Genomic DNA, 50811 nt, shown 5'->3' with positions numbered 1-50811 from the left:
CTGCAAGGGCTAAGCGAAGTCCTTCAGTTCCTTCGAGAAGCTCCCTTGGGATCACCCGAACAACATGACCTACTCCCGCGACACCACCGCCATCTCCGAGCTCACCGGTCAACCCGTCACTACCTAGTCTGCAACCGGATTAGTGTGCTCATCCTTCAGCCGGTGAGGTACGGGCGAGTTCTGCCCGGATCACCTGCGCCGTCTTTGGGCCAATCCCGGGAACAGTCTCGAGTTTGTTCACAATAGCCCTGAGTTGATCAATGGTGCTGACGCCATCCTCCTGCAGGCGCCTCCAGGCTGTCAGGGGCAACCGAAGGCCTCTGATGGGGCCTTCCCAGCGCTCGTCGTGGTGGTTCAGCATCGACTTCACTCCCGCTGGTGACAAGGCGTAACGTGGGAGACCGCAGTTCGTTCGAAACCGTACAGAACTTCACGCACTTAAGATTGTTCAGCCGGCTTCACAAAGGGGAGAAGAACATCGAGACGGTTTGGCACTGAAGGCGGTGCGAGACGGCAGGAAGAGCTGAGCGGAAAAGAAAAGGGCCGCGCCCGGTCTTTTGACCATGTTCGCAGCCCCTGACCCGTGTTTGCCCCTACGGTAACGCCTGTATACTGGCGCCAAAGATACGCAACAATACGCGAAAATACCTAGAGACATAAGTATATAGACCTGCCTGTAGCCGCTGAGCATTAGACGACGCTGCGCCTGAACCCGCACGGCACCAGAACAAGGGGCGCGCGGCGACCTGCCTCATCATCCGTTCGAGGCAGCGACATAGTGCCAATGTTCTCATCCTGCCCCTCGCATCTGAGCGGCCGAGTGATTATCTCATGCATACCGATCCATGGTTTGCCCCAAGGACGAAACTAAGCGCCGTCCTTCGGGAGGCGCTTTCTTTTTGATTGGTACTCTCAACCTTCTCTTCACCCTCCCCGGCCGTCTGAGCTGACGCGCCCGCTTCCCTGTGGACAATGGGGAAAAGCTTTCACCGCTATTGGCTTTCTTCTGCCACTCGCAAATGTTCCCGGTTCGTTCCTAGCGCGTCGGACAGGGCATGCCACAGACCAAGAAGCTGACAGTCGAGCAAGTTTTAGAAGCGAGGCTGCGCTATGCGGCTGGGGAACAGGACTTCAAGAAGCTGGCTGCGGATTACCAGATCAGCCGCTCGACAATCACCAATGCAGTGCTTGGCAAGACCTTCAAGGACCTACCCATGCCGAGGAGCCGCTGACGCCGGTGGCCGAAATGGCAGCACATCACGATCCAACCTTCCAGCTTAAGCACTACCCTCTTCCGAAGCTCGTCGTCGAGTGCATCAAGTGCAAGCGTCAGGGCCGGTTCGACAAGGCTCAGCTGATGGAGAAGCTGGGTGAGACATACCCTGTGCATCAGGCCGTTGACCGGCTGACCAAGGATTGGGAGTGCGATAAACCGGACCGGATCAAGGCCTATGCCCTGCACCCGAATGCTATGTACTGCCTCCCTCACCTTCCCGAGTGGCAGGAGCGTGTCGGTCGCTTCTGGATAGCTGTGAACAGTGGCCGGAAGCCAGACCCGCTCTATGCCAAGCCAGAAGCAAAAGCCCCGCCAGCGTGAGCCAGCGGGGCGGGATGCAAACGCTTTATGAAATCTAGTTACGCATCACTGGAATGCGCGGACCTTGGCCATAGACCTTGACCATAAAAAGGCAGGCTCAATGCATCCGGTCCAAGATCCTGCCGAGCATGCTCTCGATCCGCGTATGGCTCTCCCGTATAGCAATGAGGGTGTAGAGGAGCTCGGTGTCATGCTCCCGGTGCTCCTTGGCCACGCGGGTCGCATCCCGCAGCGTGTCGGCCAGGTGCTCAAGCGCCACCCGGTCAGCCACCGTAACTGATGGGACAATCACATCCTTGGTGGCAGGAGGTGTTGTCTCTTTCCGCTTCCCGAACCATTGCCCGAAGGCTGCGACCATGCCGAGGAAACCGATGCCGAGGAACTGCAGGAAGGCAATTGTGTTCGGAGAAGTGAAGTCGATCATGCTGAACGTGCTGCCTTGATTGCCCCGACATCAACCCACGCTCTCAGCAGGTTCCACATCTCGAGGAGCATGAACCCGCTGTAAGCCCAGAAGCCCGTCCAGACGCCGCCGTTGTTCGCCACCGACACAAGGATGCCTAGGGTGATCTGTCCCCAGAAGACGCAGATCACGAAGGAGGCGAACCCTCGGAAGTGAGGCGAATAGGGGAAGCTGGCCTTGAAGGTCCCGTTCACACGAGGGCGGCCAAACGCAGGAAAGCCGCCAGGAAGCAGACCCAGCTCCACGTGATCTCGTCTGCCCATCGGCTCATCTCAGCGAACGAGGTGGACTTGTCGAAGGTGCCGGGGTCGAGCAGGAGGGTCCAAGCCCATCCCATGAGCGGAATGAGCATGATCCACTCGGAGACGCGGACAGGGAAGTGCTCGGCTATGCCCTGCCCTATGCGAAGAACGGTGCGGTGCGGCATGATCAGGCTCCCAGCGGCTTCCTCGCCTTCCAACGGCCGTAGAGGGTGCCGAGACCGCCCAGGATGCTCATGCCGGCCGGCGAGTAGACCTCCAGCGAGGTTTCACTGTTCGCCGCGGCCGTGCCGATGGTGGCTATGCCGCCGAGGATCGCGAAGATGGCGCCCCAGGTGACGCGGGACTGATACCAGGGCTCGTTGTTCGTCAGGTGCTCAAGGACCGGCTGCAGCTCCTTGGCGACCTCCACCTTCACGACGGACTTTGCAGGAGCCTCAATGGGCAAAGATGGAGACTTGATAAGGCGATCAGCCACCCGGGCGGCAATGTCGAGGATGAGGAGCGGGCTCATGCGAAGATCCTTTTCAGCAGATCAGCGAGGGCAGTAAAAAACCCGCTCGGTTGAGCGGGCTGGGAGACGGGAACCGGTGCAGGTCCAATGTCGGGAGGTGGAGGGTTCGGAGACGGTGCTTGGACCTGCCCCACCATGGCGAGGGCTTCCTTGCGCACCCCCTCAACCCGCTTTGACCAGCCCTTGCCAAAGGTGCCCCAGGTCGGGAGACCACGTAGGAAGTCGAGCCGATCGTCACAGATCCGGTTGATGATGACGGAGGCTTGCAGCGCCTTGATCGCCTTCAGGGTCTGCGAGCCGACCACGCCATCAGCGTCAACACAAACCGCCCGCTGCAGCCACTTGGCCGCACGAGCAGGGCCAGAGTTCACAGCCGCATCAAAGACGCAGTAATCTACGCCGCAAGGCAGATCATCCGCCCTCACTTTGTCCCAATAGTTCCGGCGATAGATCGGGGTCACAGCCGGCACGGTCAGGGACTTGACCTCTGTCTTGGTGGCCTGCCGTCCCAGATAAGCCGAAAGGGTGCCAATGGTGACGCCAAGGTTCGTAGCACCGCCCGGGTCTCTGGGGTGGTCCACATAGCCGCCTTCATGGCGCAGGACGAGCGAAAGCGCCCTCCCGAATGTCTCGGTAGTCATGGTGTCCTCGTGATGTGGGAATTGGGCGGGACGTCCTGCGACAGGCCGTAGCCTTGCTGACGGCTTCAGAACCTAGGAAAATAGGTCAACGATCAGTGACTCGGGGGCAAAATGTACCGTTGTTTCTTCCTCGCAGCAGTCTGCCTTACGCCTTTGGCTGCTCACGCTCAGGACCCCAAAGTCTGCGCTGCGCTGTCAGACGATAAGGCCCGGCTGGAATGCTACGATCTGGCTCACCGCAAGACTGCCAATGTGACGAGTGCCAGCAAGTGGCAGGTCAGAGAGGATAAATCCCGGCTAGATGACTCCAAAGAAGTGTTCCTGTCGGTCTTATCCGCGGAGCCCGTCCGCGGGAAGTACGGGAAAGAGAAGTATGGGTCGCTGCACATCGCATGCCGCGAGAAAGCGACGAACATATACTTTGTGTTTGGTGATCATTTCATGTCGAGCCTGCAAGGCGCTGGAAAGGTCAATGCTCGTGTCGATACAAACACTCCAAAAACAATCTCGATGATCGAGTCCAACGATCATTCTGCTCTTGGATTATGGGGCAATCGAACGGCAGTCCCTTACATCAAGGATCTGCTAGGCGGGAAGTCTCTCTATATCCGTGCCGTGCCCTACAACGAGTCCGCCGTGGAGATGGACTTCCCGATCGCTGGGATTGAGGAAGCCATCAAGCCACTGCGCGAAGCCTGTAAGTGGTAATCTCAGGCGCTAGGCGCCAGGATCTCGGAGGCCCGCTCAGCCCCATAGGCCTGCTCTGCAGCTGCCACGAGAGCCGGCCAGAACTCATCATCCGATGACAGGTATTCGGCCGCGTCGAAGATCGCCTGCAGCCGAGGCGGAAAACCTGCCCTGATCTGCAGATAGGCCTCGTACTCGGCATCCGTCATCTTGCGGAACATGGGAGCCTTGTAGACGTGGATCGGGCCAGGAGCGGGTGGCGGCGGCTCGTAGTCAATCGGCATTCCATTGACCAGCCGCACACGGCCAACTCTACTCGCGACATCCGCATAGATCTCCCGATCCACTTCGGTAGCGCCCTCCTGCAGCTCGTTCGATGTCACTGCAGTCCGCACCACGCCAGCCTCATCGCAGACGACTTGGTAAATCATGGTCATTGAAGCACCTTACCCGTTGAGCACGCTGAGGACCTGCCCCCGTGGGACAGTGCCGGCGTTTACGTTGGTCTGGTAGTGGAACAGGGATGCCTTGTAGGAGGCGCCGGGAGTGAGGCCGGTGACAGCAAAGGATATTGCGCCATTCGAACGCCCACGGGGCTGCCCGGAAGCAAGATCGACGTACCGGACGATTGATGTGTTAACCAAAGTCCCGCCTGGCGAAGTGACAAGGCGGATGAAGCCAAACGCCGTCGTTGCGCCAGCGACCGTCTGTTCTAGTTCCCAACTGCCGGTGACAAGCGCATTCGGCCCTGTGGCCGTGAACGTCAGGGAAAGCCCCTCGGCGGCGTTGCCGATGCCGGAGGCCGTCAAGCCCGGCTCAGTGCCGCCGCTCGCATGGAAGGCTGACGCAGGAAACAACCCAAGCAGGGTGCGCGCCTGTGCAGCGGTCAGGTCCTCCGGATCTCCTGTGCCAGCTGATGATCGACCTTTGAGCCTCGCAGTAGGCATATCGGCCAGTTTGGCGTTCGTCACAGCGTTATCCGCGACGGAGCCGTTTATAGCAGCATCGCGTGCTGCCTCGGCCGCGATCCGGGCGGTGTCGGCGGCTTGACGATCTGCCTCAGCTTCAGCGGCGGCTGTCTGCGTTGCCTGACGATCGGCATCGACGTTGCTCTCGATCTGCTGGAGAGCGAGGAGAGCAGCGGCAACAGCAGCGGCATCGGCATTGATGTCCGCCGCCACTTCCTCGAGGTTGTCCGGAATGGCCTTCAACCGCGCTAGGTAGTCTGAGACGCGAAGCGCATACACACGCGGGTCCGTATGCCTGACCCAGCGCACCATGAAATACGGCACGTCCGTCAGCGTCGGCCCTGTCCAGGGCTTGGCAAGCCGGATTTGGTTGATCGCAAGCACCTCCTTCACCACTGACATGCCGCTTGTGCCGTTGTTCGGGAACACGAAGTCAAAGGGCAAGACAGCCGGATCCCACGCGACCAGATCGCCCGTCGCGATATCCGAGCCGTTGGTCAGCGTGATCGTGCCGTCTGAATAGAAGAAGAGGTTCGGGTCTAGGGCCATGGGGAAGCTCCCGGCCAAGAGGGCTTGGCCGATGGTTCAGGCGTGAATTGTGGAAAGGGTCAGCGGCCGAGCGTGATGCCGTTCTCGGCAAGCAGCTTGCGGATCTTCTCAGCCGTGAGGGCCTTGCGCACCTTCAGCTTCAGGGCTGTACGCTGGTCTTCCTGGGCCTCGTCGGCCTCAGCGAGTGCGATAATCTGTCGGGCAATGTCGTCGGCCTTGATGTGCCGACGCTGGGCTTCCCGGTTAAGCATGGCCGAGGGCTTCCCGCCGAGGTGCTGCTCGGCGCGGGCGACCTTGCGGGTGTAGAGCGCCATGCGCTGGCGAACCGGGTCGAAGTGCCGATCAATGGCCTGCTCTGCCAGGTCGCGGAGCTGATCGACGGAAGGGCCGAACTCAAGACGCGCCATCTCAGGCACCTTTCTCGGTCACGTCGATCACGAGCGAGACCGGCTGATGCGGGAAGGGGTCGAAGCTGACCGCATAGGTGCCGGTGACCCGGAGCACGAGCTCAAGATCCTCGCCATCGGCTTCCACCGTCTGCCCGCCTTCAGGGCCGGACACGGTCACGACGACACCCGCAGGAATGCCGGAGATCACCGTCACCTTGTCGCCGCCTTCCGTGGTCTCGGTCACGCTGTAGTCGAGACTGGGGCGGATAGTCGGCACGCCGTCAGGGAAGAACCAGAACTCGGGGCCGAAGGGCGGTACATCCCAGGCCAGCCCCTCCTGCTCTGATCTCACCTTCTCCAGCACGTCAGCCGGTGCCGGATAGGCTTGATCGAGATGGCCGAGATACCGGCCCTGGTCGTCAGTATAGAGGATCATTCAGAACTCCAGTGCGGCCCAGCGGACATCGATGTCGCTGCCGCTATAGTTGCGAATGCTGATGGTGGTTGAGGTCCAAGAGATGCCCCATCCGCAGCTTTGAACGTCGCCGGCAGAGTCATCGCCCTGAAACCGGAATGGCGTTACCCACTCGTTGACCATGTCGTTGACGTAATTCCAGCGCTCGGTGGGGTTCCCGTTGTTGATCTTGGGGTTTCTGATCCTCAACACCCAGCCTCCGGGGGGCTCCTGTGACATCAGGTTCCCCGGGAAGCGCGATCTTGCCACGCCAATGCACAGGGACGGGTTAGCGCCGTGGGCATACGATTGAACAAAGGGCTGATCCGGCGCGGGCGCGGCCGACACGATGCCAGTACCCGTAGCCGCGACCCGCGCCGGGATGTTGTCCGCGTCGAAGATCAGGGCGTCCAAGCCCGCCGTCGCTGCATCCAATCCCGGCTGTGACACGCGGAAGCGATACCCCGAACCATATTGCCCAAGGATGATGCGCCGTGCCATCTCAGTTCTCGGTTTTCATGACGGCGAACCAGCGGGCCGTCGTACCCGCGGCCGGATAATTATTGTTGTAGGCATCGAGCACAGCCCGGATGAAGAAGCCGGATGTGTCCGCCTGGGTGCTGACGGCTTGCGGCTGCGGGTAGTTCGTCAAAGGACCGGCGAAGACGAGCGGGATCGATGGGTAGGTGTCTGGGAAGGATACCCGCGCCGATGCCCCTCCGCTCGGGACTGTGACCGTGCCAGAGGCGAGCACCATCCCCGCCCGTTCCGTCATGGTGAACAGCAGGTTTGCATCCGACGCCGTCAGGGCGTCATGGCCCGCCTGGGAAATCCACAACCCATAGGCAGACCCGCGCAAGCCCATGACCATCCGCCGCGCCATGATCAGCCCTGCTCCAGGGTGTAGAATAGGGCTCTGTCCCCGGAGGACATGCTCCAAGATCCCCAATTATTCGCCCGGATCAGTTTTACTCTGTTGGCCTGCACGACGAGGCAGGTATCGGAGCCATAAAAGACGCCGTTGTTGCTGCCGCCGTTGTATTCAAAATAGCGGTACTGATTGAAAAGCACGCGCCCGCCTGTCTTATAGGCCATGAGGGTCGGAGGCGAGTTGGGGAATGTCTTACCGAGGCTGACCCACGCACCGAGCGCCGAAGCAAACCCGGCCGCCCCGACCTTCGCCCGCGCAACGCGCTGAGCTGAAAACGAGATCTGCCGTTCATTGTTCACGTCCGCCGTCAGAGCGTCAAAGCCCCTGCGCGAGATCCGGACGTCATAGGTGCCGTTGGGCATGCGCCCCATCACAACCCGCCGCGCCATCAGGAGTTGTCCCAGATTTCGAAGCGCTGGTTCGGGCCGTCGATGAGGAAGCCCCCGCTGGTATAGCTCTGGCTCGATCGGACGGTACCGATGTCAGCGGCGATGGCCGAGAGGTTGGTCACGTTGATCTGAGGGGCGTTGATGCTGCCGTCACCAATGAAGTCACCGCGCAGCACCATGCGTCCGACCCCGTTGCGGGTGCTGAGCGAGAAGACAGCCTCTGCTCCGAAACCGCTACCTGGAGCGCCGACCAGCAACTTATCGACGGCGATCTTCAGTTCGGATTGGAAGCCGCCCGGGCCATTGGCCCCGATGAGTTGCAAGCCGGTGAAGTAACCATCCGAACCGACTGTCACCTTCCAGGCCCCGATAAGCTGCCCGGTCACGTCCGCGACCGCCGTGAAGCGCTCCCCGACCGTGATGGACCCATTGTCGAATTGGGCCACGACATCCGTGCCAAAAATCGCCAGGGCTTTATCGGCTGTGACCTGAACTTCGGCCACTTGGAGGATCGCTGCTCTTCCGCGCTCGTCCGCCTCCTCGGCCACGACGCGGGCTTCGCCGGTCAGGTCCGCGATTTGGTCGAGAAGGCCGAGGCTCTCCAGATCCCGGCTGAGTTCCGGAATGAGGTCGTCGGGCTGGATCTTCATGATGAAGAACGAATTATCCAGCACGAGCGGCGGCGGGCTGACGATCACGACGCTGAAGGCACCGATCACGTTGGCTGCCGTGACGCCAGCGACCCGGAGCCGGATCGTCTGAGCGCCCGCCACGATGGCCTCGAAGGTGGTCTTGTCACCGCTGTAGGCCCGCACCCACGTTTGCCCGTCGTCATAGGACACGTCCGCGATGTAAGTCAGCGCCCCCTTGGCCGGCTGCCAGCCTGCCTGGAGGACGAGGTTCATCCCCCGCTGGTAGACCTGGGCTGCGAGCGTCGTGACAACCGGTATGGATTGCGAGAACACATCGGGGATAGTCGGCAACGGCTCGACACCCGTCTCGACCACTGAGTAGACAGTCGGATCATCTACGACACCCGAGAGGGTAATGTGCTCCCCATCCGTGTCGGGCGTTCCCTCGGTGATGAGCACGCGGAAGGTGCGCGGCTCGCCGGGGCTGAAGGCGACGGTCGGACGGTCGGCCAGATCTGACCGAGCGACGGCATCGGCCAGGCTCATGCCCTGCCGCGTGGTCTCGCTGGCGAGGTCTGTGGCGTTGACGATGGCGATGCGGTCGGACGTGCCGCGCGTGACGCGCACAGGCCCCCACGGCTGCCCGTCCCGGCGCCGGATCTCGACGTAATGGTTGCCGGTAGCTTCCCATTCGAGGTCGTGGTCGAAGGTGATCGCCCGGGTCGTGGCGTTGTAGCTGACGAGCTCGGCCGACTGCCCCCAGGTTTCCGGCTCCTCGCAGGACAGCACGACCAGATCGCCGCGCTTGAGCAGGCGGCCCTCGGCCCGGACCGTCCATGAGACCATGATGCGCCGCTTGGCGTTCTCGCCGGCCATGAAGCGCACGAGGCCTGCCGCCTGGCTCCTCTTGGTCACGCCGGGGAGTTGCACGCGGGCGGGCTTGGCGAGTGTCACGCCATCAGGAGCGGACGAAACCTCGGCGGGCCGGTAGGTCGTCTGATCGATGTACTCGCCCACGATGCCGTCAGCAATGTCGTCATCGGCCAGGGTGTAATCGATCGTCAGGCTGTCCTTCACGATGTCGTAGTCAGTGAACATCATGCGGGGGATGCCGCGGGGCTCGTCGCGCACGATGGTCAGACGGTCGCCTACGGGCGCTGGCATTGCCCTGCCCGCCTTAAGGATCGTCTCAAGCGCATCGTCGAGGGTCTGAGGCTCTTTGAAGACGTGATCGAAGGTATGGCCGAGAGAAGCCCAAAGCTGGTCGTAGGCATAGAAGCTCTGGAAATCGATCTGGTCGAGCGACAGCCCCGCGCCATAGTCGGAGTTGCGCCAGATATCGAGCGCCGCCCAGGCGATGGAGCGGGAGGGCTGCTCCTCAAACCCCGAGCCGGTCCAGACCGGGATCTTGCGGGCAGCGAGGACGCCGACTTGACCGTTCATCACGCCCGACAGCGCCTCGGAGGCCTTGGCCCGAATGGCGATACACGTCACCCGCGGGAAGGTGTTCGGCCCGTCGATGTGAGCGCGAAGAGCAGACCACACAATCTGATCGGCCCCACCGAACCGGGAGTCCTGCTCCATGTCCTCGATCGGCTGGTTGGTGCGCCGCACCCGGACCTCATAGCGCCCGTTGCCGACTTCGATGCGCTCAGTCAGGCGGATTTGCGACTGCTTGGCGTAGCTATACGTCTTCGTCCAGACAGTGGTCCATGCCCCGGTCGGAGCGCCGGCCGCATTGACAGTGCGGGTCTGCACCTCGACGCCGACGCTCTGTGTGCGCACCTCGCCTTTCCATGTCCAGAAACATCCGGAGGGGAACACGAAGTCGAGCAGCAGTTCCTTGGCCTGGGTCTCGGGGGCATTCGCCGTGAAACCGGGGCTGAAGGTCTGCTCCAGTTCAATGCCTGAGACCTCGGACGCCGTGACCACGTTGACCGGGAACAGGTTCACCTTCTCGCCGGGATTGACGATCTCTATCCTGATCCCAGGGAAGGATGAGTTGTAGCCGCCCGCCTTCGTCCAGATGCGGGTATCCGAGATCCGAAGCTCCTCGATCTCTGCCTTCCCGCATGTCACGGCTAGAAGAGCATATTCGGTCATGTTGTCGCCGTCGAACTCGCTGTACTTCGGAGCGGCGAAGTCAGGGAAGGTGAGTTGGCGGCCATAGAGGACGGGAATGGGCTGGAGCGGGCGGGCCTGGTTGCCGCCGAAGCCGAAGGAGTAGAGATCATCCTTCTCGGCAGTCTGGCCGCCTGCCTTGGGCTTGAGGAAGTGGCTGATCGCCATCGCGCCGCCTGCGATGAGCAGAGAGGAGCCGATGGAGGCAGCCATGCCGGTGAGGCCGATAGCGCCCATGGCCCAAGGAGCAAGCGCGGTGAGCGCCACCATGGCGACGATTGCGCCGATGCTCTTGGCCGAGGATCCGCCTTGCCCACTCATGCCGCCGAGCGGCCGGCTGACGAACTCGACGTTATCGTTGGCCGTCAGCTTATGGGTCGCCCATTCGGTGCGGCCGTAGTAGACGCCGTTGACCTTGCAGACGGTCGGCAGATCAAAGCGCCAGCCCGCCTCCGCAAGAACCTGCTCGACGGTCGGCTTGCGCTTGCGGGTCTTGTGCTCGGCAATGGGGAGCACGAGGCCAGCCTCGGGAACGCGAACGTCGTCGCGCTCCGGGTCGAAGACGAGGAGGTTGTGCTTGATTGCAAGGGCCATGATTACGCTTTGCGGCGGAAGGTTCTGAGGTAGTTGAAGCCGGATGCCTTCAGCGCCGGGATGTCATCCACGACGACGCCCGCATGCTTGTCGATATGCAGGACAACCCCGACCGTTCCCGGCACAATGTAGGTGCCGAGGTGGAAATCTCTTTTGGCGACATTGCCCATGAGGACGAGATCGAGTTCCTTGGCTTCCGCCGTTGGGACTTCCTCCCATGCCTGCCGCTCTTTGTGCGAGAGCATCGCCTCGGCCTGGGCTCGGGTTGTGGCCTCAACGGGATCGATGTCAGGCATTTGGACGCCAGCAAGTTCCCGCTGGATATGCGCGGCGAGGCCGTAACAGTCATAAGCCGCTGGGCCGCGCTCTCCGATCTTGTAGGGCTTGCCGATCAGGCTCTCATAGAATGCGAGACGATCCATCACGACACCTGCAGGAGGCTTGGGAAGCGTACCATGTCATAGACCTCGCGCATCACGCGCATGTTCTGCGGACGGGCGATGGCGAGTTGCCCTTCAAGCTGCCGTGCCGTGCGCTTCACGTTGCGCAGGATCAGCTTGTAAGGCCCCTGCCCGACCGTGTTGGGATCGGAGGCCAGATAGCCGCGGAAGATCGCCTGAATGGGCACGTTGAGCTTCACGGCCTCATGGAGGTAGCGGGAGGCCTCCCGGTTGACATTGTCCAACCTGATCGTTGCCTCTGCCCCGAGGTTGCCAATGCGGGGATAGTCGATTTCAAACGGGATCGCCTTGAACGGGACTACAGTGCCGCCGCCGACCGGGGCGCCATCCTCAAGCCGGAAGTTGACATCGACCGTGTTGCGCACGGCCCGAATTGGAGCAGGCTGGCCGTTCTCCACGAACGTCGGATGGATCAGCTCAATCGTGATGAGCATGACCTCATCCTTGGGCGCAGAAGCAGCTGCCTCGGCCCAGGCTTGCGTGGCGGAAATCGGCACTTAGAGATCCCACACATCGAGGGAGAAGGAGACGTGGATTTTATTGCCCATGCGGTTCGCAGTGTACTTGCCGCCCTCGCGGAGCTTGACGCGCCGCACAGGGCACCCGGTCAGATCCCAGACCGGCATCTCAAACTCGGCCGCCCCATGCGAGAGCGTGTCACGGACAAAAGCCTTGAAGGTCAGGAACTGCGCCGTGGTCATGGGGATTGTGCGGGGCACGGTGCCGATGACCGTTGTGAACTGACGACGGCTCCGGGTGTTGCCCGCCGTCATCTCGCTCTCCAGCACGCCACGATGAGGCTCATCGATGCCGGTATCCGCAAGCGGCTTATGCGGCACCGTAGCGGGCCAAACAGGAAGCGGCATCAACGACCTCCCATCGGGGAGACGCCGAAGCGGCCTTTGAACACTTTATCGAAGTCTCCATTGGCAACCATTCCGGCCATCTCGTTCATTAGCTGCACACGCAGACCAGGTCCTTTGGGACCATTCGTCTTTTGAACAGACGCCTTCGTGCCTGGAGCCTCGATGATTTGGACGTTGTAGCCGCCACTCGCGCCGCCTCTCGGGACCGCTGCCGGTATGGCGGGTATGCCTACAAAGCCGCCCTTGGCGAACCCTGGGAACTTGCCGAAATTCATGGCGTCCAGCAGGTCGCGGTGCTGCTTCGTGGCCTTAGCATTGACAACATACTCGCCGTTGCTGAGCCGGGCCGTGATGCTGTCGCTAGTCCCGGTGCCTTTACCGCTTACATAGCCGCCTGTCGCCATCTTCGGCCCGAGGGGTTGGAAAAGGCTGCTGAAAAGGCTCCCGAGCCCGCCGCCACTCTTCGGGTCGAATATGCTGTTGATGGCGATATCGATCAGCCGGTCGCCCACGCGGGCCAGAGCATTTTGCAGAGCGTCGGCGGCGCTCACCCCGTTCATCAGGTCCGAGACGAACCCCTTTAGACTGGAACTCGCCAACTGCTGCCACTCTGCCTGTGCTGCCTGGGCGTCTCGCAACTTCTCGCTGGTCTGGGCATAGGCTTCGGCCAATTGCTCGATATCGGCCCGCTGGGCGTCGGTGAGTGTCACGCCATCGCGGCGAAGGGCGTTCTCGACCTCCATGAGCGTGCGGGCCTTTTCACGCTCGACATTGCTCTTCCCGAGCATATCAAACTCAAGCTCCCGCGCCCTGGTGGCATTCTGGAGGTCGGCGATTTCCTGAGCATAGGCTTCTCGCGCGCGCTCCGCATCGCTCGCAGCCCGCCGCGCGCCTTGTTCCGCCTTCCGCTCCGCCTCCCTGCGGGCCTTCTCGGCGGCAGCCTCAGCCTCTCGGTCGCGGAGGCGCTGCTGTGCCTCAAGATAGGCGCTATCAACCTGCGCCCGCTCGCCGGGGGTGCGGGCATTCTCGATCGCTCGCTTGTATGCCTCCTCGGCTCTGAATTCGCCCGTGGTCGGCAGACCGATCCTGGCAAGGTCGGACAAGGCGCTCTTGAGTTCCTTAACCGAGCCGACTTGTCCCGCCGCAACATCACCGATGAGCCCAATGGCGCGGCGAGCAGTATCAAGGGCGGTCTCTACATCGTAGGCCTCTTTCGACAGAGACAGCAATTCGGCTGCCAGCTTCTGGATCTTCTCATCGCCGGGGTTCTGGTTCGCCACGTCGGCAACGGCCGCCTGGAAAGCTCGAATATTCGGGGTTCCGTTCTGAGCCTCGTCGCGCAGTCTCTTGACGGCCCCCGCGAATGCGTCGTACTTGGCCGCCGCCTGATCCACTTCCGCAGTATCAACCTCAATCGTGCCGATGTTGGTCATGACGCCGCTCGGCGTGGCGCTCGCGGCCCGTGCGATCGTCTTGGCAAGCTTCTCTAGGTCCTCCTGTAGCTTGACAATCGAAGCGCGGGTTTGCGCCTCGAGCACGGCCGTGCTCTGCTTGGCATAGTCCTCAAGCCCTTCTGCCGCCTCGCCATAGGCATCCTTGATCTGCTTGATCAGGTCGGCATGGGTCTTCAGTTTGTCATCGAGGCTCTCAACATCGCCGACCGCCCCGGCAATGTACTGGATCGCCGCGCCGCCTAGGGCGATGATGCCGATGGTTGCGAGGCTGATCGGGCTCACAACGGAGGCGAAAGCAGCCCCGAGCGACTTGACGGCGCCTGCCGCCCCGCCCTTGCTCTCGCCCAACACCGCTGCGATCTGCGTGCCCTGCTGAAGGGCGACGGTGAGCGGAGAGGTGCCGCTGGCAAGCTGAACGCCAATATCCTGAAACTGGGCAGCCAGGTTGGCCGTCTGGCCCTGAACGTTGTCATTGAGCGCCTTAAAGCGGCTCTGGATCTTGTTGGTTTCCTTCTCGACCGACCCGGTTAGTTTCTGCATCTCCTTATTGAAGGTCGTAAAACGAGCCTCCATTGATACAACAAGGCGCTGAAGATCAGTTGATTCGGCCATTGGAGATGCTCGATGTGGGGAAGAGTGGCAGCGGCCACGATCATTGCGGGGTTAGCAGGCTGCAACCCGTTCGGCTCGCCTGACGATCCGGCGGTTACTGCCTGCGAAACAAGCATGAGAAGCTTGATGAAGGTGCCTTCATCCTACAGCAGGGAAAATAGCTTCATCGAAAAGAACGAAGCCGTCCTGATTTATGAGGCTAAGAACCCGATAGGTGTATCCGTAAGGAGCACAGCAACGTGCCGCTTCCATTTGGAAGATGGATCTTTCAAACTCGCCAGTATCTGGGTTAACAACCGCCCGATTACGCAGATCGAGTTTCTCGCGACTGTTTCCGCGAGACTCAATGCCAACTTGATGACCATCCGCCAAGATGAGACAAAGCTGAAAGCGCTTTAACCCAGCCTCGCCACAAGGTCGTAATATTCTTCAGCGGTTGGAGCCTCTATCGGCTCCTCTGCGCCTTGCGAGGCGTTCCAGCCTTCGACAGCCGCTGCAAGCTCCCAGAGGGTCATTGCCCGAACCTCTGAGGGCGTGAACCCTAGGACTGCACCTCTTCCGTAGAGAGCGGCGGCGGAGAGGCGTTCGCCTCCGGTGCTCCCGTCGCCGCTTCGTCTTTTCCCACTGTCTCGCGGGTGTCGCCCACCAGAGCCTTCAGGAGGATCGCCCGCGCCAGAACAGCCGCCTCAAGCAGCCGACCGGGAACCACGTTCTCCTCAACGAGCGCCTTGGCCCGCTTGGCGTCCGTGCCGCCGCCCATGAGGCCGAGGCGGATGGGCTCTTTCAGGTCGGCAATGCGCCATTCCCCTGTGCCGATCCGGTTCAGGACCGCAGCGCAGCCGCTGTCGAGTTTCTCTTCCAGGGCGAGCAGCTCGCCAATGCCCAGACGGAAGACGCGCTCGTCTCCCGCCCAGACCTGTTCAAACGATGCGTCTGCACTCACGGAGTGGTCACCACGTTGACCGGGCCGTCCGAGGTGAGCTCGATCTCGTACTGGATCAAGCCGTCTTGGTCGCCGGTGATGTTGAACGTGGTTAGGTGATACTTGCCCTCATAGGTACGGGGGCCGACTGCATAGTCAATCACCACGCGGACATTCCGGGAGTCTACGTCCTCGAAGAACTCTTCCCAGGTCGTGATGCTCTCTTGCGCCAGCGTGCCCGAGCCACTGATACCCGAGGACAGGGCGCCCTTGGCTCTCTCTGTCCAGACTGGGGCATCCGGGTCGCTGCAATCAGCGACGTTGAAATCGTTCGTGGATGCTGAGCGGTTGAAGGACTTCGTATTCAGGGCGCAGGGAGCGGCGAAAACTTCAGGATCGGCACCGTCTCCGATCATGATAAGCAGCTTCGAGCCGCGCAGGGTAGTTGGGCGAGCCATAACAGTTCTCCGATGTGAGAGGGTTAGTCTTTGGGCTGTGTCAAAGCCCGGAGTTGGATGCGAGCGCGGCTCGTCAGTCCATCGCTGTCGCGCTCATACGCGATCGTCTCAATCTTCATGAGTTCGAGCGTATGACCGGATAGGGTAAGGTCGCCATTGTGGAAGCGGGCGCGAATGGCCGAGGCGATCTGCTTGACCTGCGGAAAGCCGACCTCGCGGGACCAGGCATCAATCTGGATCGTGCTTTCGGTGCCCTCGTAGCAGTCCTCATCGACCGGCACGGATTGCCCGCCGCCGACTGTGATGCGCGGGAAGGGGTTGCTGTCAGGCACCCGATCAAAGACATTGGCGCCGGCAGGCGTGCCAAGAGCCTTCAGAGCGGCCACTATAGCGCCTTGGAGGGCTAGACTAGGGTCGCTCATGATTTGCTTGCTACCGATCTTGCCGCCTTGCGGGTGGCTCGGGTAATGCGCCCCCGAATGCGCCGCCGCAGCGATCTGTAAGATGGAAAAAAGTAGGGGTTCGCAGCCATCTTCGCAGTCCCGAACTCCTGCCAGCGAGAATAGAACGCTTTGTCGCTGCCCGCATACACAGTCACCCGCAGTTCCGCCTCATCAGAGCTGCCTTCCGCGAGAACCATGGAGCCCTTTGGGGCCTGCCCGAAAGTCCAGCCGATGGAGGCGCGAAGAGCCCCGCTTTCGACAGGGGCAAGACGACGGGCCATTGCCGCCATCTCTTCGGCGCTCTGTGCCAGCGCTGCCCGGATCTCATCCTTGGCAGCCTTGGGCAAAGCTCGGAGCTTCGCCCGCAGGGCAGCGATGCCTTCAACGGCCATCGGGTCAGCCCTTGGCCTTGCTCTCGGTCGTTGCCGGGGTCTCAGCTATGTCCTCAATTACACCGGCCGCCTTGGCGGCTTCGTAATGCGCTTCGGGGATGCGGTACTCCTTCCCGCCGTCGTACGCCACCTGGCGCTGGCCGTCGATGCGGTAGGTGTACGGCTTGGTGAACTTCACTTTCTGAGCCATGATGCTTCTCCTTAAGTGGCTACGCCGAGGGTACAGGTCAGGATGTTCCACGCCCGCTTGCCGTCAGGGTCGCGGATGTCGTGGATGTTATAGATCTCGGAGGGCTTGCGAGCGTTCACAGCCCGCCATTCCGGGGCGATCTGAACCGTCTGCGACGACCAGCGGACCTCGATCTCGACCGGGCGCACGCCCTGAAGGCGCTGGGCGAGAACCTCTTCCCTGCCCCGCGCCGGTCGGATGTTGGCGGCAACCGTGAAGACATCGGCCCAATCGCCGGTCTGCTCATTGCCGTACTCGTCCGAGACGGTGCCGCGTCGTTGAAAAGTCACGCGGTCGCGAAGCTGTCCTGCTGAAGGCATCCCTCAAGCGTCCTTAATATGGCCACGGTTGATAGGCGTTATGGGGCCGTGCGCTATTGCCCCCCAAGAGCGCCAACGCCCCAGCTGAGGGTCCTTGAACCCGATCTCCCCAGCTGGGGCGTTCCTATTTCTGGGCTACTCCCCATGCTGAGAGTCATGCCCATCTGGGGCAGCACCTATCGCCTTCTGGAGCATTGAGTGGGAGGCAAGGCAGGCTAACTTTTCAGGTGTGGCTTGTTAGTTGCCCCTTCGGCCACCAGCGCCCCAGCTGAGAATATCGCGAACCTTTCTCGGCTGGGGCGCCCCACTCCGAACACCAAACGTTTACCAAGTCAGTTCAGGATGTCCTCACCGGGCGCGTTGTGTATCAGCCCGGACAGATGCAGCGTGCTCAGACGCTGTTGACGCTCTGGTTGAGGTTATCCTGACAGCACCTCAACCAGGGCGCTTCTGCTTTAACCATCTCTTAGGGATTTCGTTGACGATCGGCGCGTGGACGCTACGCTGTCCTTCGTGGCTCCGATCCCCATCGGGCCACCAGCGCCCTGGTTCTGAGCCCGCCCGCTCTCAGCTGGGGCGTTTTACTTTGGGTCAGTCACGGTAGGGCGTGAGCGGGGCGCGGTGTACCATCTCTAGGAAAAAAGCGAAGCCAGCAAGGTAACCGATTGCTATGTAAAGCATTATCTCCTCCCTTGAGGAAAGAAACAGCCAAGCTATTGTGTCAGTTCCATGACCAAGGTTAGGCTGGATTATGCGAGGGCCGCCGTGTTGGAGAACAGTCACGGTTGAGGATGGCACGGCGGCGAATGAGGTCGCTCACCCCAGAACCGCATTCGCAAAATTCTGGAACGCAGCGACGAGCGTGTCCCGAACCGTGGTGTTGCTCCATGCGATGTGAACGCCATCGCCACCAGCGTTATACCCGCCCTTCCAGACGTTTGAGTTTCGCGCTGTCGAGCACAGATCGGACAGTTCGAACGTGGCACCGAAGTTGCCTACGCCGCTCTGCGACCGCAGCCAGTCATTGACCGCGTGAAGGGTCGCGGCCCCAGTGGTGAGCGTTGTCTTTGGTGGCAAGGTGGCAAAGTGCGGAGTCACGCCCACATCAGCGCAATGCTGGGCGATGGTGTTATACCAGCCCTGCATTTCCGCCAGCGTCCGTGTATCGCTGATGTCGTTGGTGCCGTGGAAGAAAAAAGCGTGGCCAACTCCAAGGCTAGTCATCATGGCCTTGCGGCGGGTAAAGCTCGTTGCCACGCTGGAAAGAGGTCGTCCAGTGTAGCAGGAGATGATGCAAGCGCGGTTGTTGGAGAAGACGCGGCCCCAGGCGCGGTTGCCAAAGGCATCAACGCTGGCCCCGGTCTGATCCACCGTGTTGCTGTCGCCCTCGATGTAAACGGCGGGTTTGGCCACCGCTTGCTTGCCACGGATTGCCATGGGGCCGAAGGCAGGCACAACACCTGCGCCCGCACTTGGAACCGATCCAACCGCAGGGACCGCTCCGCTGCCGCGTCGAGACACCTCGGGCGGGTTGATGCGGTGATAGGTTGGTATATAGGCAGCACTCGCCGCATGAGTGAGAAGAGTATAAATGCGGATCTTAGCCCCAGCCGGAATAGCAAACGGCAGGGCGATTGCGTCCGACCATGCGCCTTCGACCCCTGTGGTAAGTGTCTGCGTTGCCGCCCCGCCGAACGTCACCGGGTACTTGGCGCCGCCGATGGGGTACTCGACCACGGCGCTGACCGTGATGGTCGTGTTGGTAGTTGCCTCACCCGCGCCGACCACGCCCCAGGAGGCGTATTTTAGCTGAAGGTCGTTCGTCTCCGACACGATGTCGAAGTCGAGCATGTTATGGTGCCAGGTGTTCGTGCCGTCATATCCGACCGTGTTGAGGTCGTAGGTGCCCGGAACCTTCATGCGCGAGGTCGCGGCGTTCAAGACCGTTAAGGCTGGCGCACCCCCGCCCACCGGCCGGTCAGCGACCACGTTGAGCGCATCGACGGCCAGCCGATGCCCGCCTGTGCCACCGAGCTTCGCAGAGATCGCGTTCAGGGCGTCAATCGTGAACCGATGCCCAGCCGTTGCGCCGAGCCGGGTGGCGATCGCGTTTAGGGCGTCGATGTTGAACCGATGCCCTCCGGACCCGCCCAAGCGCACAGCCCACTCGTTCAGAGCGTCGATGTTGAAGACATGCCCGCCCGTGCCACCATAATCCTTTACGATGTCGTTGAAGGCGTCGATCTCTAGCTTGAAGGTGGCCAAGATGCGGGATCCTAGACGCGAAGCACTCGGTGGGAGTCGATCAGTTCGCGGGCGCGGAGGGTTCTTTCTCCCGTCGCGGAGCCGTCGAAGAGGTCTTCAAGCTTCAGAAGCGCGGCGGTCTTGAACTGGTCCAATACGACCAGGCTGGTAGGGGCCTCCGTCAGTCGGCACTCGTCCAGCGCCCACCGCTGGGCCGCCCGCAGAAGGATGCCGAGCCGCACATCATCATCGGTATGATCGATCCGGAGATAGGCCTTGGCCTCCTCCAACGTGACAAACGGCTCGGCCATGGGTTATTCGCCCTTCAGGTTCTTCTCGACGGCTTCGGCCCCGCTCAGGGTCGGGTCGTTGAAGTCGATGCGGTTCTGGTCCTCGGTCGTATCGGCGCGAGGATTGTCATCGACGGCAGGATGGGACGGATCCACATCCGGAACGGTCTGAACCGGGGCGCCAGAGGGAGCGAACTCGGTCGCAGGAGCGATGTCCGCCTTCTTTGGCTCGGTCTCAGCCGCAGCAGAGGTCTTCTTGGTAGCCATGGTCTTTCTCCTTCGAAGGGGTGAAAAGTCCACCTACAAAAAGGGCCCCAGAAAGGGGCCCTGATTGTCGTCGTTTTAAGGTCGCTTAGGCCGCGATGCGCAGGGCCCGCATGGGCTCCGGGTTGTAGACCCCGCCGCCGACGCGCTTCGTGGTGTAGAAGTGCACGAAGGGCTTGTTGGTGAACGGGTCGCGCAGAACGCGGATGCCGACACGATCGACCACGAGGTAGGTGGCCGCCATATCACCGTAGAGAGCCGCGACATTGCCCGCGCCAACAGCCGGCATGTCAGGGATCTCAACGATAGCTTCGCCTGCGAGCGTGGCCGGCTGACCGGCGGCAAGAGACGGCTGCCAGAGATAGGCTCCGCTGCTGTCCTTGAGCTTGCGGAACGCGGCCTGTGCGCCACGGCCCGTATAGAGTTTCGCATTGGCACGGAACTCGTTCGGCAGGCTGTAGATCAGGTCGATCATGCCATCGGCCGTAACGGTTGCCGCAGCACCGCTGTTCACCACCTGGATAGCACCCCACGGATGGCGGGCCGCAGCCGTGCCGCCCGTAACATAGGTCAGGATGCCGTGCGGCTTGTTGGTGCCGTCGCCGGAGAGGAACGCGATGCCCTCCTGCCGTGCGAACTCGGTTTCCACCTCGTCGGCCAGCCACTGCTCAAGATCGATCGCCGCGTCATCCAGCAACTGCTGCGAGATGGCCGGGTTGGCGTAGATCTCACCGAGCGGGAAGTCGAGCTGACCGATCTGCGGGGTGGAGGTGGCAGGACGGGCAGCCGTCTCACCGACCCAGCCGGAACCGACAGCGCGGTCGGTAAACAGCTTCTTGAAGCCGGCTGCCGTGATCGAGATCACGCGGGCATTCGCACGGATCGGAGAGATCTGCTTGAGCTTGCCGGTGATGGTGCGATCCCACTCCACCGGAGCGAGGTAGCCGCCATCCACATCGGCGCCCTTGGTCATGGCCGCCTGCACATCGCCCTTGCGCATGTGAGCCTTAAAGGCCTTCACATACTCAGGATCTGCCGGCAGATCACCGATCACGCCATCACCGAGGTTGGCAGCGGCGATCTTGGCGTTCATCTCGTCGATGGCGGTCTGGAAGTTGGTGACAGCGGCATCGATGCGCTGGACCTTTTCGTCCAGAACAACGTCAGCCTTGCTGTTGAGCTTTTCTTCGTGGCTCTTTTTGAACTCCTCGAAGGCAGCCTGAAGCTGGCCGATCATGACCTTTGGGTCGGAGACATCGGCGCGAACACCGAGAGCCGAGATGGCGCGGGGGAAGCTCACCGCGCCGGCTGCCACGAGGGCGAGGGGCGCGACAGCCGACACAGACGAGGCAGCTTGGACGACATCGCCCATGGCGAACGCCGCATCAGAGATGGAGAACATGACAACGGCAGCCAGCGCCGCGACCATGAAGCAGTGCACGAAACGAGACATCAAGGTCTCTCCTTTACGATTTCAGGGATGCGATAAGCCCGGCTAGGCCGGAGTAGTCTTCGCCGTCAGCGCCAGGCGTAACAGCGGGGTCAATGGCAGCGCCGGGCGTGCCCTTGATCTTGTTGATGCGGTCCCGGGCCTGTGAGCGCGTCAGTCCCGCCGAAACGAGTTGAAGCTCCATGGCGCGGAGCTCGTTGACACTCCGATCCTGCGCCTGCGCGTCGGTGTCGGTCGTCAGTTTGTCGGCGGCCAGAAGAGCGTCAGCGAAGCCGCGCTCGATCGCCTGGGATCCGGACATGAAGGTCTCGGCATCCATCCACTTCGCGATAGCCTTGGGATCCTGACCGGAGCGGGCGGAATAGACTTCCACCATCGCCGCGTCGAACGGCTCAAGGAAGTCCGCTGTCTCGCGCATGTCGTGGCGGTTGCCGATCGCCAGAACCCAACAGTTATGGATCATGAGGAAGGAAGCGGCCCCGATCTCGACCGTGTCGCCCGCCATGGCGATGATGGAGGCGGCAGAGGCCGCCATGCCCATGATCTTCACCGTGACCGGCTGCGGGTGCTCGCGCAGGACATTGTAGACCGCGATCCCTTCGAACATGTCGCCGCCGGGCGAATTGATTTGCACTTCGACCGGGCGGTCACCGATTGCACGAAGTTGCGATGAAACCTTTTTCGCCGTGACACCGCCGCCGCTCCAGTAATCCTCACCAATGGCTTCGAACATCGTGATCACGTTGTCGCCGCGCTCAAGGGCACGGATCCCTGCCGCATCTTCCGACCAGCGGTCGAAGACCTGGGGCTTGGTGAGAGCCGAAACATCCCGCCGCGCAGGAAGAGGCATCGCGCCAGGGCGAGCCTTGGCGAAAACGCGAAGGTTTCGATGGTTACGCATTGCTGTTCCCGTCATCGAGAGCAGGGCCGCCGTTATGGCCCAGAATAGATTGCGGAGCCTCACGCTCCGGGAGGTCCATGACATCGCGGACCTCATCGACGTGCATCCAAGGCTGATGCCCGCCTGATCCGAGAGCCTTGGCGAGGAAGTCGGCCTGATCCTTCAGGGAGCCGCGCAGAAGAGCGCCCGGGTTGAACTTGGCCTCGTAGCGTTCGGCCTCGTCATCTGTGAGGAGGGAGCGCTCGATGGCCTGCTGCCATGCCTCAAACCAAGGGTTCAGGGCATAGGCGACGAAAAACTGCCCGAGGGCCTCGATGCCCGAGCCCCAGGAGGTCTCATCGACCATCAGAAGCGGGCGCGGTACCCCCGAAACGCGGCCAATCTCCTCGACCTGAAGCTTCCGGAGCTCGGTCATCTGCGCATCACGCGCATTCTGGCCGAACTGCAGATAATCCATCCCTTCCTCAAGGATGAGGTTCTTGCCGGCGTTCTCGGCGCCCTCTTTCTCGGAAAGGCTGGCCTTCAGGCGGTTGAAAGCCTCGTCGGAGAGCTTGCTCTTGTGTTTCAGGGCCCCGCCGACAAAAGAACCGTTCTTGAAGAGGCGGCCGGCAGCCAATTCGGCACTCAGTGCGAGGCCGATCGCCTCCTTCGCCTGCTCCACCAGAGAGAAACCATTGAGGCCGTCAAGCGACAGGCCGCGAAGGTGAAAAATATCGCTCGCACGATACTCGATCCTGCTCCCCGTCTTAGGCTGATATTTGTAGGAGACGGTCCAGTTGTCATTGAGTGTCGCCTCCATGCGCTTCGGATCCAGTGGCACGAGGCGAATGATCTTGTCTCGACCCAAACGGACATCCCGAGAGCGCACGATCAGGGCATAGGCATTGCGATGAACCAGCGCTCGGAGTTGCATCAGGGCGCGGAAGTCAAAGGCGCTCTGCCAGTCGTTCGGCTTGCGGTGCAGAAGGCGATGCAGCGGGTGCGCCGTCGCCTTCTCCTTCGTCTCCTTCTCAATCAGGTTCAGCGGCAGCATGCCGATCGAGTTGGCGATCAGGCTCACCGCGCGAAAGAATGCAGGATTGCGGAGTGCCGTCTCCGGGTTGACCGTGAAGCCGGCCGCCGAGAGGAACCCGTCCCGCAGGATCTCAATGACGCGGGGATCGTCCAGCGAGTAGACGACCGTTCCGCCGCTGATGTCGGCGCGGGGGCTTGCACCCTGCCCGGCCGCCTCCGGTGCGCGGCGGAATAGGTTCCAAAAGCTCATTCGCTATACCATCAGGATGCCGCGCTCTTCGTAGACTGACGGTCCACCAGAGGCCTCGGGGTTACGGCTCATCAGCACCACGGCATTGAAGCTGGCGACGAGCGGGTCGATTTTGGCCTTCCCAGCCGTTTGTTTCGTGATCAGCACGGCGTTTCCGCGCTGCTCGGCCTTCGCGTTGCCCACGCACCAGGCCATCATGTCTTGCCCTGCGTGCCAGAGAGTGCCGTCCTTCAGTTTCCGCTCCATACCCCAGACCGCCGAGGAGAGCCGGAATCCCTGAGGGACGCCGGTCATCTGATCATCCGCGATCCCGCGAGCTGCGAGCTCGTCCACCATGGCGGCGACACCTTGCGGGTCGAAGCCGATGCCATGCTTTTCGGGCAAAAGGCCTGCATCGTTGATCCGCTCCACGATATCCGCGACATCCGTCACGTCCTGGGTCGGGTTCTCGCACTTGGTCAGGGCTCCAGCGGCGATGAAGTCATTCAGCCGGGGCACAATCTCCTTGCGTTGCTCGAAAACGTCGTCATGAGCCCAGGCGTGGTTCCAGAGGAGCCAATCCCGCGTCCTCTTGCACCGTCCAATGACCGCTAAGCCGAGAAGGTCGTCCAGGCCGCCGCCGTCGATGCCGACCACTGCCACCTCAGACCGTTCGATGATCTCATCAAGGGTCAGGCTCTCGTCGGCTGCATTCAACCAGTAGCGCGCGCCGGCCCAGGCATCGTTTCGGAGGGCGAGACCGACCTCCACGTTGAAGTGCTGCGAGGCGAGAAGAGCGAGAGCCTCAATCCCCTCCTCTTCCGCCTTCAGAAGCTGGTTGGCGAGGAAGGTCTCATCGACCGACCGTCCGAGGTTCGGATTGACCAGCCCCCAGGTCTCCCGGTTCTTCCATCCGCCGTTTTCGACTACCTTCTCAGGCAGCTCGTAGAGGATCGGAAGGAGCGGAAGCTTCAGTTGACCGTCCCTTACCTTGCGAGCCGTTGCCAACTCGGACTTGAACACGCCCTGCGGCGGTTCCTTGCTCTGCGTCGTCACCTGAATGAGGAACCCATCAGGTCTGGCCGCCAGAGCACCGCGGATCTCAACGAAGATGTCGGCCGCGTTCGACTTCTTGGCGAAGACGTGGGTCTCATCGATCAGGATGCCGGTCGATTTCGAGCCCGTGATGACATCCGTGTCGGCCGCCTTCACCTGAAGGGTTGCGCCCGTCCGCCGATGGGTGATCGTGCGGATGTGCTGCTGCCCCTGAAAGAGCTTTGCCAGTTCGCTGTCAGCCTGGATGATGCCCCAAGCCTGCTTGAAGGCGATGTCCGCGATCTGCTTGGTGGGCGCAATCAGCAGAAACTCTGCCAAAGGCCTCCGGTTGACGATCAGGGCCACGACCATGATGGCCGCTGCCCCGCTGGACTTGGAATTCTTCTTCGGCACAAGCCAGAAGAACTCCTGAATCATGCGCCGATGGATGGCCGGATCATAGGCGCCGAAGATGGCCGCGACGATCGGGAGTAGCCACTCTGTTCCCGCCTCCTCCATGGTCGGTTGCCCGATCACATCGGGGATCTTCAGCCGGTTGAAAATGCGAACCGCCCTCGCCGCTTCGTCCTCAAAGAGCGGGAGATCCGGAACGAGCGTGCGCCCGCTCATGATCCGCTCTTCCCAATCGAGGCAAGCTGTCGACCAATCCCTTTCCATCAGTTGAACACTGCGGGCCCGCCGAGATCATCACCCCAGCCAGTGCCCTCACCGGCTGTCTGAGCGGCTTCCTGGGCCTGCTCCTTCTTGCCAGCGGCTTTGTCTGCCGGCTTGGCGTGAACGAAGGGGGCTGCCGCCACCGCCATCCGATCGCGGCGGGCATCGTCAGCCTTCTCGTCGTTCATCACCTCGAGCATGTATTCGAGCGGGTTCAGCTTCGATTTGCGGGCCGCTCTCTTGATGTCGCCTGGCACCTTTTCAAGCGCCTTTGCCTTCGGAGACTTGGCGCTCTTGGGGCGACCGGCTCCGGGCCGATATCCGCCACGAGGCATGTTTGATTATCCCTTTGAATTTGTGCGTCTGAAATCAAACGACAGGAAAAATTCTGCAAATGAGGGGGGCGCGGGTGCGGCGGTCTTGGCCGATCCTGAACTTTTGCCCCCCCGGGGTGGGGTGTCAGGCCTCGTCGGGCACCTCGCCCACCTCGACCATCACCGGAGGGTGCATGGTGCCAAGCACCGTGAGATGGACAGGTGCGCCGGCATTCAGCCTCTCCAACTCCTCAGGTGTCGGCATCCATGCGGTCGTCATGGCAGGCGTACCCTCACCATTGACCGAGCAGTTGATCACCTCGTCACGCAGAGGTAGGCCGAAGTAACCTTGGCTCTTGCCGATGATGCGGGTAGCGCCCCTTACGAAGCCGATCATCATGGTGTCTGCCCTCTTGCCCTGCGTGCCCTTGCCTTGGCTGTCTTGGCCTGATGGTGAGCGTGACACAGAAGTTCAATGTTGCTCGGGTCCAGATCAGCGCCACCGTCCTTACGTTCGATGATGTGGTCTGCGATGATCCGGTCTGTTGAACCGCACCTCTGACAGAAGGCGCCTCTCTGCCTCTTGATCTGGGCTACCAGCTTCCTCCACTCAGGGGAGGAGTAGAACGGCTCTACGATCTTGGGAGGGCTCTTGAGCCTTGGAGCTACCGAGGAGAGCCTGGGCTTGATGTTGGTGAGCTTACCCATCAGGCCAGTTTGAGATCCCGGCGCATGGTCTGCCAGTTGTCGAACTGCATTATGTAGACCTGATTGCGCCTGGCTTCTGAGAGTTGAAGCTCAACCTGATTTTCTCTCAGGGAAAGGGTGAGGAAGCGGCGCAGCAAATCCATGATGCTACCTCAGCGGCTGAGAAGGAGATACCAGATCACCATGGCCTCAGCCCAGATGATGAAGCTGAGGAACAGGATGAGGATGCGCAGGCGTGACGAGGGCTCCATGCCGCTACCTCAGTAACCCCAGCCTCTCAGCGATGCTCTCTTCAACGTAGAGGTTGGGGCTTATCTCTACCATTATCTCGTATGTGCTCAATATGCGTCGCTGTGTGGTAGCGCACACGCAAATATCTACATCTATGGTATTGTTCTAAATACTCTGATGATAATCAGCAGATTACAAGCTATCCTTAGCTTAAGCTTTGTGCCGCCAACACAACACATCTAGGGGCATCCTCTTCTTACGTGGAGAAGGGCTATGTCACTCCCAAAAATTCTTACCGCAACCTTTGCAGTTGGGCTGTTGAGCATGAGCGCCATAAACGCTCAAGCCCGAGACTACCGAGTTGAATCTGAAAGCACAAAGAGGATCAATCTTCGTGTCTGTGATGATAGAGTAAGATTGGATGTCACCGGAGACAGGGACACGGACCTCGATTTCCGTATCATCAGCTCAAATGGCGACCAGATCTTCCGTGATGATGATTTGGATGATCGGATGACCACAACCCTGGACAATAGCGATAGCAGCGACTGCAGCCTCTACACTCTCTATGTCGTGAATCTTGGCGATGTTTTCAATGAATTTTCTGTCGACTTGACGCCTGTGAGAGCGTCTGCGTCGCGCAGCGCAAGCTACGAATGATAGTACGAGCAAAACCAAAAAGAAGAAGCTCCTGGCGAATACCAGGGGTTTCCTCTTTGTTAGGCTCCGGGGTCTATTCGCGTATGTCCAAGCACACAAGCTAAAGGCGGATAGGCGGACCACGTAGCCGTTGGCGGCCCCGGGGCACACTTAGGTGAGTCCCGCTGCAGTCTTTAAGCGCAGACGAACTTCTGATCTGCACAATCTATATCTACCCGCGACAGAGCCTGCAGTAGAGAACGCCGCGCAATCATTGCGCCGGGGCTATCACTCTAGCCCTAGGTGCTTACGCGCTTCAGTTATAATCGGCCGTACACTAGTATCGAGATCTGGCGGCAGGTCTCTCATCGCTTTGTAAGCTGTCTTCAGTGCTGCGTCTAAATCCGACTCTTCGCTCCAGGGCAGGGTCTTCATGCCGTATGGATCGAATGTCCAACTTGCCTGCTGCGTCGCTCTAACTTTCCGGAAACACTCATCAACAGCGGCTCGCGCTGTCTTCGATCCATAAAGGGATGCTTCCCATGCTGTCCGTTCAAACTCCTCGTGCGCGATCTGGACTAAGCTCCACCAATGAGGATCGTCCCTTCCTTCGTCTTTCCAGATAAAGGCGCTTTGAATTCTCTCATTAAGCGCCCTCACGCTTCGTAACATACGGATGTACCAGTCGAGTTGGTTATCGAACGCCTTCTGCTCTCGATAACTCCTGACAGCATGCATTGAGCCACGGTATGAGCCGATGAAGGCGGCGATGAGCGCCGATAGAATAGCTCCGATAGCTCCGAGCCAACCCGACCACACTGAACCAGTTTGAGCCTCAGCCGGTAGGCACATAACCAAGAGGAAGACCGGAGGTAGGATAAACTGCTTCATGGCAGCCTCGCATCATCGGAGTTGCTCTGACGCGCTACGCTGATCGACCTACAACACCACTTTACTGAGCATTAGTGCAAGCTTCGCACTCTGAGAGACAGCGGCCTTGGCTCCGTCTCTCTTACGCGGTCGTAGCTCAAAGCCCGAAGGCGAGCACACTGCACCACAAGATGACAGTATAACTAGCACTATGCAGCTAGGGTTTCAATCCTGTCGAAGGAGTTTGTCAACAACAGGGTTTCCCCTTCCACAATATCGAACACGGTCGCCGGGAATGTCTCCTGTATTCCGTCACCACTCCACAATGCAGCGACCAGCGGCCCGCTGATCTTATCTGCGAACCTCTGGAGCTGCTTGCTCCCGAAGGGTCCCATGACCCGGTAGAACGGGCGCTCGCGCAGAGTGCCGGCATCATAGACGACCTCCTGCCCTTGCTGATCGATGATGGTGAACGGCTTGTCCGCTGCTACAGCCCTGTCGTGATAGGCCCACAGGTCCTCATGCCCACACCGATCCTTGTGAAGACCCACGAAGAGATAGCCAGCCGCGGGGCGCTGCTTGATCTCGAATGTCTTGCCCTTGGCCCGGCCCATTCCCCTTACGTCGACGGGCTGGTAGGTGGCGAAGCCTGCCGCCTCTAATCCCTGCTTCACCTTCCCTTCCCGCTTCGCATCTACCCTAACGACGTACCATCTGAGGTTCTCGTCAATGACGACCTTGAGGCGCTCCAGGCGGACAAAGTGAGTGGGCGTGACCTTCGGAGTTTCGAGGCGTTGGCGATTGTGCCTCTTGCGACGGTTCTTCTTAGCCATGTGCGGGGGCTTTCACTGGTTAAGGGTTAGCGGGGATCAGCAGACAGGGCGAAGCGCGGGAGGTTCGTCATGCTGCTGCCTTCCATTCCATGCGGGCGATCATGTTGGAGATGGTCCGGGTTGGGATGCCAAGGATCTCGGCAACCGTGCCCTGGTTCATGTGGATGCCGTAAAGGCGCAGGACCTCGCCCTCGTCCACCTGGCGGCGGGCGGGCTTGAACTTGATCGAGGGCGGAAGCCTCTTGGCGTGGTAGCAGACGGCCTGATACGAAACGCCGAAGTCATTGCCGATCTGCTCCAGCGTTTCCTTGGTCCGGCGCCGAGCCCTTAGCCGATCGTAAAGTGCCTCGCGCTGCCTGGCGCTCAGCTTGTTGGGACGCTGCTCTCTCATGCCTCGTCTCCCTGGCGGCGGCGGCACTGTGCTCTCAGATCCTCATAGAGGGCTTGGCGCAGCACCTTCCAAAACTGCGCCCGCATGTTCACTTCCCTGCCCTTCCTCATGGTGCAGGCCTCTTGATGGTCGGGAGGGTGGCTCGGATGGCGTCGGAGACGTGAACATCTCCCCAGCCTTCAGACTTGAGACGGGCCAGCGCGGAATGCGGGTCTTCCGGCACCTTGGCCTTCTCTTTGGCTACCATCTGAGGCCGCACCTGCTCTTCCCAATACCGGACAGCCCGCGCCCTCTCTTCGGTGGTGGCTTCATTCGGCGGCTGCATTCTCGACCTCCTGCATCTCACGGAGCCCAGCCAAGATGCCCTTGCTGGGGTTATTGAGGATCCGGTCCTTGCGGGCCTGATCGTCGGATGTCTCGGCCTGGCGCTTCGGCTTGCCGGGGCCGCGATCTTCGGGGCTCGCCGCATTGGCGATGTTCTGCGTGAGGAGATGCAGATGCTTGCGACGCTCAGCCATCTCAGCCTCGGTCGGGGGCTGATAGCCCTCAGCATCGAGCACCATTTGCAGCCCGATCCTCTGGCCCATGGCAGCAGCCAACAGCCCCTTGGCGCATTCGTGCAGCACCCGCTCCGGAGGCGGGAAGGAGGCATCGTGCTGCTGGCCGATCTCACCCTTGAGCCACCGGGCGTAAGCCTCCCGTACGCACCAAGCAGGGAAGTCCCGCAGGACGATCCGATAACCCTCAACCCGGGCCCGCATCATGTCGTCGTCCTGACGGGCCGTGGCGTACCGGAGCATCACGGCGCCGATGGTGGCGTCGATCTCCTTGACCGGTCCCGGCTGGGCCAGAAGCTCCAGCTCGGCAACCCTACGCTCGATATACGCCCGCTGTGTCGGGTTCGGCATCGAGGAAGCGGGTACGGTTACGACCTTCCGGCCATGCGCCCCGATCCGATAGTCGTCGTTCTTCCTCAGATCCATGCAGGTCAGGTTCAGGGTCGTAGCCCATGATGGCAGCGAGACGAGATCCGGAGCTTCGGGGTTGAGCGGGGGAATTGGTTCGACCGTTGCGATTGCCTTGCTGGTCATTTCGGGGGCCTCGGGAGTTGAGCATCACGCTGCGGGCGTAGCTGAAGGGGTCGCGGGTTCCGGCATGCAGAGCGGCGTCGATGCCCTGCTTCACGACGTCGGGGGGATGGTCTTTCAGCGCCTTGCCGATCCACCTGCCGACGCTGGCTTCCGATTTGCCCGACAGGTCGGACAGGGCAGCTTTCGAATTCCAGATTTGGTCGTTGATCGAAACTTCAGCCGGGTCGCTGACGGCAGGCAGCGCCGATCCGTCAGGATCGGAACCGGGGGAGGTAGGAGGGGGGTTAGAGTTATTATCATTGGGGGGAACCTGGGAGGGGGTGTCACGCTCCGTCACGCCCTGTAACGCGTTGTCACGCGTGACATGCGTGACAGGCTTACGATCACGCTCTCTCTTCCGACGCTGACGCTCAGTAGCCTGCTCTCGTTTGGCTGCACGGCGAGCTTCGTCAGCAGCAGCCTGCCCGGCCAGCTGAGCCTTCATGATGGTTGCCATCTGTTCAGCTGTGAGGCCGGCAGCTACCATTGCGTCGATCATCTCGGGAGTGAGGCTCGTCAAGCCGCACCTCGCTTATTGAGCTCAGCAATGGCCTTGGCCTCGATCTCATCCAGCCACGTGCGGACGCGAGCGCTGCCGAAGGCCTCCTCAGCCATTGCAAGTTTCTTGATGCTCTGAGACGCTGCCAGACGAGACTCGACATAGTCGGGGTACTTGCTGGCCTTCTCTTCACGCACGATGACGAAGTAGAAGAAGCCTTCCAGCGCCTGATCTTTTGAGATGTTGAGAGCTTCGGCTTGACGAGTAAAAGCGATCATGATGCCCACTCTCCGAAAAGGGGTGCCGAGTGATCACCTCCAGATTTCCACCTCTTCAGACCGCGGGGGCGTAAATGGCAGACAAGACTGGCTTTAAACTTTGGATCAAACTGGCCTTGCTTATAGGCGCGGCCATTTTCCTGACGGCCATAGGCTTCGGACTCGCCGATAGCTGCGATAGTGGATTTGCGGCACGCGCCATCAGGAAGAAAGAGGCTGCTGGCTGTGGTGAGTTCTGGACCAACCGGTATCAAACCTTGGTAACAGGTTTCCTTGCTGCGGCTATTGCAGGCTGGGCGGCTGTAAAACTCATCGAGCAGATAGGAATTATGAGGAAGGGCAACCACATGCTCGAAGAGCAGCTCGCAATGGAGCGCGCCCGACGCGATGAAGAGCGCAAAGTCAAAACGTCCGAGTTTTTCGCTATCATCAGCGCTATGAGGAACCTGACTATGCAGGCACGCAATGAAATTGTGATGAGATTGGAAAGCAATGAGCACCAGTTGGCGCTTGAAGCTAGGATCGAAAGGTTCCGCTATCTTGGCAATGAGATGCTGGACGCTGAAGGCATTCGCCTGCTTGATGGATGCCTCAATACTATCAAGATCTATACTGCTAACGAAAGATTTACCCGTGACTCGCTGTCTAAAACGGACCACGGCAAGATGGATTTGGACTCGCGGCTCCGCAATGGTGCCGATAATTTCATACACGACGCACTGCCTGCTCTTGAGCAATACGCCCGAAAAAAGCTTGGCTACTAGATCGCTATGTTGCATCGACTTGATTTTAGAGAGATGACTCCACCTCATGCCCGCACCTCTGCGAACTTGATGCGCAGGCAGCCCCAGCCCTGGAGGTTGGCGCGTGCATCGTCGAAGGTGTCGGCTACGGCGATCTTCCAACCTCGTGCACGTGCACGCGCGTGAAAGGCCTCTTGGTTCTCGTTGAGGGTCTTGCCCCGGCGCTTCAGCTCGAGGCCGTGGAATACGCCCTCAGGGGAGACGAGGATGAGGTCAGGCCAGCCGGGCTTGGTGCCCATCCGCTGCAGCTTCTCCGCCGTGCGCTTGGCGCGCAGCTCTCCGGCCGGAAAGTGAGTCCACTCCCAATCGATCCGGCACCAATCCGTCAGGAAGTCAGCCAGCGCACATTGCAGAGCGATCTCTTTCGGATCCGGCAGCTCAGCAGCCGTGACAAGCTCGCCCGTGAACAGCGGTAGCCGAGGCCGGGGGGCTCTCTTACGCGTACGCGTGCACGCACGAGGGGCTGACATCAGATCATCCCCAGCGCTTGCATGTACATCTCGAGGATGGCGTCCTCTTCCTGACGCTCGGCGAAATCCTTGCGACGGAGGGCCACAACCTTTCGCAGCACCTTCACGTCGAAGCCATTCATCTTGGCTTCCTTGTAGATGTCGGACTTGTCGCCGTTCAGGCCCTTGATCTCCTCTTCGATACGCTCAATGCGCTCGACAATGGCCTTGAGCTGATCGGCTGCGACGGACCCGGTGTTGAAGGCTTGATCGTCCATCAGGCAGCGCTCCCGCGGATCGGAGTGACAGTCGCGGGCTTCAGATCGTTGCGGAGCTCGGCCAGCTCCTTCTCCTCAGCGGCCGCTGCAGCATCGATGGCAGCCTTCTCGCGAGGATCGATACGGCCATCGGCCAGAGCGTCAGCAATGGTGGTGGAGAGCTTCGCCTGTGCTCGCGTCGTGTCGGCAAGGTGCCGGATCAAGCTGTCGCCGTCGGCTTCTGCAGCCTCACGCGGCACCAGCTTGAAGCCTGCCAGATCCGCAAGAACCTGCAGCGTCTCAGGAGTGCCGCCGCGGCGCACGATCTCCATGGTGATGTCGAGCAGGACATCAGCCGGCACATGCGTCGTGATGTTCTGTTCGGAGATGGACGAGTAGCGGGAGATAAGCGCCTGCCCTACTCGGCTCTTGCTGGCGGCGACAACCACGCCACCAAGGCGATCAACATCAGCGTCGAAGGCGGCTTTGATGGCTGTATAGGGGTTGCGGACGTTCATGGAATATTCGCCTATCGAATTGAGATGAGGCTGGCGCCCGGACCGGCGATAACGGTAGCCGTGGAAGCGGGGGCTGAAACGAAAGCGCGGGCGGCATGAGGGGCGGTTGAGCCGCCCGCGCTCTTCTCATCGGCAGCAGATACCAGGGAGGCGCCGATGGAAGGGGAATGGGGGATGAAGCCGTCATGGGTGAGGAACCAGAAGCGGCCCTTCGCGCAGAAGCGGAAGCGGGCGCGCGGCATCAGGCAGCCACCTGCTGAGACGGAGCTGGGCGCGGGACATCAGATGGCCATTCAGCGCCCTCCGGCCAGTGATCCGAAAGCCACTGGAATGCCTCCTGGAGCCGGCGAGACCCTATATCTCCGCCGTTTTTGAGCAGAAGGATCCGCTTCCCGTCATTGAAGAGAAGCGTCGATAACCTCGCAGCCGAGATCCGACGCGCTTCGCAGAAGGGGTCAAACAGGGTGAGCAAGTGATCTACGGTGAGCATGTAGCCACTATGCGGGAAATTAACCGCGCTTGTCAACGGTCTATTTCCCGCTCACCTATGGAGTTCGGCGCGGGTAGTATCCCGCGCATGGACAATCAGCAGATCAGAGAGCGCATCACCAAGCGACTTGAGGAGACCGGCAAGTCGGCTAGGGCAGCGTCACTCGACGCGGGGATGAGCGCGGACGCAATCCGAGACATATTTCGGAAGCAGGACAGCTCGCCCACTATTGAAACACTGCGGAAGCTCGCGATCGGACTGGAAACGACACCGGAATGGCTAATCTTCGGATCCGCTGGCCTTGGCGAGTTCGGGGGCGGCAGTTCGGCCGAGGCCACCCGCTCGAAGCGCGTCGAGCAAGAAGCTGAACCTGCGGAAGTTTCGCTCATCACCGAGAAGATGACCCCCGTCCCTATTGTCGGTGACGTAGAGGCTGGAGCTTTTAGGGAAGCCCCTGAGTTCGACTCTGACGACATCGAATATGTGATGGATTACCCCGACCGGGAGTACCCTCATGCCCGCCGGATCGGCTTCAGAGTGCGCGGCGACTCCATGAACGACCTGAAGCCCCGCTCCATGCTGGAAGGGGACAAGGTCATCGGCCTCGATTTCCACGACATCGAGGGGCAGATCGTCCTTCGTGAGGGCTTGGTTGTCGTGGTTGAGCAGACACGCGACGGTGGCCACACCCGCGAATGGTCGGTCAAGCAGCTGGAAGTCTACGAGGACCGATATGAGTTCTGCCCTCGCTCGACCAATAAGAAGCACAAGCCGATTGTCGTGCCTAACAAGGCATTTCGAGACCCGAGCGAGGATGACGGGCGGCAAGTCCGGATCTTGGCCTTGGTCCGCCGCGTAATCAGCGATGTGATCTACTAGCCCTCCCGTGCGGGCAGGCGTGAGCTATACCCTATTGCAAGTCCACTTGAACTAAAGGCTGTGTTCCTCAAAGACCACAGTCCCAAAATAGAATAATTCCCTTTAGAAATGATATTGCTTGCCGAAGCACCACTACCCTAACCTCCAGGTTGTGAACTACCGCGAAGGTTTTAAGGCCAACGCGGATATCATAACAGGGGGCAACTATGCGTATTTCTCTACTCGCAATCATAGCGGGCAGCCTTTCTTTAGGTGCCTGCGCCACGGTCACACGTGGCACAACTGAACAGATTACTTTCGATTCCCAGCCGCCGTCTGCCATGCGGACATCAACCGGGCTAACCTGCCCGACGACGCCCTGCACACTGCAGGTGGACCGGAAAGCCGAGTTCGTCGCGTCCTTTTCCAAGGAAGGCTACGAGAGCCAAGACGTCATGGTGCAGACGCGTGTTGCGGGCAGTGGCGCAGCAGGCTTCGCCGGCAATGTTCTGGTGGGCGGGATCGTTGGCATGGGCGTCGACGCAGCGACCGGGGCCACCCTTGAGCACTACCCGAACCCTGTGACTGTGAGTCTTGCGCCGCTGGCAGTCTCTCGGAAGTATCGGGCGAGAAAGCCTGCTCAGGTGCGCGGACCAGTCAAGGAAGTTGCACCGACCTCTTAATGCTTGAAGTGCAAAAAGCCCCGGCTTTTCGTTGGTGCTTTTGTTTGGCCAAGCTGAAACCGGCGATACGACAGCGCATTCTCCTGCTGAAGGCTGTCACGCATCCTGCCTTCGCGGAACGGGAGGCCTCCTCATCTACCTGGCAACGGCGGGTGAGGAGGCCTTTCTGTTAATCACGCGATGGAACATCGCCATGGCTCGCCAGGAAGACCGGCTCATCAAAGTCACCCATCTCCGGATCCCCAGTCTGGGAAAACACGAGTACCCCTGCCTTACTGTCGGCCATACGCTCTGCCCTGAGCAGCGCGGCATTCTCGCTAGGGGCCTGAATGGCCTGCTCTGCTTTCAGCCCTCCCCGCTTCCCTTTGATAAAGGGCTGCACGACGTAGAACGTCTTAGCTGTGGCTGACATGGTTTTGATCCTCTGATCGATCTGGGAAGAAGGTGACAAGGCGGTAGGTCGTGCTCTCGCAGTTCGGGCAAGGCCGCTCGATGCGCTCAGCGAACTCCAAGACGCGACGACTGACCTCCACTGCCGAAAGACGCTGCACTCCCATGCACGCCACTGGGTAGGTATCGGTAAGGCAGTTTGAGCACCGCATCCTTAGCTTATAGCGATGCTCCTTCGGCAGAGGACATTCAGGCGCGGGTGGAATGAAGTGAACCTGCAAGATTGCCCCTCCGTTTGGTTGTTCTTACTTTGTTCTCCAAAGAGGTAGGAGTCGAGTCTTCATATCTGTGGATAGCGGGGAGTATCAAAAAAACCGCCAGGGCTCGAAATACGCGGTACATTTCCCGCAAGACTGCTTGACGCGGTACATTTCCCTTACTAAGCTCTTCTCATCCACTCCCCCACTGGATGAGTCCCATGCCCCTCCTTCGATCCCTTCTCTCAGATGCGTGTGAGTTAGTCTGCCTCGGCGTGTTCGCTGCGGCTATCGCCCTCTGGTCGATCGGGGGCTGAGATGCGCCAGCGCACCATCAACTTCTCCGCCCTCATGCGCGACATGCGCAATCACCGCAGCCCTGAGAAGCGGCTGCAGGACGAGCTGGTCGAGGCCCTTCAGCGCACCACCAGCACGCTTGAGACGCTCTACGGGCTCAAGGGCATCGATGCTGGCCAGTCTACCGCCATCACAGGCGCCCGCACTGTTCTGGCCAAGGTGGAGGCTCGCAATGCTTAAGCGCTCCCGCATCCTCTCCGAGCAGCAGGTTGCCGACCTCCAGTCAGTTCGTGACCAGCTCATGAGCCGCAAGCTGGATCGCAGTCGCCGCGTTCTCGGCACTCGTGAGGAAGACGACGCTCTCGCGCAGATCGAGACCATCCTCATCAACCACCGCGCAGGCCTCGCCCGCATGGCAGGAGTGAGCATCCATGGGTAGCATCGTCTCCTTCCCGCGCCGCCTTCGTGTCGTCTGCACTGAGACCATGCAGATCCAGGCTGACGAAGTTCAGGCTCTTCTCAGCAAGACACTGAACGAATGCCCTGCCTGCACTGGCCGGGGCGCCTTCACCTTCAAGAACCCGGCAACCGGTCTTCTCGACTGTGGCCCCTGCCCTTGCGGTGGGACCGATGAAGATCGTGTCGACTTCGACTTCGGAGGTGCTGCGTGATGTCCTTCAGCAACTCCCGCTGCAAGGCCTTCTGCGAGAAGGTCGAGAACGCCCTCTGGATCTTCATTGGAACGGTGATCTTCGGGCTCTGGGCCTTCTCCATCTTCAAGTTCGTGGAGGTCCTATGAAGCGAGTCTCCCTCACTCCCAGCCATCGGGGGCCTGAGACAAAGCGTGCCGAGCGCAAGCGCGTCGAGATGATCGCAGAACTCTCCAAACATTGCGGATGGGCAAAGCCCGTCGTGAAGATCCCCAAGGACAAGCATCAATGAGCAAGCCATCGAACGCCGTCGCAGTCCAAGAGCCGGGCGCTCCTGTCCCTACTGTCTCGGAGAGCGCTGCCATCATTCAGGTGATCGAGCGTGCAGCTATGAACCCCGCCGTTGACATCGACAAGATGGAGCGGCTGCTTGAGATGCAAGAGCGCATCATGGAGCGGAATGCCAAGTCTGCTTACTCTGCCGACCTGGCCCGCATGCAGCCGGAACTGCCGGTTATCGCCGAGCGAGGCGGCATCAAGGATCGGAGCGGCAACGTCCAGAGCACCTATGCGCTCTGGGAAGACATCAACGACGCCATCAAGCCGGTTCTGTCCAAGCATGGCTTCGCTCTGAGCTTCCGCACCGGTCAGGACGACGGCCGTATCACCGTGACAGGCGTCCTCTCACATCGGGAGGGTCACAGCGAAGAGACGACCATGCACCTGCCGATCGACAGCAGCGGTAGCAAGAACTCAGTCCAGGCGGTCGGCTCGTCGATCTCTTACGGCAAGCGGTACACAGCCGGCGCCCTCCTCAACATCACCAGCCGCGGCGAGGATGACGATGGGAAAGCAGCGGGTGCGCCCCTCAGCATCTCCGAAGAGCAGGTTTTGGCTATTCGCGACCTGATCGAGGCAGTCGGGGCGAACGAGAAGAGGTTCCTCCAGTACCTGAAGGTCCAGAGCATCTCTGAAATCCCGGCCAAGGATTACCAGCGAGCCATCGACGCCCTCAATGCGAAGAAGGGCAAGCAATGAGCGAGATCGTTCAAGGATCTGACGAATGGCTGGCAGTCCGCGTTGGCAAGGTCACAGCCTCCCGCGTGGCAGATGTGGTCGCCAAGACCAAGACCGGCTATGGCGCCTCACGGGCCAACTATATGGCAGAACTGATCGCAGAGCGTCTCACTGGTGAGCCGGCCGAGCGCTTCACCAATTCGGCCATGAAATGGGGCACTGAGCAGGAGCCTGACGCCCGCGTGGCTTATGAGTTTCGCGTGGACGCGGAGGTCGTTCAGGTCGGCTTCGTGCCCCATCCCACTATCGCGATGACGGGCGCAAGTCCTGACGGCCTGGTTGGCGAGGAGGGACTTGTCGAGATCAAGTGTCCCAACACGGCGACCCATATCGACACGCTGCTCAGTCAGACTGTGCCGGGCAAGTACGTCACGCAGATGATGTGGCAGATGGCGTGCACCGGCCGCCAGTGGTGCGACTTCGTTTCATATGACCCGCGCATGCCCGAGCATATGCGCCTCTTCGTGAAGCGCGTTCACCGGGACGATGCCTTGATCGCAAGCCTTGAGGCAGATGTGGCCGGGTTCCTGGCCGAGCTCGCGCAGAAGGTTGTCGAACTGACTACCCTCTATGACCAAAGGGCGGCGGCATGACCTCGGCGCCAATCCTCTTCCAGTGGAATGGCGAGGCGATGGTTCCGCACCGTCGCTTCCAGGCGGAGTGTGACCGGGCCTTTGTGGTCGGGGAGAAATACCGCCTTGCTGAGTGGCACGACCGCTCTACCGCCACGCATAACCATGAGTTCGCCTTCGTGGCTGAGGCTTGGGCCCAGTTGCCTGACCACCTGGCCAGCCAGTTCCCGACACCGGAGCATCTGCGCAAGCGGGCGCTGATCGATGCTGGCTACTACCACGAGCAGGCGGTCGATGCGGGGAGCAATGCGGCTGCCGTCCGGGTCGCTCGCTTTATCGCTGCCATGGAAGAGTATTCGGTAGCCGTCGTGCAAGGCCCGCTCGTGGTCGTGCGGAAGCCCAAGAGCCAATCCCGCAGGGCCATGGGCAAAGAAGAGTTCCAGGCGAGCAAGCAGGCTGTGCTTGAGACGGTCTCGGCAGTGATCGGTGTCTCGCCTGAGACACTGACACGCAACGCATCGAGGGCAGCATGAGCGAGGATGTCGGATCCACCCCTCGCAAAGCCCTCACGCCCACCCAGCGCCTGAAGCTATTCGAGTCTTGGCACGGATGCTGCTGCATCTGCGAGCGCAAGATCCAAGCCGGGGAAGCCTGGATCGATGAGCATATCCGCCCGCTTGCCATGGGCGGAACGAACGAGCTCGACAATCGCGGGCCCGCCCACAAGGCCTGCGCCGATGCCAAGACGCATGGCAAAGACGGTGACCTGGCGCGGATCGCAAAGGCGAAACGGATCAAGATGCGCCACGTAGGCATCCGGAAGCCGAGCAAGTTCCCAACGAGCCGGGACAGCCGCTTTAAGCAGAAGATCAACGGGGATCTCGTAGACCGCCGAACGGGCGAAGTCATCCGGAGAGCCAAATGAGTTTCACCCCTTCCACTGTGCCGGCTGCGGCAGTCTCGTCTCGCGTTCCTGCGGTCGAGCACGGTGGTTCTACTCTTGAGGTGCGATCGTGAACAAGCGCCCACAACATGATCTTTTCCAGAACAGTCAGCGGCTCGTCTATGATGATGCCGTGGACCTGACGCTCCAGTCTCTACTGGCCTATGGTCCCCAGCATGATCATTGGGCCGTGGCATGGTCAGGCGGCAAGGACTCCTCGGCTACTCTGACGCTGATCGTCCACCTGATCGAGGTCGGACGCCTCCCTCGGCCCAAAACGCTATCAGTATTTTATGCGGACACGCGCCAGGAGCTGCCGCCGCTCGCAGCTGCTGCGACGGAGGTCATGGAAGGACTGAAGCGCCGGGGTAACTGGATCCGCACTGAGATCGTACGTGCTCCACTCGACAAGCGCTTTCTCGTCTACATCCTCGGTCGTGGTGTGCCGCCTCCGAACAACAACACGCTGAGGTGGTGCACTCGGCAGATCAAGGTCGATCCCATGGCGGCGGCTGTTGAGCGCCGGCTGGCTGAACTCGAGTTGCCAGAGAACGAAACTGTCCTGATGATCACAGGCGTGCGCCAGGGTGAAAGTGCCATCCGTGATCGCCGGATCGAGATGAGCTGCGGCAAAGATGGAGCCGAGTGCGGCCAGGGCTGGTATCAGAAGATCCTACCTGAGGCGAAGGGCATTCGCGGCCGCATCGCTACCCTGGCTCCGCTGCTGCACTGGCGGGTGTGCAACGTCTGGGACTGGCTGAAAATCTATGCGCCCTCCGAGGACTACGGGGGCTGGGCCACCCGCGTGATTGCTGACGCCTATGGCGGAGACGAGGCCGAGGAGATCAACGCCCGCACGGGCTGCATCGGATGCCCACTGGCGAGCCAGGAGAAGGCACTGGAGACAATCCTGCTCAACCCAGATTGGGCTTATCTATCGCCCCTTCTTGGTCTGAAGCCGCTTTACCGGGAGCTGCGTGAGCCGCGTCACCGCCTGCGCAAGGCTGGTGTCGAAGTGCTGAAGGATGGCTCGATCGGCAAGAACCCTCAGCGGATGGGACCTCTGACATTTGAAGCGCGGTTGATGGGCCTGAGCCGTGTGTTGGAGATCCAGGCTGCTTGCAATGAGGCGGCTGAGCGGCTCGGCCGACCACGCATCGACATCCTCAATGCAGAAGAGGAGGCGCGCATTCGCGAGCTGATTGACCTCGGCACTTGGCCGGACGGTTGGGACGGCGACGAGCCAACGGCGGATATTCCTCTCAATCTCATCTTCCCGGACGGATCGGTTCAACCCTTGTTGGTTTAAACCTCTGAAGCTTAACAAACTGAGCGCTCATAACGAAATAGTCGGCGCTTTCCCTACGGTCATGGATGATTGAGGAAGTTATGGGACAGGCACAGGTAAAGCCCCCATCCAAACGCCTACTAACCAGAGCCGAAGCCGCTGCCTATTGCGGGCTGGGCTCCTCGCCTCCCCCGGTAAAGCCAAAGCGCATCAGGCCCGGCAAGCAAGGTCTCCGATACGACGTGCGCGATCTGGACGAGTGGATCGACAGGCTCGACAGCGGCGACCATGATTCCAGTGGCAAGAACTGGCTGGATGAGCTCGACAATGAAGCGACCTAAGGTTCCCGGCGTTAAGTGCTACGTGTCGAACGGCATCGCTTATGCCTATGACAGAAAGACTGGCACCCGGTTAACGCCGCCGCATGCGCTCTACTCGCGGGAATGGTTTGAGGCGCTCGACGCCGCCCGAGCCAAGGCAAAGCCGGTGGAAGAAAAGGGCGGGACGTGGGGCGCTGCTGTAGCTGCCTACCGATCCAGCCCGAGGTTCCTGGATCTCGCTCCCCGCACTAGGGAAGACTATCAGGCGGTCCTGGACTGGACGAAGCCTCTCCATGCGATGCCGCTGACACAGTGGACGCGCGGGTTCGTGGCGGGGCTGCGGGATAAGGCCAAGCTGAAAAAGGGGCGCCGGTTTGCCAACTATGTGCTGAGTGTGGTGTCGGTGGTCTTCGCGGTCGCACTCGAGCGAGAGTTGGCTGACACAAACCCGGTTCGCGAGGTCAAGAAGATCCGCAAGCCTAAGGGTGAGCCTCGCGCCAACCGGCCATGGGCTCCCGAGGAATGGGACGTGGTTAGGGCGGCCTGCCCTCCTCATATCCTGGCGCCGGTGCTCTTGGGTGGCATTCTCGGCTATCGGCAGGGGGAAATACTCTCGGCCCCTCGCAGTTCTTTCAACCGGAAGACTGGCCAGCTCAGCCGCATCTCAGCCAAGAGCGGGAAGAAAGTGGTGGTGCAGGCGCCCGAGGCGATTGTTGAGGCTTTGGATGCCCTGCCGAAGCACACAGCAACGACGCTCTTCGTTAACACGCGTGGCCTGCCCTGGACCGAGGACGGCTTCCGCTCCTCGTTCTTCAAGATCATCCGCAAGCTGGAAGAAGCCGGCAAGGTCGCGGACGGACTAACCTTTCACGGGCTCCGGCACACGGCCGCGACCCGGATGCGTCAGCTTGGCTTCGACACCCGGACGATTGCCGACATGTTGGGTCAGGAGACTGAGGGCATGGCAGGTCATTATTCCCGCGAGGCAGACCTTGAGCCGAAGCTGCGCGGGGTCGTCAAAAAGCTTGATCAACACGCCCGAAGGAAAGCGCAAGAAGCTTAGACAAGAGGGCGAATTTCTCAATGCTTCAGGGTAGACTTAGACAGAGTTCAGGAGGTCAAATGATTGAAACCAAAAGGATAAAACCGGACTCTGACTCCGTTAGTCTTGGTTCGAATCCAGGTCCCCCAGCCACTCCGCTCTTCAGGCGTCTAGCGCCGTACCCTCTCGTGCAGGTTCGAACCCACCCTTGAATGCATGGCCGCGACACCGCTGCTGTTTCCGACGGGATGGCCGGGGCCAGTCGGAAAGGCACCACTGCCGAGCTTGGCGGGAACGTGGCGTCCGGGACCTGCCTAATTGACGTGCACAGGTTCGAAGGTGCTTTTCAGCGGATGCGGGTTCCAGTCCCCGTTCGAGGCCGGCGTCCCCTGTGACCGGCCCGACCACCGCCGCTCGAACGCCTTGGCGGCTTCCTGATCCTTGAACCCCATCAGGCCAAAGCCGGTACGGATCTGAAAAAAGTCGTAGGGGGCACCCTCGCTCTCGAGCCAGCGCACGACCTGGAGGTTGAGCGATCTCTTGCTCCCGTTCCAGACATCCCAGTCGTTGACCAGGAAAACGAAGGGCCAGAGCCTGGCGTAAGCCTCGACTTCGTAGCGTGTCGCCGAGGCCAGTTCCTCATCGCGTGTGGAAGCCGCGATAGCCTCTTTGATCTTCTCCAACTCCATCACTGCCTCACCTGACGTTCGTGACATACGGTGGTGCGGTCGGACCGGATCTCGGCGCCGCATAGCCACCGCTATACCTCACATTAGGTAAACGATAGGTCATTTGGGCAGTTCCAAAGGTATGCCGCTTGAAAGGCAAGGAGCCTGCGTTACCCGCAAGATGCGCCGGCCCTCGTGGTCTAGGTTGATAAACTGTCAGCACCTTGGCTGAGGAATGGCGGATCCAAGGCGAGACCCGCATCATGCCGCCTGACCGCGCCCTGAGCTCTCAGCGCAGCGCATATTGCCCCTCCCGCCGGTTCGGAGCGCGGGAACTCAGCCCTTAGTCTTAAACGGAACGAGGTTGACACCGGCTCGGCCTGCCACACGTAAGCAACCCATGTTAATCTCACCGAGAGCTGGGTTCTGATGAGGCGAGTGCTGGGCCGCAGGGCGGTGCCCAATGATCCCATCGACAGAGGCCTCATGGCGACGGCTCTCGTGGCTGCGCTGACCGCGTTCCTCATCTGCTGCCAGCTCCCCTGAAGCCGGACTGCGCCGGGCGCAGCGCGAGGCTCCACCTATTCCCGCCGGGCTGATGACGCAAAAGTAGATACCCTTTTGCCCTGCCCCCTCCGATGCGACGCTCAAGGCCTGAAGCGGTTATCGTTCATGAAGTGAGCCGATACTCACAACGTGAGCACCGATATGCGTTTTTCGACTTTGTGTGTCTTTGCTGCAGCCACCCTGATCTCCGCGAGCGCTTTCGCTCAGGGGGGAGGTTGGGCCTCTACCCCGGAAGGGAAAGCACGCTGGGATGCGTGCTACAAGGAGACCCGGCTGATCCACCGAACCCGCAACCGGACTCCCCTCGATTACCGGGAGATCATCAAGGAAGCGCGCCGGGACCATATGCGCGTGTGCATGACGAGGGCAAAGCCTCCTGCCCCGGTGCGGGTTGCGGTGCCTACCGACAGGTTCCCGGAGACCGCTCTGTCAGGTTGGGCCAGCAACAACTGATCGCGCTGAGACTTCGAAGGCCCTGAGCGGTGGCTCAGGGCCTCGACCCATCGGCGTGTCCGATGCCCCCTGTCCCCATCCGGCGACTGCGCCAGGGAATTGGCTCGGGCCTCACGACAAACCACCGGTTGCGTTCAACGCTTCACGGCCTTGATGTCGGAACATGGAATGATCAGCACCGGGCGAAGATCCTCGCCCACGATTTCAATGAAAATTTCGTCGCTGTAGTTCGGCGGCATCGCGGCCCAGTTCCGCAGGAGAGCCTGGAGCACCTTCAGGGCTTCAGACTGGGCAGCTGCGATATCCGGCAGGTCTACGCCGCTCGGATCCTCATCGGTGCCGAAGTGACTTCTGATGTCGATATAATAGCGGGGCAAATCGAACCCCCAGCAACGCTGGACCTGAGGGGACGTCCCTCATTATATGTCCTCATGTTAAACGACAGCGTGCATCGCTGAAATTCACTCTGAATCGCCCCCACTCTTTCGAGCGAACCCGCTCTCCGGAGGGATGTGGCCCAACTTTCCGGATTTGAGCGGATCAGATGCCGGCGCTCGATGTTATCGATTGAGAGAAGCGCCTCAGGAGTTTCGATGCTTTTACCTTGGATGAAGCTTGCCACCGACACCACGATGCTGGCCTTCGAAGCCCAGACTGTGATCTGGACCCGCCTGTCACAGGCCGCGATGGGCCGCGGGTCGCCCACCGAGAACCTGCTCATGGTGACGGAGAAGATCACGGCCTTCGCCGAGGCGGCAGCCGTGCTTGCCGCCGGCGGCTCCGCTCACAAGATCGTCAAGGGATATCGCAAGAAGGTCCGCGCCAACGCGAAGCGTCTGGGGCGGTAGAGGCAGCGCTGCGCATCGTCAGCGCGGGACGACCGTATCCGGATTGGAGGGGATCTGCTTGACCGTCTCCTTGCTGGCAGCCCGGCCGGGCGCATTCTCCGGATCGGAGTGCGTTTCGCGAAGCGCGAAGAAGACGACGACAACGGCAACGGCTACAAGCGCGAGCGCCGTCCAGCTTCGGGTATTCATGATGAGCTCTCCTTCAGGATCATGTCAGAGGGCTGAACTCGGGCGCTATCGGCTGGTTCCTCCTGCCACGCATCCCATCATCGAGATGCCCGCACGATCCGTTCCAGCTTCGGCGACGAAGGTGAGCATTCCCTCTAGAGGCGCTCCGACGGGCCGTCTAAAAGCCTCCTGAAACAGACAGGTGCGACACTTTGCGCTGCAAAGATGGAAGCATCGACTTCTGAAGCGTAGCTTTGAGATGCAAAGTTCATGGTCCGGGTGCCTATGGGACAAGAATCCGTGTGTTTGAAGGGCTCAAGACCTGCCCCTGAAGACTGTTGAGACGAATGGATAAGCTTGCTGCGTGAGTTTTTCATACCGAAGTATGAGCTTGGCCGGCGCAGTCTACGTAATTTCCACTATTCCATTCGACACCCAAATCAGCTTATTGATTTTCTCATTGAAGCAGAAAGATTATACCAACGTTCACCAAATATATACTTTCTAAGATTTTCGTGTCGGTGGGGGCAGACACGGCAGAAGCCGCGAACCAGCAGTTTAAGCTGGGCGCGGCTTTTCTTTTTTGCTGATAACGAACAAATCGAAAGCACTTCCTAGAAGAAGCGAGCCAATGCTGTCTCGAGACGCTGCCATTCCATTTCAGTGCCGGGCAGTCCGAACCTCAACAGGCGCGGACTATACTGAAACCGCCTGACCCAGATGCCATGCTCCCCTAAAACCTGGAAGAGTTCAGGGGCCCGTGGGCTCTCCAGCAGGCGATAGAGGATCGTGCCACGCAACGGCGCGTCAGCAACGGACCGCAGAAGATCATCCAGGCGGCTTGCGTCGGCGGCGCGGGCGGACCGTGCCGCTTCCAGCCACTCCCGGTCGCGCAGAGCCTTGCGGCCCGTCTCCATCGCAGGTCCCGACACGGCCCAGGGACCGAGCGCCGACCTCAAGCGCGTGGCGACCGGCTCCGGCGCCAGGGCAAAGCCGGTCCTCAACCCCGCCAGGCCGTAGGTCTTGCCGAAGGAACGCAGGACGACCGCGTTGGACGGAAGCACAGGCACGAGGCTCTCGCCGGGCTCGAAATCGGCAAAAGCCTCGTCCACCACGAGCCAGCCGCCGCGCGATCGAAGATCCTCGGCGAGGCGCAGCAGGGTCTCGCGCTTGAGGAGCCTGCCGTCGGGATTGTTGGGATTGACGACTACAAGAACGTCCGTGCCGTCGAGCCTATCCACGGTCGCGACGTCGGCGACATCGTGCCCGGCCTTGCGCCATGAATGGGCATGCTCCGCGTAAGTCGGCCCGAGAACCGCCACGCGGGAGCGCGGCCGCAGATGGGGGAGAAGGCTGATCAGAACCTGCGTTCCCGGCGCGGCAACCACCATCGCGGGATCGGTCGCTCCATAGGCCTCGGCAGCGGCCGCTTCCAGATCCCGGTGCTCGGCAGGCAATGGGAGCCGCTCGAACAGGGAGGCTGGCAAGGGGGGCACCGGATAGGCTATGGGGTTGATCCCCGTCGACAGGTCGATCCACGGCTCGGGCGCCCGCGGAAACAGCCGCCGGGCCTCGTCCAGATCGCCCCCGTGCCAGATCCGCGCCTCACTCATCCCGTTCACCCATGGCCCTCTCCGACAGCCTGCTGATCCTGAGCCTCGCCCTCGCAATCGAGGCCGCCGTCGGCTATCCCAACCGCCTTTACACGGCGATAGGCCATCCCGTCACCTGGATCGGACGGCTGATCAAGATGCTGGACGGACGGCTGAACCGGGAGGACTCGTCCTTCGGCTGGCGACGCGCGGCTGGAATCCTGGCCCTGCTGGTCCTTCTTACCGTGACGGGACTAGTGACTTGGGCGACGACTGCACTCCTCCAGCCGCTTGGTCTCGTCGGCATTCTCCTCCTGGCGATCCTCGCCAGCAGCCTCATCGCCCAGCGGAGCCTCCACGAGCATGTGGCGGCCGTGTCGAAGGGGCTGCGCGAGGGCGGGATCGAAGGCGGACGCCAAGCCGTTTCGATGATCGTCGGGCGCAACCCGCAGAGCCTGGATGAGGCCGGCGTTTCCCGCGCGGCCATCGAGAGCCTTGCGGAGAACTTTTCGGACGGCATCGTGGCGCCCGCGTTTTGGCTCGGCCTCGGCGGCCTCCCCGGCGCGGCGCTCTACAAGGCAGCCAACACGGCCGACAGCATGATCGGCCACCGCACACCACGGCACGCGGCCTTCGGCTGGGCGGCGGCGCGGTTCGACGATCTCGTGAACCTGCCCGCCTCACGCCTGACGGCGTTGCTCATCATCGTGGCGGCCGCGCTGCACCGGGGAGCCTCGGCGCCGGGTGCGTGGCAGGCCGTCCGGCGCGACGCCTCGCATCACCGCTCGCCCAATGCCGGCTGGCCCGAGGCCGCGATGGCAGGAGCGCTGGGCCTGCGGCTTGCGGGACCGCGCGTCTATGGCGACGTGCGCGTCGAGGACCGCTGGATGGGTGATGGGCGCGCGGAGGCAACGGCCGACGACATCGATCTGGCGCTGAAGCTCTATCGCACGGCCTGTGCGCTGCTCTTCAGCCTCTCTGCGGGATTGGCGCTGCTGGCGTGGTTCATCGTGCGCTGATCGCGAAGAGCCTCTCGCAATCGAGATGCGCCTCGAGATGATCGGCGAAGCGATTCAAGATGTCGTCGACAAGCGCCTCGTAGGCGAGATCGCTTGTCTCGGCCCCCAACAACTTGAGCCAACGCGCCCGCTGACGGTCGTCCGCGAAAAGGCCGTGCACATAAGTGCCCACCACGCAGCCGTCGGCCGAGACGGCTCCATCCGCGTGTCCATTCGCCAGCTGCGCGAAGGGCTGCCGCGATGCGTCGGGTCCTGATGTCTCGCCGATATGCATCTCGTAGCCGGAGAACGGCGTGCCGTCGGGAATCGTCGTGCCTGTCACGGCCTCCAGCCGCTTTTCTGCTGTCAGCGTGGTCGCGACGTCGAGAAGCCCCAAGCCCTCGACGGAGCGGCCCGCCTCGCCTTCGATGCCGAATGGGTCCTCAATTCGCTGCCCCAGCATCTGGTAGCCGCCGCACAGGCCGAGCACTCGTCCACCCCGGCGCACATGCGCCTTGAGGTCGATGTCCCAGCCCTGCTGGCGAATGAAGAGAAGGTCGTCGATGGTGGTCTTCGAGCCCGGCAGCAGCACAAGCGCCGCTTCCACCGGCAGAGGCTGTCCGGCCTCGACCAGAACCACCTCCACGCCCGGTTCCTCGCGCAGGGGATCGAGGTCATCGAAGTTGGAGATCCAGGGCGTCACCGGCACGGCGATCACGACCGAGCCCTTGCGCCCCTCACGCCGCAATCCCAGGCCGTCCTCCGCCGGAAGGCGGGCGGCGTCAGAAAAATGCGGCACGAGGCCCAAGGCCGGCCAGCCGGTACGCTCGACCACAAACTGCATGCCGCTGTCGAACAGGGCCGGATCGCCCCGGAAGCGGTTGACGATGAAGCCGCGGATCATCGCGGCATCGGCCTCATCGAGCACTGCCTTGGTGCCGACGAGGCTGGCGATGACGCCACCGCGGTCGATATCGCCCACCAGAACCACGGGCACATCGGCCGCGCGGGCAAAGCCCATATTGGCGATGTCGCCGGCGCGGAGATTCACTTCAGACGCCGAGCCCGCCCCCTCCACGAGCATGAGGTCGGCCTCCTGCGAGAGCCGCCCGAAGCTGTCGAGCACCGCCTCCATGAGGCGCGGCTTCCAGGACTGGTACTCCCGCGCCTTCGCGGTTCCGACCACGCGCCCCTGCACCACCACCTGCGAGCCGATCTCGCTCTGAGGCTTCAGGAGCACCGGGTTCATATGCACGCTGGGAGCGACACCTGCCGCGCGCGCCTGCAGCGCCTGGGCGCGGCCGATCTCGCCGCCATCGGCGGTGACGGCCGCATTATTGGACATGTTCTGAGGCTTGAAGGGGCGGACCCTCAAACCCTTGCGCGCAAAGACCCGGCACAGGCCGGCCACCAGGAGCGACTTGCCCACGTTGGAGCCGGTGCCCTGCACCATGAGCGCGCGCATTTAGAACTCCACGCCTTCCTGCGCCTTCACGCCGGCGGCGAAATGGTGCTTCACCAGGGTCATCTCGGTCACGAGATCGGCGGCCTCGATCAGTTCCGGCTTGGCGTTGCGCCCGGTGACCACGATGTGGAGATCGGGCCGGCGCTGCCGCAGGGTTTCGACAACCTCGGCCAAGTCCAGGTACTCGTAGCGCAGCGCGATGTTGAGCTCGTCCAGGACGAGAAGGCGGATGTCCTCGCGGGCCATCAGCTCCTTCACCTTCGCCCAGGCGCGCTCCGCCGCCGCCACGTCGCGGGTGCGGTCCTGCGTCTCCCATGTGAAGCCCTCGCCCATGGTGTGCCACTCGACTTGATCGCTGAACCGGTCGAGGGCCATGCGCTCGCCGGTCTCCCAGGCACCCTTGATGAACTGCACCACGCCGACCTGGAAGCCGCGCCCGAGGGCTCGCAGCATGAGGCCGAAGGCCGCCGTCGACTTGCCCTTGCCGGGGCCCGTATGGACGATGAGGAGCCCCTTTTCGACCGTCTTCGAGGCGACCTCCCGGTCCTGCACTTCCTTGCGCTTGATCATCTTGGCGCGGTGGCGCGCCTCTTCGTCCTGGGACATCCCGGCCTGCTTTCCTGTGGAAGGGCCGCACCATGAACAGGCTCAAGCCCGATTTCAAGGCCGGTCATTCCGGATGCCCAGGCTTGAAACATCCCCCCTGGCCGGATAAGCATGAAACCGACGGTGCCCCGGCAACGGGGTGAAAAGGGAATGCGGTGAGACACCGCGGCTGCCCCCGCAACTGTAAGCGGCGAGCCTACGCTCCAAATGCCACTGGGATCCAACCCCGGGAAGGCGGCAGCGAAAAGCATCGACCCGCGAGCCAGGAGACCTGCCGTCAGCCTTTGCTTCTATCGGGTCTGCTGGACGGGGTGTGCCGGCGGTGACCGTAGTCGAGTGACCCTCCGTCATTCGGTTCCGTCCGTGGAAGCTCAACAGACTCAGAAAACCCCGAGTCTCCCGACGGAGAGAACGATGACGATTCTGCCCAAGACCCGCCTCCTGGCCCTGACGCTCGCCGGCCTTGCCGCCGCGACGCCCGCCCTCGCCCACCACCCCATGGGCGGCATGATTCCGGCCACCTTCACGCAGGGCCTGCTCTCGGGCCTCGGCCATCCGGTCATCGGTCTCGATCACCTCGCCGCCCTCGTGGGCGTAGGCCTCGTCGCCTCGCGCTTCGCCCGTGGACTCACCCTTCCGGCCTTCTGGATGGCCGCCATGGCGGCCGGCATCGGCCTGCACCTGATGAGCGCCAGCCTGCCCTACGCTGAGGTCCTCGTGGCGCTGAGCGTCGTGGCCATCGGCCTTGCGGCGACCATCCGCACCACCCTGCCCTATGCGTTGATTGCGGTTCTGTTCGCCGCCGGCGGCGCCGTGCACGGCTATGCGCTCGGCGAATCCATCATCGGCGCGGAATCCACCCCGCTCGCCGCCTATCTCGTCGGCCTCGTGGCGGTTCAGACTGCGCTCACCACCGGCGTGGCTTTCGCCGCCCGCTCGCTCATGAACGGCGCGCTCGCCGCTCCCGCCCTGCGGCTCGCAGGCGTTGCGGTTGCCGTCACGGGCGTCGCAGCCCTGGCCCTGCCGGCCTTCGCCTGAGCGGATCGGCTATAGATCGATGACCTCATCTCCTGAGGAGATCTGCCTGCACGTCTGCGTCACCTGCCGTCAGGCGGGTGGCCCGGACGACAAGGCGCTCCGGCCCGGTGCGATCCTTCACCGGGCTCTCATCGAAGCGCTCGCCCAGCCCGACGCACCGAAGGTGCGTGTGG

The 50811-nt window shown here is 61.4% G+C and carries 75 protein-coding genes and 1 riboswitch (1 of these 76 only partly in view); of the genes, 23 read left to right on the top strand and 52 right to left on the bottom strand.

Annotated elements, in window-relative coordinates; genetic code table 11:
* The 3 genes from MA07_RS29650 to MA07_RS14000 all read left to right on the top strand — a co-directional run.
* Positions 1-68, top strand: the 3' end of a protein-coding gene (locus MA07_RS29650) for a hypothetical protein (RefSeq protein ID WP_152568871.1). Its footprint begins 145 nt before the window's first position; 68 of the gene's 213 nt are visible here — the last part of the coding sequence; its start codon lies off the left edge, out of view; the stop codon is at positions 66-68.
* A gap of 987 nt (positions 69-1055) precedes the next feature.
* On the top strand, positions 1056-1232 hold the full coding sequence (locus MA07_RS30500; protein ID WP_200879370.1) for a hypothetical protein: 177 nt from the start codon (positions 1056-1058) through the stop codon (positions 1230-1232).
* A gap of 14 nt (positions 1233-1246) precedes the next feature.
* Positions 1247-1597: a hypothetical protein gene (locus MA07_RS14000; RefSeq protein ID WP_036351803.1), complete on the top strand. Its 351-nt coding sequence runs from the start codon at positions 1247-1249 to the stop codon at positions 1595-1597.
* 97 nt (positions 1598-1694) lie between these two features.
* Here MA07_RS14000 and MA07_RS13995 read toward each other — a convergent pair whose 3' ends face one another.
* From MA07_RS13995 to MA07_RS13975, 5 genes are read right to left on the bottom strand one after another with little or no spacing between them, the layout of a single operon-like run.
* On the bottom strand, positions 1695-2021 hold the full coding sequence (locus MA07_RS13995) for a hypothetical protein (RefSeq protein WP_036351800.1): 327 nt from the start codon (positions 2019-2021) through the stop codon (positions 1695-1697).
* Complete coding sequence (locus tag MA07_RS13990; protein WP_036351799.1) at positions 2018-2254, bottom strand: hypothetical protein; 237 nt, start codon at positions 2252-2254, stop codon at positions 2018-2020. The genes MA07_RS13995 and MA07_RS13990 overlap by 4 nt, the downstream gene beginning before the upstream one ends.
* The gene (locus MA07_RS13985; protein ID WP_036351797.1) at positions 2251-2487 is read right to left on the bottom strand and encodes a hypothetical protein; all 237 of its coding nucleotides are present in this window, start codon (positions 2485-2487) and stop codon (positions 2251-2253) included. Before MA07_RS13985 ends, MA07_RS13990 begins: the two co-directional genes overlap by 4 nt.
* A 2-nt stretch (positions 2488-2489) precedes the next feature.
* The gene (locus MA07_RS13980) at positions 2490-2834 is read right to left on the bottom strand and encodes a hypothetical protein (protein ID WP_036351795.1); all 345 of its coding nucleotides are present in this window, start codon (positions 2832-2834) and stop codon (positions 2490-2492) included.
* Positions 2831-3475 carry a glycoside hydrolase family 108 protein gene (locus MA07_RS13975; RefSeq protein WP_036351793.1) on the bottom strand — a complete coding sequence of 215 codons (645 nt, stop codon included), beginning with the start codon at positions 3473-3475 and terminating at the stop codon, positions 2831-2833. The genes MA07_RS13980 and MA07_RS13975 overlap by 4 nt, the downstream gene beginning before the upstream one ends.
* 111 nt (positions 3476-3586) lie before the next feature.
* On the opposite strand from MA07_RS13975, the gene MA07_RS13970 reads away from it, so the two are divergent.
* The gene (locus MA07_RS13970) at positions 3587-4183 is read left to right on the top strand and encodes a type VI secretion system-associated protein TagO (protein WP_036351791.1); all 597 of its coding nucleotides are present in this window, start codon (positions 3587-3589) and stop codon (positions 4181-4183) included.
* A gap of 2 nt (positions 4184-4185) precedes the next feature.
* On the opposite strand, the gene MA07_RS13965 is transcribed toward MA07_RS13970, so the two are convergent.
* Genes MA07_RS13965 through MA07_RS13910 form a run of 12 tightly spaced genes read right to left on the bottom strand, consistent with a single transcriptional unit; the run spans position 4186 to position 14510 of the window.
* Positions 4186-4599, bottom strand: coding sequence for a hypothetical protein (locus MA07_RS13965; protein ID WP_036351788.1), 414 nt, complete (start codon positions 4597-4599; stop codon positions 4186-4188).
* Between the two features lie 9 nt (positions 4600-4608).
* Positions 4609-5679 (bottom strand): hypothetical protein, encoded by a 1071-nt coding sequence (locus MA07_RS13960; protein ID WP_036351785.1) that lies wholly within the window; start codon positions 5677-5679, stop codon positions 4609-4611.
* Positions 5680-5738: 59 nt separating this feature from the next.
* Entirely contained in the window at positions 5739-6086 is a 348-nt protein-coding gene (locus tag MA07_RS13955) for a hypothetical protein (protein ID WP_036351782.1), read from the bottom strand.
* Between the two features lies 1 nt (position 6087).
* Complete coding sequence (locus tag MA07_RS13950; RefSeq protein ID WP_036351780.1) at positions 6088-6504, bottom strand: hypothetical protein; 417 nt, start codon at positions 6502-6504, stop codon at positions 6088-6090.
* Complete coding sequence (locus MA07_RS13945; RefSeq protein WP_036351777.1) at positions 6505-7023, bottom strand: hypothetical protein; 519 nt, start codon at positions 7021-7023, stop codon at positions 6505-6507. It lies immediately after the preceding gene.
* Position 7024: 1 nt separating this feature from the next.
* Entirely contained in the window at positions 7025-7405 is a 381-nt protein-coding gene (locus tag MA07_RS13940; protein ID WP_036351774.1) for a hypothetical protein, read from the bottom strand.
* A gap of 2 nt (positions 7406-7407) precedes the next feature.
* Entirely contained in the window at positions 7408-7842 is a 435-nt protein-coding gene (locus tag MA07_RS13935; RefSeq protein WP_036351771.1) for a hypothetical protein, read from the bottom strand.
* Positions 7842-11189: a host specificity factor TipJ family phage tail protein gene (locus MA07_RS13930; RefSeq protein WP_052003161.1), complete on the bottom strand. Its 3348-nt coding sequence runs from the start codon at positions 11187-11189 to the stop codon at positions 7842-7844. Before MA07_RS13930 ends, MA07_RS13935 begins: the two co-directional genes overlap by 1 nt.
* 2 nt (positions 11190-11191) lie before the next feature.
* Positions 11192-11611: an NlpC/P60 family protein gene (locus MA07_RS13925; protein WP_152568870.1), complete on the bottom strand. Its 420-nt coding sequence runs from the start codon at positions 11609-11611 to the stop codon at positions 11192-11194.
* Positions 11611-12147, bottom strand: a complete 537-nt coding sequence (locus MA07_RS13920; protein ID WP_036351765.1) for a DUF1833 family protein — start codon at positions 12145-12147, stop codon at positions 11611-11613. Before MA07_RS13920 ends, MA07_RS13925 begins: the two co-directional genes overlap by 1 nt.
* Positions 12148-12516, bottom strand: coding sequence for a hypothetical protein (locus MA07_RS13915; protein WP_036351762.1), 369 nt, complete (start codon positions 12514-12516; stop codon positions 12148-12150).
* A complete protein-coding gene (locus MA07_RS13910) occupies positions 12516-14510 on the bottom strand; it encodes a phage tail length tape measure family protein (protein ID WP_160195438.1) in 1995 nt (664 codons plus the stop codon). The genes MA07_RS13915 and MA07_RS13910 overlap by 1 nt, the downstream gene beginning before the upstream one ends.
* 84 nt (positions 14511-14594) lie before the next feature.
* Here MA07_RS13910 and MA07_RS13905 point away from each other — a divergent pair, with 84 nt between their 5' ends.
* Entirely contained in the window at positions 14595-14981 is a 387-nt protein-coding gene (locus tag MA07_RS13905) for a hypothetical protein (protein WP_036351757.1), read from the top strand.
* 142 nt (positions 14982-15123) lie between these two features.
* On the opposite strand, the gene MA07_RS13900 is transcribed toward MA07_RS13905, so the two are convergent.
* The 17 genes from MA07_RS13900 to MA07_RS30495 all read right to left on the bottom strand — a co-directional run bounded on the left by MA07_RS13900 (position 15124) and on the right by MA07_RS30495 (position 26613).
* The gene (locus tag MA07_RS13900) at positions 15124-15525 is read right to left on the bottom strand and encodes a gene transfer agent family protein (protein WP_052003160.1); all 402 of its coding nucleotides are present in this window, start codon (positions 15523-15525) and stop codon (positions 15124-15126) included.
* Complete coding sequence (locus MA07_RS13895) at positions 15522-15962, bottom strand: phage tail tube protein (protein WP_036351754.1); 441 nt, start codon at positions 15960-15962, stop codon at positions 15522-15524. The genes MA07_RS13900 and MA07_RS13895 overlap by 4 nt, the downstream gene beginning before the upstream one ends.
* Positions 15963-15985: 23 nt before the next feature.
* On the bottom strand, positions 15986-16384 hold the full coding sequence (locus tag MA07_RS13890; protein ID WP_036351751.1) for a DUF3168 domain-containing protein: 399 nt from the start codon (positions 16382-16384) through the stop codon (positions 15986-15988).
* Positions 16381-16797 (bottom strand): HK97-gp10 family putative phage morphogenesis protein, encoded by a 417-nt coding sequence (locus MA07_RS13885; protein WP_036351748.1) that lies wholly within the window; start codon positions 16795-16797, stop codon positions 16381-16383. Before MA07_RS13885 ends, MA07_RS13890 begins: the two co-directional genes overlap by 4 nt.
* A gap of 4 nt (positions 16798-16801) precedes the next feature.
* On the bottom strand, positions 16802-16987 hold the full coding sequence (locus tag MA07_RS13880; protein ID WP_036351745.1) for a hypothetical protein: 186 nt from the start codon (positions 16985-16987) through the stop codon (positions 16802-16804).
* An 11-nt stretch (positions 16988-16998) separates the two neighbouring features.
* The gene (locus MA07_RS13875) at positions 16999-17346 is read right to left on the bottom strand and encodes a phage head closure protein (RefSeq protein ID WP_036351742.1); all 348 of its coding nucleotides are present in this window, start codon (positions 17344-17346) and stop codon (positions 16999-17001) included.
* A gap of 816 nt (positions 17347-18162) precedes the next feature.
* Positions 18163-19611: a hypothetical protein gene (locus MA07_RS13870; protein WP_036351738.1), complete on the bottom strand. Its 1449-nt coding sequence runs from the start codon at positions 19609-19611 to the stop codon at positions 18163-18165.
* Between the two features lie 11 nt (positions 19612-19622).
* The gene (locus MA07_RS13865) at positions 19623-19901 is read right to left on the bottom strand and encodes a head-tail connector protein (protein ID WP_052003158.1); all 279 of its coding nucleotides are present in this window, start codon (positions 19899-19901) and stop codon (positions 19623-19625) included.
* Positions 19902-19904: 3 nt separating this feature from the next.
* Positions 19905-20147, bottom strand: coding sequence for a hypothetical protein (locus MA07_RS13860; protein ID WP_036351735.1), 243 nt, complete (start codon positions 20145-20147; stop codon positions 19905-19907).
* Positions 20148-20232: 85 nt separating this feature from the next.
* Positions 20233-21597 carry a phage major capsid protein gene (locus MA07_RS13855; protein WP_244445250.1) on the bottom strand — a complete coding sequence of 455 codons (1365 nt, stop codon included), beginning with the start codon at positions 21595-21597 and terminating at the stop codon, positions 20233-20235.
* 13 nt (positions 21598-21610) lie between these two features.
* Positions 21611-22495, bottom strand: a complete 885-nt coding sequence (locus MA07_RS13850; RefSeq protein WP_052003157.1) for a head maturation protease, ClpP-related — start codon at positions 22493-22495, stop codon at positions 21611-21613.
* Positions 22488-23759: a phage portal protein gene (locus MA07_RS13845; RefSeq protein WP_052003156.1), complete on the bottom strand. Its 1272-nt coding sequence runs from the start codon at positions 23757-23759 to the stop codon at positions 22488-22490. Before MA07_RS13845 ends, MA07_RS13850 begins: the two co-directional genes overlap by 8 nt.
* Positions 23760-23762: 3 nt before the next feature.
* Positions 23763-25403 carry a terminase large subunit gene (locus MA07_RS13840; RefSeq protein ID WP_244445249.1) on the bottom strand — a complete coding sequence of 547 codons (1641 nt, stop codon included), beginning with the start codon at positions 25401-25403 and terminating at the stop codon, positions 23763-23765.
* A 47-nt stretch (positions 25404-25450) separates the two neighbouring features.
* Positions 25451-25783: a hypothetical protein gene (locus tag MA07_RS13835; RefSeq protein WP_036351726.1), complete on the bottom strand. Its 333-nt coding sequence runs from the start codon at positions 25781-25783 to the stop codon at positions 25451-25453.
* 124 nt (positions 25784-25907) lie between these two features.
* Positions 25908-26162, bottom strand: coding sequence for a hypothetical protein (locus MA07_RS13830; protein WP_036351716.1), 255 nt, complete (start codon positions 26160-26162; stop codon positions 25908-25910).
* Positions 26159-26470, bottom strand: coding sequence for an HNH endonuclease signature motif containing protein (locus tag MA07_RS13825; RefSeq protein ID WP_036351713.1), 312 nt, complete (start codon positions 26468-26470; stop codon positions 26159-26161). Before MA07_RS13825 ends, MA07_RS13830 begins: the two co-directional genes overlap by 4 nt.
* Positions 26470-26613 (bottom strand): hypothetical protein, encoded by a 144-nt coding sequence (locus tag MA07_RS30495; RefSeq protein ID WP_200879369.1) that lies wholly within the window; start codon positions 26611-26613, stop codon positions 26470-26472. Before MA07_RS30495 ends, MA07_RS13825 begins: the two co-directional genes overlap by 1 nt.
* A 361-nt stretch (positions 26614-26974) precedes the next feature.
* Between MA07_RS30495 and MA07_RS13820 the strand changes: the two genes are divergently transcribed.
* Positions 26975-27361 (top strand): hypothetical protein, encoded by a 387-nt coding sequence (locus MA07_RS13820; RefSeq protein WP_036351711.1) that lies wholly within the window; start codon positions 26975-26977, stop codon positions 27359-27361.
* A 267-nt stretch (positions 27362-27628) separates the two neighbouring features.
* Here MA07_RS13820 and MA07_RS13815 read toward each other — a convergent pair whose 3' ends face one another.
* From MA07_RS13815 to MA07_RS13785, 7 genes are all read right to left on the bottom strand, one after another.
* A complete protein-coding gene (locus MA07_RS13815; RefSeq protein WP_036351708.1) occupies positions 27629-28231 on the bottom strand; it encodes a hypothetical protein in 603 nt (200 codons plus the stop codon).
* A gap of 188 nt (positions 28232-28419) precedes the next feature.
* Positions 28420-29043, bottom strand: a complete 624-nt coding sequence (locus MA07_RS13810; RefSeq protein ID WP_036351706.1) for a transcription termination/antitermination NusG family protein — start codon at positions 29041-29043, stop codon at positions 28420-28422.
* A gap of 67 nt (positions 29044-29110) precedes the next feature.
* A complete protein-coding gene (locus tag MA07_RS13805) occupies positions 29111-29434 on the bottom strand; it encodes a hypothetical protein (protein ID WP_036351703.1) in 324 nt (107 codons plus the stop codon).
* Between the two features lie 106 nt (positions 29435-29540).
* The gene (locus tag MA07_RS13800) at positions 29541-29759 is read right to left on the bottom strand and encodes a hypothetical protein (protein ID WP_036351701.1); all 219 of its coding nucleotides are present in this window, start codon (positions 29757-29759) and stop codon (positions 29541-29543) included.
* Positions 29743-30342, bottom strand: a complete 600-nt coding sequence (locus MA07_RS13795; protein ID WP_152568869.1) for a hypothetical protein — start codon at positions 30340-30342, stop codon at positions 29743-29745. Before MA07_RS13795 ends, MA07_RS13800 begins: the two co-directional genes overlap by 17 nt.
* On the bottom strand, positions 30305-31084 hold the full coding sequence (locus MA07_RS29645; RefSeq protein ID WP_152568868.1) for a hypothetical protein: 780 nt from the start codon (positions 31082-31084) through the stop codon (positions 30305-30307). The genes MA07_RS13795 and MA07_RS29645 overlap by 38 nt, the downstream gene beginning before the upstream one ends.
* Complete coding sequence (locus MA07_RS13785) at positions 31081-31341, bottom strand: hypothetical protein (protein ID WP_152568867.1); 261 nt, start codon at positions 31339-31341, stop codon at positions 31081-31083. The genes MA07_RS29645 and MA07_RS13785 overlap by 4 nt, the downstream gene beginning before the upstream one ends.
* Before the next feature lie 74 nt (positions 31342-31415).
* Here MA07_RS13785 and MA07_RS13780 point away from each other — a divergent pair, with 74 nt between their 5' ends.
* The gene (locus MA07_RS13780; protein ID WP_036351688.1) at positions 31416-32105 is read left to right on the top strand and encodes a hypothetical protein; all 690 of its coding nucleotides are present in this window, start codon (positions 31416-31418) and stop codon (positions 32103-32105) included.
* 44 nt (positions 32106-32149) lie between these two features.
* Here the strand turns inward: MA07_RS13780 and MA07_RS13775 are convergent, their stop codons facing one another.
* From MA07_RS13775 to MA07_RS13760, 4 genes are read right to left on the bottom strand one after another with little or no spacing between them, the layout of a single operon-like run.
* A complete protein-coding gene (locus MA07_RS13775; RefSeq protein ID WP_036351684.1) occupies positions 32150-32614 on the bottom strand; it encodes a VRR-NUC domain-containing protein in 465 nt (154 codons plus the stop codon).
* The gene (locus MA07_RS13770; protein ID WP_036351681.1) at positions 32614-32871 is read right to left on the bottom strand and encodes a DUF2312 domain-containing protein; all 258 of its coding nucleotides are present in this window, start codon (positions 32869-32871) and stop codon (positions 32614-32616) included. The genes MA07_RS13775 and MA07_RS13770 overlap by 1 nt, the downstream gene beginning before the upstream one ends.
* Positions 32871-33368, bottom strand: coding sequence for a phage regulatory CII family protein (locus MA07_RS13765; protein ID WP_036351679.1), 498 nt, complete (start codon positions 33366-33368; stop codon positions 32871-32873). The genes MA07_RS13770 and MA07_RS13765 overlap by 1 nt, the downstream gene beginning before the upstream one ends.
* 11 nt (positions 33369-33379) lie before the next feature.
* On the bottom strand, positions 33380-33610 hold the full coding sequence (locus MA07_RS13760; protein WP_036351674.1) for a hypothetical protein: 231 nt from the start codon (positions 33608-33610) through the stop codon (positions 33380-33382).
* 335 nt (positions 33611-33945) lie between these two features.
* Between MA07_RS13760 and MA07_RS13750 the strand changes: the two genes are divergently transcribed.
* Both MA07_RS13750 and MA07_RS13745 read left to right on the top strand, forming a co-directional pair.
* Positions 33946-34737 carry a helix-turn-helix domain-containing protein gene (locus MA07_RS13750; RefSeq protein WP_036352112.1) on the top strand — a complete coding sequence of 264 codons (792 nt, stop codon included), beginning with the start codon at positions 33946-33948 and terminating at the stop codon, positions 34735-34737.
* A 320-nt stretch (positions 34738-35057) separates the two neighbouring features.
* Positions 35058-35399: a translation initiation factor 2 gene (locus tag MA07_RS13745; protein WP_244445248.1), complete on the top strand. Its 342-nt coding sequence runs from the start codon at positions 35058-35060 to the stop codon at positions 35397-35399.
* A 169-nt stretch (positions 35400-35568) separates the two neighbouring features.
* Here MA07_RS13745 and MA07_RS13740 read toward each other — a convergent pair whose 3' ends face one another.
* A complete protein-coding gene (locus MA07_RS13740; RefSeq protein ID WP_036351668.1) occupies positions 35569-35811 on the bottom strand; it encodes a hypothetical protein in 243 nt (80 codons plus the stop codon).
* Between the two features lie 553 nt (positions 35812-36364).
* Here MA07_RS13740 and MA07_RS13735 point away from each other — a divergent pair.
* The 11 genes from MA07_RS13735 (at position 36365) to MA07_RS13690 (ending at position 42256) form a co-directional block, all read left to right on the top strand.
* The gene (locus MA07_RS13735) at positions 36365-36583 is read left to right on the top strand and encodes a hypothetical protein (RefSeq protein ID WP_036351665.1); all 219 of its coding nucleotides are present in this window, start codon (positions 36365-36367) and stop codon (positions 36581-36583) included.
* Complete coding sequence (locus MA07_RS13730) at positions 36576-36782, top strand: hypothetical protein (protein ID WP_036351662.1); 207 nt, start codon at positions 36576-36578, stop codon at positions 36780-36782. The genes MA07_RS13735 and MA07_RS13730 overlap by 8 nt, the downstream gene beginning before the upstream one ends.
* Positions 36775-37014: a hypothetical protein gene (locus MA07_RS13725; protein ID WP_036351659.1), complete on the top strand. Its 240-nt coding sequence runs from the start codon at positions 36775-36777 to the stop codon at positions 37012-37014. The genes MA07_RS13730 and MA07_RS13725 overlap by 8 nt, the downstream gene beginning before the upstream one ends.
* Positions 37014-37142 (top strand): hypothetical protein, encoded by a 129-nt coding sequence (locus MA07_RS31195; RefSeq protein ID WP_280114241.1) that lies wholly within the window; start codon positions 37014-37016, stop codon positions 37140-37142. The genes MA07_RS13725 and MA07_RS31195 overlap by 1 nt, the downstream gene beginning before the upstream one ends.
* Positions 37139-37285: a hypothetical protein gene (locus MA07_RS30145; RefSeq protein WP_160195437.1), complete on the top strand. Its 147-nt coding sequence runs from the start codon at positions 37139-37141 to the stop codon at positions 37283-37285. The genes MA07_RS31195 and MA07_RS30145 overlap by 4 nt, the downstream gene beginning before the upstream one ends.
* Positions 37282-38031 (top strand): ERF family protein, encoded by a 750-nt coding sequence (locus MA07_RS13720; protein ID WP_036351656.1) that lies wholly within the window; start codon positions 37282-37284, stop codon positions 38029-38031. Before MA07_RS30145 ends, MA07_RS13720 begins: the two co-directional genes overlap by 4 nt.
* Positions 38028-38663, top strand: a complete 636-nt coding sequence (locus MA07_RS13715) for a lambda exonuclease family protein (RefSeq protein WP_036351653.1) — start codon at positions 38028-38030, stop codon at positions 38661-38663. Before MA07_RS13720 ends, MA07_RS13715 begins: the two co-directional genes overlap by 4 nt.
* Positions 38660-39175 carry a hypothetical protein gene (locus MA07_RS13710; RefSeq protein ID WP_036351650.1) on the top strand — a complete coding sequence of 172 codons (516 nt, stop codon included), beginning with the start codon at positions 38660-38662 and terminating at the stop codon, positions 39173-39175. Before MA07_RS13715 ends, MA07_RS13710 begins: the two co-directional genes overlap by 4 nt.
* A complete protein-coding gene (locus MA07_RS13705; RefSeq protein ID WP_036351647.1) occupies positions 39172-39567 on the top strand; it encodes an HNH endonuclease in 396 nt (131 codons plus the stop codon). Before MA07_RS13710 ends, MA07_RS13705 begins: the two co-directional genes overlap by 4 nt.
* Positions 39568-39655: 88 nt before the next feature.
* Positions 39656-40894 carry a phosphoadenosine phosphosulfate reductase family protein gene (locus tag MA07_RS13700; RefSeq protein WP_036351644.1) on the top strand — a complete coding sequence of 413 codons (1239 nt, stop codon included), beginning with the start codon at positions 39656-39658 and terminating at the stop codon, positions 40892-40894.
* A 306-nt stretch (positions 40895-41200) separates the two neighbouring features.
* Positions 41201-42256 (top strand): tyrosine-type recombinase/integrase, encoded by a 1056-nt coding sequence (locus MA07_RS13690; RefSeq protein WP_052003153.1) that lies wholly within the window; start codon positions 41201-41203, stop codon positions 42254-42256.
* Positions 42257-42549: 293 nt separating this feature from the next.
* Here the strand turns inward: MA07_RS13690 and MA07_RS13685 are convergent, their stop codons facing one another.
* Both MA07_RS13685 and MA07_RS13675 read right to left on the bottom strand, forming a co-directional pair.
* The gene (locus MA07_RS13685; RefSeq protein ID WP_036351638.1) at positions 42550-42924 is read right to left on the bottom strand and encodes a hypothetical protein; all 375 of its coding nucleotides are present in this window, start codon (positions 42922-42924) and stop codon (positions 42550-42552) included.
* 1133 nt (positions 42925-44057) lie between these two features.
* Entirely contained in the window at positions 44058-44300 is a 243-nt protein-coding gene (locus MA07_RS13675) for a hypothetical protein (RefSeq protein ID WP_036351633.1), read from the bottom strand.
* A gap of 216 nt (positions 44301-44516) precedes the next feature.
* Here MA07_RS13675 and MA07_RS13670 point away from each other — a divergent pair, with 216 nt between their 5' ends.
* Positions 44517-44771, top strand: a complete 255-nt coding sequence (locus MA07_RS13670) for a hypothetical protein (RefSeq protein ID WP_036351630.1) — start codon at positions 44517-44519, stop codon at positions 44769-44771.
* 18 nt (positions 44772-44789) lie between these two features.
* On the opposite strand, the gene MA07_RS30140 is transcribed toward MA07_RS13670, so the two are convergent.
* The gene (locus tag MA07_RS30140; RefSeq protein ID WP_160195436.1) at positions 44790-44960 is read right to left on the bottom strand and encodes a hypothetical protein; all 171 of its coding nucleotides are present in this window, start codon (positions 44958-44960) and stop codon (positions 44790-44792) included.
* A gap of 593 nt (positions 44961-45553) precedes the next feature.
* On the bottom strand, positions 45554-46552 hold the full coding sequence (cobD, locus tag MA07_RS13665) for a threonine-phosphate decarboxylase CobD (RefSeq protein WP_036352108.1): 999 nt from the start codon (positions 46550-46552) through the stop codon (positions 45554-45556).
* Positions 46553-46563: 11 nt separating this feature from the next.
* Between cobD and cbiB the strand changes: the two genes are divergently transcribed.
* The gene (gene cbiB, locus MA07_RS13660) at positions 46564-47550 is read left to right on the top strand and encodes an adenosylcobinamide-phosphate synthase CbiB (RefSeq protein WP_036351627.1); all 987 of its coding nucleotides are present in this window, start codon (positions 46564-46566) and stop codon (positions 47548-47550) included.
* On the opposite strand, the gene MA07_RS13655 is transcribed toward cbiB, so the two are convergent.
* Together MA07_RS13655 and cobO are read right to left on the bottom strand one after the other, a co-directional pair.
* Positions 47537-48982: a cobyric acid synthase gene (locus MA07_RS13655; RefSeq protein ID WP_036352106.1), complete on the bottom strand. Its 1446-nt coding sequence runs from the start codon at positions 48980-48982 to the stop codon at positions 47537-47539. The two genes, cbiB and MA07_RS13655, sit on opposite strands and share 14 nt — an antisense overlap.
* Before the next feature lie 12 nt (positions 48983-48994).
* On the bottom strand, positions 48995-49600 hold the full coding sequence (gene cobO, locus MA07_RS13650) for a cob(I)yrinic acid a,c-diamide adenosyltransferase (RefSeq protein ID WP_036351624.1): 606 nt from the start codon (positions 49598-49600) through the stop codon (positions 48995-48997).
* A 104-nt stretch (positions 49601-49704) separates the two neighbouring features.
* A riboswitch (cobalamin riboswitch) is annotated at positions 49705-49894 on the top strand.
* A 120-nt stretch (positions 49895-50014) separates the two neighbouring features.
* Here cobO and MA07_RS13645 point away from each other — a divergent pair.
* Entirely contained in the window at positions 50015-50638 is a 624-nt protein-coding gene (locus MA07_RS13645) for a HupE/UreJ family protein (protein ID WP_052003152.1), read from the top strand.
* Positions 50639-50811 lie beyond the last annotated feature (173 nt).

It is taken from the genome of Microvirga sp. BSC39, from assembly GCF_000739015.1.
GTDB lineage: Bacteria > Pseudomonadota > Alphaproteobacteria > Rhizobiales > Beijerinckiaceae > Microvirga.
This window is presented reverse-complemented; position numbering and strand designations above follow the sequence as displayed.

Coding starts and splice junctions, on each gene's coding strand:
- MA07_RS30500 (WP_200879370.1), top strand. CDS start 1,056: ATGCCACAGACCAAGAAGCTGACAGTCGAGCAAGTTTTAGAAGCGAGG.
- MA07_RS14000 (WP_036351803.1), top strand. CDS start 1,247: ATGGCAGCACATCACGATCCAACCTTCCAGCTTAAGCACTACCCTCTT.
- MA07_RS13995 (WP_036351800.1), bottom strand. CDS start 2,021: ATGATCGACTTCACTTCTCCGAACACAATTGCCTTCCTGCAGTTCCTC.
- MA07_RS13985 (WP_036351797.1), bottom strand. CDS start 2,487: ATGCCGCACCGCACCGTTCTTCGCATAGGGCAGGGCATAGCCGAGCAC.
- MA07_RS13980 (WP_036351795.1), bottom strand. CDS start 2,834: ATGAGCCCGCTCCTCATCCTCGACATTGCCGCCCGGGTGGCTGATCGC.
- MA07_RS13975 (WP_036351793.1), bottom strand. CDS start 3,475: ATGACTACCGAGACATTCGGGAGGGCGCTTTCGCTCGTCCTGCGCCAT.
- MA07_RS13970 (WP_036351791.1), top strand. CDS start 3,587: ATGTACCGTTGTTTCTTCCTCGCAGCAGTCTGCCTTACGCCTTTGGCT.
- MA07_RS13965 (WP_036351788.1), bottom strand. CDS start 4,599: ATGACCATGATTTACCAAGTCGTCTGCGATGAGGCTGGCGTGGTGCGG.
- MA07_RS13960 (WP_036351785.1), bottom strand. CDS start 5,679: ATGGCCCTAGACCCGAACCTCTTCTTCTATTCAGACGGCACGATCACG.
- MA07_RS13955 (WP_036351782.1), bottom strand. CDS start 6,086: ATGGCGCGTCTTGAGTTCGGCCCTTCCGTCGATCAGCTCCGCGACCTG.
- MA07_RS13950 (WP_036351780.1), bottom strand. CDS start 6,504: ATGATCCTCTATACTGACGACCAGGGCCGGTATCTCGGCCATCTCGAT.
- MA07_RS13945 (WP_036351777.1), bottom strand. CDS start 7,023: ATGGCACGGCGCATCATCCTTGGGCAATATGGTTCGGGGTATCGCTTC.
- MA07_RS13940 (WP_036351774.1), bottom strand. CDS start 7,405: ATGGCGCGGCGGATGGTCATGGGCTTGCGCGGGTCTGCCTATGGGTTG.
- MA07_RS13935 (WP_036351771.1), bottom strand. CDS start 7,842: ATGGCGCGGCGGGTTGTGATGGGGCGCATGCCCAACGGCACCTATGAC.
- MA07_RS13930 (WP_052003161.1), bottom strand. CDS start 11,189: ATGGCCCTTGCAATCAAGCACAACCTCCTCGTCTTCGACCCGGAGCGC.
- MA07_RS13925 (WP_152568870.1), bottom strand. CDS start 11,611: ATGGATCGTCTCGCATTCTATGAGAGCCTGATCGGCAAGCCCTACAAG.
- MA07_RS13915 (WP_036351762.1), bottom strand. CDS start 12,516: ATGCCGCTTCCTGTTTGGCCCGCTACGGTGCCGCATAAGCCGCTTGCG.
- MA07_RS13910 (WP_160195438.1), bottom strand. CDS start 14,510: ATGCAGAAACTAACCGGGTCGGTCGAGAAGGAAACCAACAAGATCCAG.
- MA07_RS13905 (WP_036351757.1), top strand. CDS start 14,595: ATGTGGGGAAGAGTGGCAGCGGCCACGATCATTGCGGGGTTAGCAGGC.
- MA07_RS13895 (WP_036351754.1), bottom strand. CDS start 15,962: ATGGCTCGCCCAACTACCCTGCGCGGCTCGAAGCTGCTTATCATGATC.
- MA07_RS13890 (WP_036351751.1), bottom strand. CDS start 16,384: ATGAGCGACCCTAGTCTAGCCCTCCAAGGCGCTATAGTGGCCGCTCTG.
- MA07_RS13885 (WP_036351748.1), bottom strand. CDS start 16,797: ATGGCCGTTGAAGGCATCGCTGCCCTGCGGGCGAAGCTCCGAGCTTTG.
- MA07_RS13880 (WP_036351745.1), bottom strand. CDS start 16,987: ATGGCTCAGAAAGTGAAGTTCACCAAGCCGTACACCTACCGCATCGAC.
- MA07_RS13875 (WP_036351742.1), bottom strand. CDS start 17,346: ATGCCTTCAGCAGGACAGCTTCGCGACCGCGTGACTTTTCAACGACGC.
- MA07_RS13865 (WP_052003158.1), bottom strand. CDS start 19,901: ATGGCCGAGCCGTTTGTCACGTTGGAGGAGGCCAAGGCCTATCTCCGG.
- MA07_RS13860 (WP_036351735.1), bottom strand. CDS start 20,147: ATGGCTACCAAGAAGACCTCTGCTGCGGCTGAGACCGAGCCAAAGAAG.
- MA07_RS13855 (WP_244445250.1), bottom strand. CDS start 21,597: ATGTCTCGTTTCGTGCACTGCTTCATGGTCGCGGCGCTGGCTGCCGTT.
- MA07_RS13850 (WP_052003157.1), bottom strand. CDS start 22,495: ATGCGTAACCATCGAAACCTTCGCGTTTTCGCCAAGGCTCGCCCTGGC.
- MA07_RS13845 (WP_052003156.1), bottom strand. CDS start 23,759: ATGAGCTTTTGGAACCTATTCCGCCGCGCACCGGAGGCGGCCGGGCAG.
- MA07_RS13840 (WP_244445249.1), bottom strand. CDS start 25,403: ATGAGCGGGCGCACGCTCGTTCCGGATCTCCCGCTCTTTGAGGACGAA.
- MA07_RS13835 (WP_036351726.1), bottom strand. CDS start 25,783: ATGCCTCGTGGCGGATATCGGCCCGGAGCCGGTCGCCCCAAGAGCGCC.
- MA07_RS13830 (WP_036351716.1), bottom strand. CDS start 26,162: ATGATGATCGGCTTCGTAAGGGGCGCTACCCGCATCATCGGCAAGAGC.
- MA07_RS13825 (WP_036351713.1), bottom strand. CDS start 26,470: ATGGGTAAGCTCACCAACATCAAGCCCAGGCTCTCCTCGGTAGCTCCA.
- MA07_RS30495 (WP_200879369.1), bottom strand. CDS start 26,613: ATGGATTTGCTGCGCCGCTTCCTCACCCTTTCCCTGAGAGAAAATCAG.
- MA07_RS13820 (WP_036351711.1), top strand. CDS start 26,975: ATGTCACTCCCAAAAATTCTTACCGCAACCTTTGCAGTTGGGCTGTTG.
- MA07_RS13815 (WP_036351708.1), bottom strand. CDS start 28,231: ATGAAGCAGTTTATCCTACCTCCGGTCTTCCTCTTGGTTATGTGCCTA.
- MA07_RS13810 (WP_036351706.1), bottom strand. CDS start 29,043: ATGGCTAAGAAGAACCGTCGCAAGAGGCACAATCGCCAACGCCTCGAA.
- MA07_RS13805 (WP_036351703.1), bottom strand. CDS start 29,434: ATGAGAGAGCAGCGTCCCAACAAGCTGAGCGCCAGGCAGCGCGAGGCA.
- MA07_RS13800 (WP_036351701.1), bottom strand. CDS start 29,759: ATGCAGCCGCCGAATGAAGCCACCACCGAAGAGAGGGCGCGGGCTGTC.
- MA07_RS13795 (WP_152568869.1), bottom strand. CDS start 30,342: ATGCCGAACCCGACACAGCGGGCGTATATCGAGCGTAGGGTTGCCGAG.
- MA07_RS13785 (WP_152568867.1), bottom strand. CDS start 31,341: ATGATCGCTTTTACTCGTCAAGCCGAAGCTCTCAACATCTCAAAAGAT.
- MA07_RS13780 (WP_036351688.1), top strand. CDS start 31,416: ATGGCAGACAAGACTGGCTTTAAACTTTGGATCAAACTGGCCTTGCTT.
- MA07_RS13775 (WP_036351684.1), bottom strand. CDS start 32,614: ATGTCAGCCCCTCGTGCGTGCACGCGTACGCGTAAGAGAGCCCCCCGG.
- MA07_RS13770 (WP_036351681.1), bottom strand. CDS start 32,871: ATGGACGATCAAGCCTTCAACACCGGGTCCGTCGCAGCCGATCAGCTC.
- MA07_RS13765 (WP_036351679.1), bottom strand. CDS start 33,368: ATGAACGTCCGCAACCCCTATACAGCCATCAAAGCCGCCTTCGACGCT.
- MA07_RS13760 (WP_036351674.1), bottom strand. CDS start 33,610: ATGCCGCGCGCCCGCTTCCGCTTCTGCGCGAAGGGCCGCTTCTGGTTC.
- MA07_RS13750 (WP_036352112.1), top strand. CDS start 33,946: ATGGACAATCAGCAGATCAGAGAGCGCATCACCAAGCGACTTGAGGAG.
- MA07_RS13745 (WP_244445248.1), top strand. CDS start 35,058: ATGCGGACATCAACCGGGCTAACCTGCCCGACGACGCCCTGCACACTG.
- MA07_RS13740 (WP_036351668.1), bottom strand. CDS start 35,811: ATGTCAGCCACAGCTAAGACGTTCTACGTCGTGCAGCCCTTTATCAAA.
- MA07_RS13735 (WP_036351665.1), top strand. CDS start 36,365: ATGCGCCAGCGCACCATCAACTTCTCCGCCCTCATGCGCGACATGCGC.
- MA07_RS13730 (WP_036351662.1), top strand. CDS start 36,576: ATGCTTAAGCGCTCCCGCATCCTCTCCGAGCAGCAGGTTGCCGACCTC.
- MA07_RS13725 (WP_036351659.1), top strand. CDS start 36,775: ATGGGTAGCATCGTCTCCTTCCCGCGCCGCCTTCGTGTCGTCTGCACT.
- MA07_RS31195 (WP_280114241.1), top strand. CDS start 37,014: ATGTCCTTCAGCAACTCCCGCTGCAAGGCCTTCTGCGAGAAGGTCGAG.
- MA07_RS30145 (WP_160195437.1), top strand. CDS start 37,139: ATGAAGCGAGTCTCCCTCACTCCCAGCCATCGGGGGCCTGAGACAAAG.
- MA07_RS13720 (WP_036351656.1), top strand. CDS start 37,282: ATGAGCAAGCCATCGAACGCCGTCGCAGTCCAAGAGCCGGGCGCTCCT.
- MA07_RS13715 (WP_036351653.1), top strand. CDS start 38,028: ATGAGCGAGATCGTTCAAGGATCTGACGAATGGCTGGCAGTCCGCGTT.
- MA07_RS13710 (WP_036351650.1), top strand. CDS start 38,660: ATGACCTCGGCGCCAATCCTCTTCCAGTGGAATGGCGAGGCGATGGTT.
- MA07_RS13705 (WP_036351647.1), top strand. CDS start 39,172: ATGAGCGAGGATGTCGGATCCACCCCTCGCAAAGCCCTCACGCCCACC.
- MA07_RS13690 (WP_052003153.1), top strand. CDS start 41,201: ATGAAGCGACCTAAGGTTCCCGGCGTTAAGTGCTACGTGTCGAACGGC.
- MA07_RS13685 (WP_036351638.1), bottom strand. CDS start 42,924: ATGGAGTTGGAGAAGATCAAAGAGGCTATCGCGGCTTCCACACGCGAT.
- MA07_RS13670 (WP_036351630.1), top strand. CDS start 44,517: ATGCTTTTACCTTGGATGAAGCTTGCCACCGACACCACGATGCTGGCC.
- MA07_RS30140 (WP_160195436.1), bottom strand. CDS start 44,960: ATGAATACCCGAAGCTGGACGGCGCTCGCGCTTGTAGCCGTTGCCGTT.
- cobD (WP_036352108.1), bottom strand. CDS start 46,552: ATGAGTGAGGCGCGGATCTGGCACGGGGGCGATCTGGACGAGGCCCGG.
- cbiB (WP_036351627.1), top strand. CDS start 46,564: ATGGCCCTCTCCGACAGCCTGCTGATCCTGAGCCTCGCCCTCGCAATC.
- MA07_RS13655 (WP_036352106.1), bottom strand. CDS start 48,982: ATGGTGCAGGGCACCGGCTCCAACGTGGGCAAGTCGCTCCTGGTGGCC.
- cobO (WP_036351624.1), bottom strand. CDS start 49,600: ATGTCCCAGGACGAAGAGGCGCGCCACCGCGCCAAGATGATCAAGCGC.
- MA07_RS13645 (WP_052003152.1), top strand. CDS start 50,015: ATGACGATTCTGCCCAAGACCCGCCTCCTGGCCCTGACGCTCGCCGGC.